We start from the raw sequence: 56,360 nt of genomic DNA on the forward strand, positions 1-56,360 counted from the left end.
CCATGATCAAGGACGGCCTCTGGGACGCCTTCCACGGCTACCACATGGGCCAGACCGCCGAGAACATCGCCGCCCGCTGGCAGATCACCCGCGAGGACCAGGACAACTTCGCCGTGGCGTCCCAGAACAAGGCCGAGGCCGCGCAGAAGGCGGGCAAGTTCGCCGGCGAGATCGTCCCCGTGACCATCAAGGGCCGCAAGGGCGACACGGTGGTTGACCAGGATGAATACATCCGCCACGGCGCGACCATCGAGGCCATGGCCGGCCTGCGTCCCGCGTTCACCAAGGACGGCTCGGTGACGGCGGCCAACGCCTCGGGCCTCAACGACGGCGCGGCGGCGCTGGTGCTGATGAGCGCCGAGGAAGCCAAGAAGCGGGGGCTGAAGCCGCTGGCCCGTATCGCCTCGTGGGCGCACGCGGGCGTCGAGCCTGCGATCATGGGCACGGGGCCCATCCCGGCCAGCCGCAAGGCGCTCGAGAAGGCCGGCTGGAAGGTCAGCGACCTGGATCTGGTGGAATCGAACGAGGCCTTCGCGGCGCAGTCGCTGTGCGTCGTGCGTGAACTGGGCCTCGATCCGGCGAAGGTGAACGTGAATGGCGGCGCGATCGCCATCGGCCACCCCATCGGCGCGTCGGGCGCCCGGATCCTCACCACGCTGCTGCATGAGATGAACCGCACGGACGCAACCAAGGGCCTCGCCACACTTTGTGTCGGCGGCGGCATGGGTGTCGCAATGTGCGTGGAAAAGATCTGACACCGAACGCTGCGATCAACGCGGTGACGGCGACTTAGGGAGACGGACGGGAATGGCCAGGGTTGCGCTGGTCACGGGTGGAACCCGTGGCATCGGTCGGGCGATCGTCGAGCGGCTGAAGGCCGACGGCATGTTGGTGGCGGCCGGCTATTCGGGCAATGACGAGGCCGCCGCCGCGTGCGCCAAGGCGCTCGGGATCATGGTGGTCAAGGGCAACGTCGGGAACTTCGCCGACTGCAAGCACGCGGCCGAGGCGGTCGAGAAGGAACTGGGGCCCATCGACGTGCTGGTGAACAACGCCGGCATCACCCGCGACGGCGTGTTCCACAAGATGACCTCCGAGCAGTGGAGCGAGGTCATCCGCGTGAACATGGACAGCCTGTTCAACATGACCCGCCAGGTGATCGAGGGTATGCGCGACCGTGGCTGGGGCCGGATCGTCAACATCAGTTCGATCAACGGCCAGAAGGGCCAGATGGGGCAGACGAACTACTCGGCCGCCAAGGCCGGGATGATCGGCTTCACCAAGTCCCTCGCGCTGGAGAACGCGCGCAAAGGCGTGACGGTGAACTGCATCGCCCCTGGCTACATCGACACCGAGATGGTGGCGGCGGTTCCCGAGAAGGTGCTGGAGGGCATCATCTCGCAGATCCCCGTCGGCCGCCTGGGCAAGGGCGAGGAGATCGCCGACATGGTCGCCTTCCTGGCCGGCGAGCGCGCAGGCTATGTCACCGGCACGACGCTGGCCCTGAACGGCGGCCAATATATGGTCGGGTGACGGTCTCGTCCCGGTCCAAAAAGCGCCCCGATCCCGAGGCATCTGCTAGCTTGGCATGACAGGGCAGCGGACGGCGTCGAGGGGGGTGATCTGCGCGTCGCTGGTTGGCGTCGCGGCCCTGGCGCTTGCGCCCGCCGCGGGCGCCGGACCGGTCGATCGCCTGCGCGAGGGCCTGTTCCGCAGCCGCGGCGCCGAAGCGTCCGGTCCGCCGATCGCCCGCTACGTCTCCGAGGAAGGCCGCGTCTTCATCCTGGACCGCACGCAGCCGGTCACGATGATGAAGTTCGAGGACAGCCCGGAGGTCTGGGCCCTGGCCCCGAACCCCGCGCCGCGCGGCGACACCATCTACAAGAACGATCTGGGCGAGCCCGTTCTCCGCGTGACGCGGCTGGGCGGCTTCACGCTCTTCACCGACGAGCGGCCCAGCGGCGAGGCCGTGTCGCTGGCCGGCGGCGGCGTCCCGCTGCGGCTGGCGCCGATGAGTCCCCAGGCCCTGTTCGAGCGCCTGACCCAGGCCTCGTCGCGGGCCAGCCGGGCCGCCCGCCGCTCGCTGATGTTCGACGCCGAGGCGACGCCGGCGTCCTCGGCCCTGATCGCCGACGCGGCGATGGTCACCAGCGTAGCCATCATCCGCCTTTCGCAGCGCAAGGACGGCCGCGCGCTGCTGAGCCGGGTCAACAAGGTCCAGTTCCAGGAAGGCCGCAAGGCGCAGGCGACGCTGAAGGGCGGCGTGCTGAGCATCGTGGTGGCGCCCGAGCAGGGGCTCGCCGGCCGGCCGTCGTCCGAGCGGATCATCAAGGTGGCCCGCGGGAAATAGCTCAGCCGCGGAAGTTGTCCTTCGCCTCGCGGACCGCGCCGAAGGCCTCCGCGTCGGGCCGCCCCGCCGCCCCGACTCGCTCCGCCAGCAGCGCCGCGCGGAGGAACGGGTTGGTCGCCTTCTCCAGCCCGATCGTAGTGGGCACGGTCCATTCGCCCTTCTCGCGCGCTGCGAAGATCTGGTCGGCCCGGGCCTTGAGCGCCGGGCTGTCGTCGACCGACAGGGCGAAGCGGGCGTTCGACGCGGTGTACTCGTGCGCGCAGTAGACGGTGGTCTCGTCGGGCAGGGCAACCAGCCGCTGCAGGCTGTCCCACATCTGCTCGGCCGTGCCCTCGAACAGCCGGCCGCAGCCCAGGGCGAACAGCGTGTCGCCCACGAAGGCGATCCGGTCGGCCGCGTCGAAGTAGCTGACGTGCCCCAGCGTGTGGCCGCCGGTCTCGATCACCTGGAACCGCGTCTCGCCCAACTCGACCACGTCGCCGCCCTTCACCTCGCGGTCGAGCGGTGCGATGCGCGTGACCTCGGCCGGCCCGACGATCTGGCATCCGGTGATGGCCTTGATGTCCGTGTTTCCGCCCGCGTGATCCGGGTGCCAGTGGGTGTTCAGGATCAGGTCCAGATCCCAGCCCAGGTCCTCCAGCTCGCGCAGCACGGCGGCGGCCTCGGGCGTGTCGATGCAGGCGACCTTGCCGCTGGCCTCGTCGCGGACCAGGAAGCCGTAGTTGTCCGAAAGGCACGGGAATTGGTGGACGGTCAGCGGCATGAGGAAACTCCTGGACGGGCCCGGACGATTTAGGCTGGCGGCCCGCCGCCGTCGAGCTTAGCCAAGCAACCATGCGTCGCGACGTCCTCGAACTTCGCCGGTTCTACGCCTCGGACCTGGGGTGGGCGGCGCGCGCGATGGTGGAGCGCAAGATCGCCGAGGCCTGGGGCGACGTCACCGGGCTCGACGTCCTGATCGTCGGCTACGGCACGCCGTTCGCGGGCGACCTGCGCCTGCGCGCTCGGCGCGTGGTGGCGGCGATGCCGGCGCAGCAGGGCGTCGAAGTGTGGCCCGCCGACGGCCGCAACCTCTCGACCCTGACACCCGAGGACAGCCTGCCGTTCCCCAACGCCCTGTTCGACCGGATCCTGCTCGTCCACGGCCTGGAGGAGAGCGGCGACCCGGTGACCCTGCTGCGCGAGGTCTGGCGCGTGCTGGCGCCGTCGGGCCGGGTGGTGGTGACCGTCGCCTCGCGCAACGGCCTTTGGGCCAATACCGAAAAGACCCCGTTCGGCCACGGCCGGCCCTACACCCGCAGCCAGCTCGCCGAGCTGTTGCGCGAGGCCGACCTCGAACCGTCGGGCTGGACGCGGGCGCTCTACGTCCCGCCGGTCGGCTGGATGGCGCGCTGGGCCGAAGCCTTCGAACAGACCGGCTCGCGCTTGTGGCCCGGGTTCGCAGGCCTCCTGCTGATGGAGGCTGTGAAACAGACTTTCGCTGTGAAGCCGCAGGGCCAGCGGGCGCGGATCCGCGCCGCCCGTCCGGTCCTGGCTCCGGCCCCCGGCGCGGCGCCGGTTTCGCGGGCGCCTGAGCTACCTGTCCTGCGAGAGCGCTTGGCGCCGCCGCGGCGAAGGTCTTAGGTGTGACCAGGATTCGGGTTCCCGCGGAGGCTTGAGCAAGGGCATGAAACTGATCATCGCGGTCATCAAGCCCAGTCGCCTGGACGCCGTGCTGGACGCGGTCACCGAGGCGGGAGCCTCGGGCCTGACCGTCACCGAGGTGCGCGGCTACGGCCGTCAGCGCGGCAAGACCGAGGTCTATCGCGGCGCCGAATACGAGGTGAAGCTGCTGCCAAAGGTGAAACTGGAGATCGCGGTGCCGTCCGACATCGTCGAGCCGGTGGTCGAGGCGATCCAGCAGGCGGCCAACACCAACAAGATCGGCGATGGCAAGATCTTCGTCCTCGACCTGGAGCGGGCGCTGCGCATCCGCACCGGCGAGCAGGACGCCGCCGCGATCGCGGGCTGACGCCCCGCTTGGCCCTGAGGGCCATCTTCCTGGCCGCCGTCCTGGCGTTCGCCGACGGACAGGCCTTCGCCGCCGACCTGACCTCCGCGCAGGCGGTGGAGGCCCTGAAGCGCCACGTCTGCTTCAGTCGCATCTGGTGGGGCGATCCCTACGCCCGCCTGGGCCAGACCGTCACGGTGGACCTGCGCATCGAGGGCCGCACGGCCTACCTCTGGAGCGAGGACATGCGCGCCGTGCCGCGCGTGCGCCGCTGGGCCGACAGCTATGTGGTGGCCGGCCGCGCCGCCGGGCCGGTGGTGACCCAGCGCTCGGGCTACAATATCGAGCTGCTGCGCGGCGAGCCGGGCTACGAACGCGAGCGGAGGCGGGTCTACGCCGCCCAGACCCAGCGCCTGCGGGTGGACCTTCCGGCCACCTGCGAGCCGCGCTTCGATGCGGAAACGCCGCTCAAGGCCGAGATGAAGGCGATCGTGGCCGGCAGCCTGTCGACCGCCCTGGCCACTTGGGGGCGGCGCACGCCGCGCACCGGGGTGCGGATGACGCTGGCCAACTTCAATGTCGACTATCCGGAGACCTTCGCCTACCGCCAGGACACCGGCGAGGTGCTACGCATCGGCCTGCTGTCGAACGATCCCATGAGCTACACGGGCGGCTCCTATCGCCGCTACGTCGTCTCGCCGGTGGCTCGCGGGCCCGCGGCCATCCAGCTCCGGCGGCTGATCCAGAAGTACGGAGAGGTCCGGGTCGTCACGGCGCGGTAGCGTCGGCCCCGGCAAGACGGAGGCGGGCGACGCGATGCGCCACCCGCCCCAGGCGAGAGGACCCTAGAAGCGCTTCCTGACGTTGATCTGCAGCACCCGGCCCAGCGGGCTGCCGTGCTCGTAGTCGTAGTTGAACGGGCTGTAGGCGAACGGCGGGTCCTTATCGAACAGGTTCTGGACCGTGGCCGTCAGCGTGGTCTCCCACGGCAGGTCGACGCGGTAGACGAGGTCGATCGGCGTCCAAGCCTTGATCTTCGCCGGCTGCACGCCAGCCGTGGCCGTGTCGCTGTCGTGGTTCAGATCGCGCATCGCGCCCACGTAGCGCAGCGTGGCCCGGAAGTTGTGCGGACCCAGGTTGTAGTTGAGGAACAGGTTCCCCTTCCAGCGCGGCTGTGAATAGAACGCGCTGAGCAGTTCCGCCTTGCCGGCCCGGTCGACCGCCGGCGCGATGGTGATCCCATCGACCGTGCGCAGCGCGCCGCGCTCGTACTTGGACACATAGGCCCCATCGACCCCGACGGTGAGGTCGCCATCGGGCGCGAGGAGGTCGCGCACCCGGTAGGTCGCCGAAAAGTCCACGCCCGACGTGTCCACGCTGGGGCCGTTGATCAGGTTCGTCCGCATCCCCTGGAAGTTGGCCGGGTGACAGTTCGTGCCGGTGACCGGGTTGACCGCCGTGCCCGCGCCGCTCGCGAAGTTGAAGCGCGAGGCGAGGGCGGGGTTCGCGCACTGCCAGGCCGCGGGCGTCGCGTTGGGGAACATGGTGGAATAGACCGCCGCCGCCGTCTCGACCGTGAGCTCCTTCTTGAAGTGGAAGTTCCACCAGTCGACCGTGGCGGTGAAGTCGCCCAGTTCGACGATGCCGCCGATGGAGTAGTTGGACGCGGTCTCGGGCTTGAGGTCGGGATTGGCGTAGGTGTCAACGGCGCGGTACAGCGCGGCCCCACTGGTGGGGTCCACGAACTGTTGCAGCGTGCGGCTGAAGCCCGGCTGCACCGACGTCTGCGGCGGTGCGCGGAAAGTGGTGCCGACCGAGCCGCGGACGGCGAACCAGGGCAGGGCCTGCCACTTGGCGTCGGCCTTCGGGTTGGTGGTCGAGCCGACCGAGCCGCCATAGGTCTCGTAGCGGATCGCGCCGTCCAGGGTCAGGGTTTCGAGCAGCGGGATCTTCACCTCGGCGAACACCGCCTTGACGATCCGGTCCACCGAGAAGCCCTGCACGCCGGGCGACAGGTTGAACGGTCCGACGCCGCCCGTGCACTGGGGAAGGTGGTCGTCCACGTCGTCGACGCAGCGGGTGGCCTCGATGTTGGACAGCGCGTCGTCGGCCACCGTCTTGTACTCGTCGTACCGCCACTGCGCGCCGACGGCGAGGGCGACGGTCCCGCCAGGCAGGGTCACCGGCAGTTCGCCGCTGGCGACCACGTCACCCACCAGGATGCGGCTGGTCGTCGTGGCGCTCAGGTACTGGTGCATCCACTCGAACAGTTCGCGGGTGTTGGTGTTCGAGGGCACGGCCGAGGCTGTGTAGAACGGGTTGGTCCGCCCGTAGACCGCGTCGGTGGCGATCGCGTTCGAGAACGGGTTGAACCAGTAGCAGCCGTTCTGGCCGGGGGTGTTGGCCGCCACGTTGCAGTTGGGGCCGCCCAGACCGCGCAGGCCGAGCTGCACCCGGTTGACCACCTCGTCCGGCACCGCGTTGACGCCCTCGGACTCCATGTAGGTCACCGCGACGTCGTACTTCCAGCCGCCGACCGGCAGCTTGCCGTTCACCCCGCCGGAGATGCGGAAGGCGTCGGCCTTGCGGTGGTTGTGGTCGGCGCCGTCGGTGAACAGCGGCTGGCCGCCGTAGCCGCCCGGCCGCCACTGGGTCTGCGAGGTGATCACCCCGTAGCCCTGGATGCTGCTGCACTGGGCCGCCGAATAGGGCGTGGTCGCGCCGGCTCCGCAGTGGCGGTTGAACAGCGCGGTCAGGCCTGGGTTGGCGAACGGGATGTAGAAGCGCGACTGCTGGTTCAGGCCCGTCGCCGGATAGGGCGACTGGCCGCCGCCCGGCGAGCCGCCGGACGCCGCGATCGGCGTCGGGAACTGCACCGTGGACTGGTAGGGGGAGACGCGCTCTTCCGGCACGTCGTGCCGCGACCACATCACCTCGCCGTGGAAGCGGGTGTCGTCGTCGAGGTCGAAGTTGACCTCGCCGTAGAGCTGGTAGTGGTACTCGTCGTTCGCCAGGTTGTCGAAGCGGCTGAACTGGAAGCGGCAGGTGCCGGCGACGATCTCGCCGCCGAGCTCGGTGCAGCCGTCGTCCTGGAAGTTGATCGGCGTGGCGAAGGGTTGTGACAGCGCGCCGTTGGGCAGGATCGCACCGCCGTTGCCGGTCGTGTAGCCGCCGGGGTTCGATGAGCCGGACCAGCCGCCGAACGGGTTCTCGGCGAAGGGCCGGATCGCCCAGTCGCGGTCGGTGAGCCGCAGCTCGCTGCGCCGACGATAGCCGGCAGTGATGAGCGCGTTGCCGCGGTCGAACTTCTTCCCCCACGCGGCGGTGAGGTTGTAGTCGCCGTTGCTGCCCTTGATGTAGGCGTAGTCGCCGGTGAATTCGAAGCCGTCGAGGTCGGTGCGGGTGATGAAGTTCACGACCCCGCCCACCGCGTCCGAGCCGTAGGTGGCGGCCGCGCCGTCCTTCAGCACCTCGATGCGGCCGATCGCGGCGGTCGGGATCAGGTTGACGTCCACCGCGCCGACGGCCGCGGCGGACACCGACGGGGCCAGACGCCGGCCGTTGAACAGCACCAGCGTCCGCGCCGCGCCGAAGCCGCGCAGGTTGACGGTTGCGACGCCCGCGGTGGCGCCCATCAGGCGGTTGGCCTCGCCGATCGAACCGGCTGCGGCGGGCAGGGACTTGATGATCTGAACGACCGTGGGCGAGCCCTGCTTGGCCAGTTCCTCGGCCCCGATCACCGAGACGGGAAGGGCGCTGTTCTGGGGCGTGCCGGCGATATAGGAGCCGGTGACCACGACCTCCTCGACCTCGCTGGGCGCGCTGGCGCCTCCGGTCTGGGCGGCCGCCGCGCCGGCCCACAGGCCTGCGCAGGCGACGACGGCGAGCGCTGACGCGCCGCGGAAAAACAGGTGCTTCACAGAATCCCTCCCTCAAGGGCCGCGCCGCGCGTTTGGCGGTTGTCGGCGTGACGAATGTCTCGGCAGGGGAGAGCGGTGGCGCATCGCGCCGAAGGCGGCGCGAGCACGCGCAGCCGTGGTCCGTGGACCCTCATCCGCTTCCTCCCCTTAAGCGTCGCTCTTCGGCGTTGGGGCGACGCTCTCCGACATTCGCTCGCCTGTCAATACTGACTATCACGCGAGTGAATATCTTGCGATGCAGCAAGACGGGCTCGCGGCCAGGTCGCGTCGCGATGATATTCACTCACGTGATAATCAGCGTTGACATTCGAAAGCCGCCTCGCCAGCCTCGCGAGACGCGCCGCAGAGCGCGCCTGCGAGCGAGGGACCACCATGAGGATCGGCATCCTGGCTTTGAGCGCGTCCGGCGGCTGCCTGTTGGAGCATGGGGCCCGGTGGCGCATGCCGACACGGCGGCCGGCCTGAAGCCGGCTGCTTCCAGCCCTGACCTCCAACGCCTGCCGAGAGTTGCATGCAGTCCTACGCCCTCACCGTCGACAAGTTCCTCGACCACGCCGCCAAGTGGTCTGGGGCGCGGGAGATCGTCACGGCGCGCGGGGGACGGATCGGCTATGCGGCGCTACGGACGCGCAGCAACCGGCTGTCGGGCGCGCTTGCCGTGCTGGGGCTGAAGGCGGGCGACCGGGTCGGGACCCTTGCCTGGAACACCCAGCACCACCTGGAAATCTACTATGCGGTGATGGGCGCGGGGATGGTCTGCCACACGCTCAACCCCCGCATCACCGCCGCGCAGCTCGCCGCCATGGTGAATGAGGCGGAGGACCGGGTGCTGGCGGTCGCGGCGAATCTCTGGCCCCTGCTCGCCGAGGTCGCGCCGCTTTGCCCGGGCCTGGAGCACGTGATCCTGCTCGATGGCGACGCGCCGACGGACGATGGGCTGGGCGATCATCCGGCCACGGTCTGGACGCTCGAGGGCTTGCTCACCGCGCACGGCGCCGAGGCCGTTTGGGGCGCCTTCCCCGAGGAGACGCCTGCGGGGCTCTGTTACACCTCGGGCACCACGGGCCGGCCGAAGGGCGTGGTCTACACCCACCGCTCGAACTACCTGCACACCCTGCGCGGCCTGCAGGCCGATGCGTTCGCCCTGACGGCGCGCGACGTGGTGCTGGTGGCGGTTCCGATGTTCCACGCCAACGCCTGGGGCCTGCCGTTCGCGGCGCCCGCAGCGGGCGCGAAGCTGGTGCTGCCGGGTCGGCAGGCTGACGGTGAAAGCCTCGCCAGGCTGATGCGCGAGGAGGGCGTGACCGTGGCCGTGGGCGTCCAGACCGTCTGGCTCGGCGTTCTCGACCACCTGGAGGCCACGGGCGGCGCGCTGCCGGCGCTGGAACGCGTCGTGATCGGCGGCTCGCACTGTCCGGACGCGCTCATCCAACGCATGGAGACGGGCCTGGACGCCCTGGTACAGACGAGCTGGGGCATGACCGAGCTCTCGCCGCTGGGCGTGGTGACGGCGCGAGATGCGCCGCGCACCGAGACCCGCGCCGCCGGCCGGCCGATGATGGGCCTCGACCTGAAGCTCACCGACGCAGACGGCGTGACCCTGCCGCAGCAGCGGGGAGTGGTCGGCCACCTGAAGGTGAAGGGTCCGAGCGTCCTCGACCGCTACTTCAAGGCCGAAGCCGACTCCCTCGATCCCGAGGGCTATTTCGATACGGGCGACCTGGCGCGCATCGACGCGGACGGGTCGCTGACGATCTGTGGCCGCTCCAAGGATCTGATCAAGTCGGGCGGCGAGTGGATCAACCCGACCGAGATCGAGGCCATCGTCGGTCGCCATCCCACGGTGGCGCAGGTGGCGGTGATCGGCCGCGCCGACCGCAAGTGGGACGAGCGCCCGGTGCTGATCGTCGAGCCGCGCCAGGGCCAGGCCGTGGACGCCCGCGGCCTGATCGCCGCGCTGAAGGGCCAAGTGCCGGATTGGTGGCTGCCCGATCAGGTCGCGCGCATCGCCGCCATGCCGCTGGCCGCGACCGGCAAGATTGACAAGGTCCGCCTGCGTGCCGACTACGTGGACGGCAAGATCCCCGTTGAGGAGGTCGCGCGCTGACGCGATTCCTCGGCAGGTCTGCTGCGAAGAAGCCAGGTACGGTGGATGTCAGACGGTTCGACGGCAAAGCGCATTTCCCGCACGAAGGCTGAACAGCGCGCCGAATCCATCGAGCAGATCCTGGACGCGGCCGAGTACCTCTTCTCGAAGAACGGCCTGAACGGCGTGACGCTGCGCGACGTGGCCAAGCGCGTGGGCGTGCACACGACGCTCCTGCACTACTATTTCGATGACAAGCAGCGGCTGTTCGAGGCGGTGTTCGCCCGCCGCGCCGCCGTGACCAGCGGCCGCCGCATGGAGGCGCTCGAGGCGTACGAAGCCGAGGCCGGCGACCGTCCGACCGTCGAGGGCGCGCTGCATGCCTTCCTCGACACCGACCTGGACCTCTACGTGCAGGGCGGAGAGCCCTGGATGAACTACGCCGCCTTCTGCGCCCGCGTCAGCAACACGCCCGAGGGCGCGGCGCTGATGGACGAGCATTTCGACCCGGTGGTGCTGAAGCTGGTGGGCATCCTGAAGCGCGCGCTGCCCGACTATTCGGACGAGGACATCTTCTGGGGCTACCACTTTGTCACCGGCGCCCTGATGAACACGCTGGCCCGGACGGGCCGGATCGACAAGCTGTCGGGCGGCCTTTGCCATTCCGACGACTTCTCCGCCGTCAAGCAGCGGATCGCCCGCTTCATGGCGGCGGGCTTCCTGTCGCTGAAAGCTTAGCGGGCGTCCTGGGCGCGCAGCAGGCGGGCCAGCCATAGGAAGAGGGCGATGGCCACGCCGTAGAATGGCGTCAGGGTGTAGAAGGCCATCTGCAGCGAATGGTCGGGGTGGGCGGCGTGGAAGGCGTCGCTGACCGCGCCGACATAGGTGGGGCCGAGGCCCAGGCCGATCATGTTCATGACCAGCAGCAACAGCGCCCCCGACAGCACCCGCTGGTTCGGTGCGACCGTCTCCTGCACCAGCGTCACGGCCGACGACAGGTAGAAGTAGTTGAGGAACGTGGGGGCGGCGAACAGCAGCAGCGCCAGCGGCCAAGACGGCGCCCAGACGAAGCCCAGGAAGAACGGTACGGCCAGCGCGAGCGAGATCGCCGGGACGGTGGCGTAGGCGGCCCGCGAGCGTTGCGTCAGGCGGTCGATCACCCGGCCCGAGACGTAGATCCCGCCGCCCATGCAGACGCCGACAACCAGCGCGTACCAGACGGCGACCTCGCTCAGAGTCATGCCCTTCTCGCGGATCAGGAACAGGGTGGCGAAGTTGCCCACGCCATAGGTGACGAACTGCGTCGCCCCGCTCCCCAGGGCCACGAGCAGCAGCGTGGGTGTCGTGAAGAACATGGCGACGGTGCTCTTGAACCCCGCCGGCTCGGGCTTGGCCTCGCCCGCGCCGTCCAGCCCGCCGCGCCGCGGCTCGCGCACGATGAGCAGCACCGCCACGGCGGCGACCAGGCCCACGGCGCCCAGCACCAGGAACGCGTGCCGCCAGCTATAGGCCGCCGCGATCGAGGCGCCGAACGCGACGCCCAGCGCCTGGCCGATCGGCGGGCCCAGGTTGAACAGGCCCAGCGCCGTCCCGCGGCGGCCCGACGGGAAGTAATCGGAGATGATCGCGTAGGACGGCGGCACGCCCCCCGCCTCGCCCACGCCCACCGCCATGCGGGCGGCGACAAGCTGCGGGTAGTTGCGCGCCAGGCCGCAGGCCATGGTCGCCGCGCTCCAGAGGGCGCAGGCGAAGGCCAGTACCTTCACCCGGTTGGTCCGGTCGGCGAGCCAGCCCACCGGGATGGAGATCAGGCAGTAGAACAGCGCGAAATACAGCCCGCCGATCCGGCCGAGTTGGCCGTCGGTGACGTGCAGGCTGTCCTGGATGGGCTTGGCCAGGATCGACAGCAACTGCCGGTCCAGGAAGTTCAGGACGTAGACGAAGCACAGCATGCCCAGCACCAGCCAGGCCCGCGCGCCCGGCGCGGCCGCCTCTGGCGCCGGAGCAAGCTCGCCCGCGGCCCGCTCGGCGTGGTCCATCCCATCCTCCCCATGTTCTCGTTCGATCGCTCGCGCGTCGGCCTGCGACCATGGAGCGGCCCGGCCTCATCCGTCAATGTTCACGCTCGTGATAGTGAGTGTTGACCTTGGCCACGAGGTCGGACAGCTTGGCCGACACTGAGCGGAGCGGAGGTAGCGGGATGTCCCTCGAGGGCAGGGTTGCGATCATCACCGGCGCGGGCGGCGGACTAGGGCGAGCACACGCCCTGTTCCTGGCCCGGCACGGCGCGCGCGTGGTGGTCAACGACCTGGCCTGGGGGCCGGCGGCGGCGGTCGCGGACGAGATCGTCGCCGCGGGCGGCGAGGCCCTGGCCGCCGCCGCCTCGGTCACCGACGAGGCCGGCGTGGCGGCGATGGTCGCGAAGACCCTCGACCACTGGGGCCGGGTCGACATCCTGGTGAACAACGCCGGCATCCTGCGCGACCGCACCTTCGCCAAGATGAGCCTCGACGACTTCCGCCTGGTGGTGGACGTCCACCTGATGGGCGCCGCCGTCTGCACCAAGGCGGTCTGGGATGTGATGCGCGCCCAGGCCTACGGCCGGGTTGTGATGACGACGTCCTCGTCCGGCCTCTACGGCAACTTCGGGCAGGCCAATTACGGCGCCGCCAAGATGGCCCTTGTCGGCCTGATGCAGACCCTGGCGCTGGAGGGCGAGCGGTACGGCATCCGGGTGAACTGCCTGGCCCCCACCGCGGCCACCCAGATGACCCACGGCGTGCTCTCCGACGAGAGCCTGGCCCTGCTGCAGCCCGACCGCGTGAGCCCTGGCCTGCTGGCGCTGGTCGGCGAGGGCGCGCCCACCCGCACCGTCCTGTGCGCCGGCGCCGGCCACTTCGCCCAGGCCAACGTGACGCTCACGCGCGGCCGCTACGTCGGCGACGCCGAGGATGCCGGCCAGCAGGTGATCGCCCACTGGGGCGAGATCGCCGACCGGTCTGGCGAGGTCGCCCCGCCCTACGGCTTCTTCCAGGCTGAGCGCGAGCTGGCCTCGGCAGGCCTCGGTCCGGAGGTGGATGTCGTCGCCCGCTGAGGTTCAGGCGGCGGGCCCGCGCGCCGGCTTGCGGGCCCGCAGCTCGATGTGCAGCTCGCTGCAGATGTTCCAGTTCGAGCGGATGAGGTGGTTGACCTCGTCCTGGGCCAGCTTCCCGCTGGTGAATTGCGACCTGTAGGGCTCGTCCAGCGTCACTTCGCGGTGCACGACCTCGAAATCGAGCTTGTTGCGCGCAGCTAGCGGCTCCGGCCCCGCGCCGGCGGGCGTGCGCGCGTCGAACAAGGCCAGCACCTGCGAGTTGATGGCGCGCACGCAGGAAGGATCGTTTGCGAACCGATCCGAGCGCGGGTGCTTGGCGATGATCACCACCCGGGCGTCGGGCCGACAGACCCGGTAGAGCTCGCGCATCATCCTCTGGAAGGTCTTGAAGTCGCCGCCCATGTGTTCGAGCGAGTGCCGGAAGTAGACGGTCTCGGCGTAGTTGTCGGGCCAAGGCCACGGCGTGCGTTCCAGGTCGACCACCATGTCGGCGTCGACGTCGCGGCGGATATCCACATCGATTGTGTTGCGGGTCTTGCGCTCGCCGCAGCCCAGGTTGAGCTCCGCGCCGTCCGAATGCGGCCGCCAACCTGGAATCCACCGCGCCAGGGTCAGGTCGGTCCAGCGATAGGCCTTGTCCAGGATCCGATAGCGGCGCCGGACCTGCTCGTAGTACCGCCGCTTCTCGGGCGTCAGGCCATCCTCCGGCCGCCCATCCTTGAGCAGGGTGTCGCAGTAATAGAACACCGTCTTGGCGATCTGGGGGAAGTAGCGGAACGCGAACCACCGTTTGGAGGCGCGGAAGCTGTCGATGTTCCACATCCAGCCCTTGGTCTGGCTCATCTGCGAGAAGAGCCCGGCCCGGTGCACGCGATACGCCGACCACGTCTCGGGGAAGAACCGGATCTTGCCATACTGGGCATGGGCGATGGTTATGAAGATGTCGCAGGACAGCGAACTGCGCAGAAAGCGCGGCATGCGGCCACGGAACACGTTGCGGTAAGTTATCGACGAGGTGTGGAAGAACGACGACAAGCTGATCAGGTCGTCGATCGTGTGCTCGGATTGCGGCTTGGGGGGCAGGAACAGCTCGGGTTCCTTGTCGCTGTCCTCATAAATCTTCAGCGTGTTGTTGGCGCACGCGACGAAGTCGGGATTGGCCTCCAGGAAGGCCACATGCGTTTGCAGGCGTTCGGTCGAGGTCCAGTAGTCGTCGCCTTCCAGGATGGCGATGTAGTCGCCGTCCATCGTCTTCATGCCCCGGTAGAAGTTGTGCTGAGCCACCTTGTGGCCCATATTCTTCTTGTTGATGAATGGCTTGACGACATCGGGGAAGCGGGCGGCGTAGTCGCGGACGATATCGCTGGTCCCGTCGGTCGAGCAGTCGTCGATCACATGGATGGCGAACGGGAACTCCGTCTTCTGCGCCAGGACGCTCTCGATCGCCTGCGCGATGTAGCGGGCGTGATTGTACGTGATGATCATGACCGTCACGCGCGGACGGCCACGTCGGTCGGGCGCGGCGATCGGCGGCAGCAAGTGTCTTTCCCCATCCTTTTCCCGGGTCCTGCCCCGGGCTTGCGGGCGCTACCCGTCCGCCGGTCCAGCGTGTCGCCGCCGAATCCCAGGCTGAAACGATAGCGGCTGCGGCGCGCCGTGAACAACCGCCAGGGGCGCGCGGCGCGCTATCAGTCCTGCGGCCGCCACCCGTAGAGCTCGGCCCGCACGCGCTCGGGCGGGTCGTCCAGCAGCCGCTGCAGTATCGAGCCAGGCGCGCCGTCGAAGGGCGGCAGGAACTGGAGGCGCACGCCCGCGGCGGCAAAGGTCGCCGGGTCGTAGAGATCGCGGCCGCCCGGGGCGTTGATGTAGCGGCCCGCGCCGAGCCGGCGGCAGATCTCCAGGATCCGGTCCTGGCCCCGCAGCGACGCCGGCAGCTCCAGCGAGGACGAACGCACCACGTTCCACGGCACGTCCAGGAGACCGCAGGTCGTCTCGAGCAGGCGCACGATGTAGTCCACCGGTCGGCCTTGGACATTGCGCGCGTCGGCGAGCAGCGCGGCCGCCGCGCCCGACGCCCGGTCGAGGCCGAACGGGCGCAGGCGCCGCTCCAGCTCGGCGGCGGCGTCCTCCGCGAACTCCAGTTCGTCGATCCTCACGTCCTGCGGCGCGGGCTTCAACGGCAGGGTGAGCCACTGCTCTACGCCGTTCGCGTCGCGCAGCTTGTTTCGGTGCGCCCAGCCCCGGCGGGGAAACTGCACGCAGTCGTAGACGACGAAGGTGTCGCTGCCCGAGATCAGCCGGAAGTATCCCGCGTACGGCAGGAAATAGGGCTGCATGATCGCCACGGTCGGCCCCAAGCTGTGCGCCCTCCTGCGTGGCGAGGCGGCGCCATGGCGTCGCCGACGGGTTTGGCGGCCGTTGGCGGCCCCTGGGGGGTGTAGTACAGCCGCCGACGCGTAGGCCAGCGCGATCGTCAGCGTGGCCGGGCTTGCAGAGGAACGGGATGACGGCGACCGAGGTGGGGCCGGAAGCGCTTATGCAGCTTGCCGTCCAGGCCGTGAATCGCGGCGACCTCGCGGAGAGCGAAGCGCTCTGCCGCCGCGTGCTGGCCGTACAGGATCACGGCGGCGCCTATCGGGTGCTGGGCTTCATCGCCTTCCAGCGCAGGCAGTACGAGGAGGCGGTCGCCAACTGTGCGCAAGCCGCCGCGCGGCAGGCCGGCGGATGGCACAATCTCCTGCTGCTTGGGGCCGCGCGCCAAGCCCTGGGGCGCTTGCCGGAAGCGCGCGAGGCGCTGGCCGAGGCGGCTCGGTTGAACCCCGGCCATGTCGAGACGGCCCTGCGGCTGCTGGACGTCGCGCTGCGCCTGGAGGGGCTGGCGGCGGCTGAAGGGCTCTATCGACAGGCGTACCACCCGCTGGCCGTGCGCGAGATCGACGAAGGCTGGGAGAAGCTGGTGCTACGGGCGGTCGGGGCGCCGCCGACGGGCGTGCGCACGTATCCGCAGGACACCGCGTTCGAATGGGCCCGCCGCGCCGGCGTCGCGACGATGGACGCCGGTGATATCGAAGCGATTCCCATCCAGGCCATCGGCGCGGCGGCGCCCACCGGCCAGGTGATGGGCAACAAGCCCTACGTCGTGGAACTGCCGCATGTCCGCGCCTTCGCGTACTCCCATGTGATCCTGACTGCGGACGACGTCGCTCTCAACGAGGCGGGTGGGCATCGCGACTACGGCCGCTTCGTGGATCACCGCTCGGACGCCGCGGTGGTGTTCCAGCACGCCGGGCGCCTACGTCTGCGGGACGACGCCTACGAGATGCAGGACGTCGACGCGGCGGTCTGGCTCGCCGGGCCGGCCAGCGACGCGTTCGGACACTGGATCGGCGAGTTCGCGCCGCGCCTGCAGTTCCTCGAACAGCATCCGGCGTTCGCGGGCCGCCCGATTCTCGTCGACGAGGGCATGCCGCCGACGCACCTCGAACTGCTGCGCATGATCTGCTCGAACCCGCTGATCACGTTGCGTCGGGGGCAGGGTGTGCGCGTGCGCCGGCTGCTCTACGCGCCGACGCCCACGTTCTTTCCCATCCACCTGCTCCCCAACGACATGCCCCCCTTCACGGCATGCTGCGCCTCGGTGCGCGCCTATCGTTACCTCAAGGAGAAGGCGGAGACGGCGCTCGGCGTCGCGCCGCCCACGGGCCGCAAATATTATCTCACGCGCGCCGCCCGAAGCTGGCGCCGCATCCGCAACGAGGACGAGGTGCGAGGCTATCTCGAACGCCACGGCTACGAGACGGTGCTGACCGAGAACCTCACGTTCGCCGAGCAGGTGCGTCTGTTCCAGAGCGCCGGCGCGATCATGGCGCCGAGCGGATCGGCCATGCAGAACTTCGTCTACGCGCCGACGAACGTGCGCCTGTTCGTGATGACGCAGGAGAACCCACATAACCACGCGGCCTTCAACGGCCAGGCGCGGGCCATGGGGTACGATCCGCAATTCATCTGCGGCCGTGCGGTCGGCGATCCCGCGCAGAAGCACACGGACTACGTCATCCCGATCGAGGCGCTCGCCCCGGCAGTCGCCTGAACGCTACTCGGCCGCGCCCGGGAAGACGCGCGCCAGGTCGTTGGCCCTCGGGAAGTCCGGCACGATCAAGTCGGTCTGGTACGAATATTTATAGGGCGTGGGATAGCCGTGGGCCACGTAGGTGTCCTCGGCGGCGTTGTTGAACCGGCCGCTGTAGGCGATGCGCACCTGGCCGTCGCCCTGCTCGCCCGTCCGGTGGACCAGGAAGGTCGAGAAGGCCACCACGTCGCCGGGGTTCATAGCCAGCGCCTGATAGTCCTCCTCGCGGATCCGCGGATCGCTCACGGCCGGAGTCTGGATGTGGTCGACCGTCGGCAACAGGCCCAGCAGGTGCGAGCGCGGGATGATCTCCAGTGGGTGCGACTGCGTGCTCACCGGCGTGGTGGGCGCCCACAGGACGATGCTGTCCAGGCTTCCCTGGATCGCGCGCCAGTCCTGGTGCGGCGGCGACTTGTGATAGCCGCCCGGGATCTTCAGGGACTCCGAGATGATGTGGTTCGACACCCGGGTCGAGATCACCGGGAACTCGATCCCCAGCCGGCGGGCGATCTCCATGATCGGCTCCGAGATCATCAGCCGGTGCACGGACGGCAGCATCTGCGTCATACGCGCCGTCGAGATATAGGTCGGCACGTCGGTCTGGAGCAGCCGCAGCGCGTCGGCCTGGAAGGCCTCGCGGAAGTCGCCGCCGCTCGTCGGCAGGTTCCGGCGGCGAAGCTGCAAGCGGAAGAGCTCGAGCATCTCCTCGTTGATCTGGTCCAGCCACGCGGTGTCCAGCACGCCGCGGAAGATGGCGTAGCCCTCGGCCAGGAAGTGCTCGCGGACGGCGTCCCCGCCCGGGTTCATGGCGGCTGTCTTGTTCATTGCCCTGGCCCTCCCGGACCGCGTTCGCAGATGGCGTAGATGCTGGCGCAGAGGTCGGGATACAGCCGGCCCAGCTTGAAGCAGCCTTCAAGGTAGTCGTCGCCGATGACGCCGCTGGCGATCAGCTTGTCGAACTGGAAGTTGGCGAAGGGCTTGAAGAAGACCCCGCCGCTCTCCGCGACGCCGAGGCCGGCCTGCGCCACGTGCGCCAGGAGCGCGTCCATATCGTAGGTGCGGCGATGACCGTGCAGGTGCTCGCCCTCGGTCACCGCCGTGGGGTGCGAGATCAGGCCCATGGCGACTGCGATCTGCCGCGAGGCGGCGTGCGCGTTGGGCACCACCAGGAACAGCTTGCCGGTCGGCGACAGCCAGGTCCCGATCCGGCGTAACAGCTCCACCGGTTCGTCCAGGTGCTCCAGCGTGTGGGTGAGGAACACCGCGTCGAACGCCTGCTCGGGCTCGAAGTCCTCGAAGCGGCTCAGCACGAACTTTACCCCCGGCGGCGAGGCCGCGCGCGCCACGTCGATCAGGTCGCTGGAGCCTTCGACGGTGGTCAGGTCAGGAAAGATCGCCGCGAGCTTCCGCGTGAAGCCGCCCTCGAAACAGCCCAGCTCCAGCGCCCGTCCGGACCGCTGCAGCCGCGCGTCGAACGTCCGCAGCATGTAGTCGTGCATGCGGTAGTCGAAGTCGTAGGCGTACTTGCGGTCGGCCGTGTCGGCGAACTCGGTGTTGAGGTCGCGGGCCGTCATCCCTGGTCGCCCTTGTACATCCGCCGCTCGGGCGGCTGGTACCACTCGTCCAGAGTGGCCGGGACGCGGGCGTTGTAGCCGACGATCTGGCGCGTATAGGCGCTGAGCTCGGGGCCGCGGTCGTAGCCGACGGCGCGGGGGTAGTCGAACTGCTGCTTGATGAAGGGTTTGCAGTACATCGGCGTGACCGAACGGCGGACCCTGTCGGTCGTATTGTTCCCGCCGGCGTGCCAGACGTTGGAGTTGAAGACCAGGATGCTGCCGGCCGGGCCGACGGCGCGCTCCGCGACGGCGTAGAACGCGTCGTCGTCGGGCTTCTCGGCGCGCTTGTGCGAGCCGCTCATCAGGTAGGTGGCGCCGTTCTCCGGCGTGAAGTCGTCCAGCATCACCAGGGTGTTCAGCAGCAGCGGCATGTCGCCCGAGTACGAGCGGATGTCGCGGTGGATCCGCTGGGCGTAGGACGTATGCCCCCTGGTGTTGATCGCGCCGCCCAGCGAGTTGAGGATGCAGCGGCCTTGGAAATAGTGCTCCAGGTACGGCTCAAGCGGCTCGCTGGCGTCGACGTACTCCAGGAAGCTGGGTTTCAGGCCCACCAGGTGGTGGACCGTCCGGTCGGCGTCGCTGGCCACCCCGTTCTTCACCTGGATGGCGCGGCAGATGTCCCAGGCCTCTTCCAGTTCCGCGCGCATCCGCTCGACGAGATCGGCGGGGACGGCGGCCTCGAACACCACCCAGCCGGTCTCCTCCATCCGGGCGGCGAACGTGGGCAGGTCCAGGGAGAGCTTCATTTGACGGTCACGATCGATTTGGAGGGATAAAGGGCGCACTTCTCGATGCGATACGGGATGTCGCGGAAGACTTCCTTGAAGGCGATCGCCTCGCCCGGCGCGCCCGCCCAAGTCAGCTCGTCGAAGAGCAGCACGCTGCCGGGCACGAGGTGCGGCTTGATCGCCCGCAGCGCCGCGACCGTCGGCTCGTAAGGGCCCATGTCGAAGAAGGCGAAGGCGACCAGTGTCTCAGGGTGGTCGGCGAAGTACTTGGGCGCGGTGTGCGTGACGTCGCCGGCGACCAGCTTGTGGTTGCCGCGCAGGTGGCCGAACGCATTGTTGCCCTCGTGCACCTCCAGCAACTCGGCGAGGTAGCGCGGGTAGTCCGAACCGGAGTTGTAGCCGCCATGCTCCTTGAGCGCGGCCTCGGCCATACCGGCGTCCTCGGGGTAGCCGGTGAAGGTGTCGAAGGCGACGATCTGGCGCTGTTTGTTGAAGGGCTCGTGGATCGCCCGCAGGTTCTCAAGCAGGACGAGGTTTTGGCCACGCCAGGTGCCGAACTCGAACAGGGCGCCGGGAACCGGGATGATCCGCCGGTAGAGGTCGTCCATGACCAGGAACTTCACCAGCAGCGAGCTGCGGACGTAGAGGCCGAGGTTGAACATCAGTTCGTCGGCTTCGAGCGGCGTGTCGCGGAAAAGCGTCTTCAGTCGCTCGCGGAAGTCGAAAGTCTCGCCGAAGGCGGTCGTGGCCTCGACAGGTTGGGTCTCACTCAACGTCGTCCTCCAGCGTGGCGTAGCCGAAGCCGGTCCGGCCGAATCCGTTGCCGTTGTAGAACATGACGACCCGCCCATCGATCTCGATCACCGACGGATAGCTGGTCATCGTGGACTCCCATCCGTCGCCGGAGACGTCGAGGCCCAGCACCTCGTCCTGCCGCGTCCAGGCCAGGCCGTCGGGTGAACTGGCGAACCCGATCCGGTAGGCGCCCGAGCCGTCGCGGTAGTCGCGGGAGTCCCGGCAACAGTACCACATCAGGTAGCGCCCCCTGTGGCGGATCACGGTGGGGTGCGAGAACGCCTCGTCCTCGTGGGCCTGGGGGATGCAGAGGTGGTTCGGCCGCGCCCAGGTCACCCCGTCGGCCGAGTGGCAGTACTTGATGACGTAGACCGGCTCGTACTTGCCTTCGACCAGCGTCCACCGCAGGCCCGAGATGTACCACATGCGCCAAAGGTCACCCCCCTGTGGGGCGCTCTCGCGCAGGATGGTCGGCGTCACCGCGATGTACGGCTCCTCGGGACAACGCTCCAGGACGGGCCCCTCGTAGAGACGCCGGAAGGTCGTGCCGTCGTCGTCGCTGACGGCGATCCCGACCGAGTTGCGGTAAGGCACGGTCACGCCCCGGTTCCAGCCGCTGTAGTAGAGCCAGACCTGACCGTCGCGGCGCAGCGCGAAGCTGGGCATGACCCCGTCGTCGTCGAACGTGCCGGGCGCGCCGAAGTCCAGGATCGGCGCCTTGTGCTCGTAGATGACCTTGCTGAGGTCGTTCCGGTCGAGGTCGACGAAAGTGGTGTAGCTGCGTCCGTCGTCGAACCGGTCGGCGTAGAAGATGCGCACCTTGTCGTCATAGAGCAGCGGCGTCGGAACCTGTGCGTGCGAGCGCGCCCAGGCGTGGGCGGCCGGATCGAAGATCCGGCCCCGGCGGGTCCAGGACATTGACATGGATCAGATGGATCTCAGGCGACTGGAGGGAATCTTCTTCAGTTCGGCGGCCGTGCCGATGAACACCGCCTCATCGGGCGCGTCGGAGAGCACCAGGGCGCCGGCGCCGATGACCGAGTGGACGCCGATCTTGATCCCGTCGCGCAGCGTGGCGTTGACGCCGATGAAGGTGCCGGCGCCGATGTCGCAGTCGCCCGAGACCACCACCTGCGAGGCGATGAAGCAGTTGTCGCCGATCCGGGTGTGGTGGCCGATGTGGTTGCCGGACCACATCGTGACGTTCCGCCCCACCGTGACGAAGGGCTGGATGACGTTGTGCTCCATGATGATGGTGTTCGGTTGCGCGACGAAGCCGTTCCAGACCGTCGCGCGCGGGCTGACGTGGCTGGCCAGCGCGTAGCCCTTGGCCTCCGCCTCGGCCACTTTCTGCATCCGCAGCTTGTTGACCTGCTTGAAGCTGACCGCGACGAACATGTCGTAGTCCGAGGGCGGGAAGCGGCTCTCGATCCCTTCGAAGTCCACCACCGGAACGCCCAGCACCTCGTCGGCCGTCCGGTACTCGCGGTCGACGGCGAAGGCTGCGACCTGCCGCCCGCCTTCGACCGTGAGGTAGTAGTGCATGACCTCGGCGATCTGTCCGGCGCCGAATATCACCAGGCCGCGCGTGCTCACCTCGGCGTCCCCCGTCCCGCCCGCCACATGGTGTTCCAGGTTCGCCGCGCCGGGCGGGCGACCCGCGGCGACTTGCGATAGACTGCCATGCGTCGCCGGTGTTCCGCCAGGGTCCCTGGGGCCGCAGCGGGGCGCTTCAGCCGCCGAGTCCTTTGCGGAGCGCGCCGCATACCCGGTCGATCTCCTCATGCGTCATGTCGATGAAGAACGGCAGGCCCAGCACGGTCCGCGCCAGGCGCTCGGTGGTCGGGAGCGGCAGGTGCGGAAGCGCCTGGAACGCGCGGTGGGTATGCATGCCGCGGCCCCACCAGGCGCGGGTTTCCACCCCCGCCGCGTGCAGGACGTCGAGGGTCGGCATGGTCGCTTCCGGATCGCCAAGCGTCACGATGCAGGTGGTGGAGATCCAGTCCGGGCCCCAGCCTTCCGGCAGCGAGACGCCGGCAAGGCCGGACAGGTTCTCGCGGTAGCGCATGGCCGCGGCCTTGAACGCCGCCCGCCGCGTGTCCCATTCGTCCAGGCCGGCCAGCCCGATCGCCGCGGCGTATTCGCTGAGCTTGCCGTTGGTGGCCGGTGTCTGGGCTTCCCGCGTACCCTGGAAGCCGAAGTTGGCCTTGAGGCGCACGGAGGCCACGAGGTCCGGGTTCTTCGACATCACGAAGCCGCCTTCACCGACGCCGAGCACCTTGGTGGCGTGCAGGCTGACCACCGACAGGCCGTCGCCGACCGCGGCGCGGTCGAAGGCGGGGGCCGAATCGATCACGACCGGAATGCCCGCCTCGGCGGACAGTGCGTCCCACGGGGCGGGGTCGATCGGCTGTCCGCAGTAGGCCACGGGCATCACCGCGCCGACCCGAGCGGGCGCGCGGCCGAGGGCGTCGCGGACGATCCCCGGGGTGAGGAGCCCGTCGTCGCCGACGTCGACGAAGAAGGGCGTCAGTCCGGCCTCAAGAGCCGCGTGGACCGACGCCGAGAACGTCCAGCTCGGCACGATGCAGAGCGAGCCTTCCACCGCCCCGGCCGCCTTTAGCGCCAGTTCCAGGCCGACGGTGGCGTTCGAGATCGTGCAGACGCCCCCGTCCGGCGCGCCGAAGCGTGCGCGCAGTCGGCCTTCGAACGCCTCGCTCAAGGGGCCGAAGTTCGAGTACCAGCGCGCCGCGTCGATGCGCTCGATGTAGGGTGCGAGGGCCGCAAGCGGGGGCAGGCGCGGCTTCGCCACCGGGATCTTCGGCGTGCCGTGCACGGGCGGACCCGAGCCCGGCGGTACGGGACGGAGGGCGTTCGAAGCGGGATCGGCGCTGGAAGCCATGCCGCTGTCTGCCCCTGCCCGAGGGGTTTGGCAACCTGGCGACGTCGCCGCAGACGCGCGCTCAACCCTGCGCGTTCAGCAGGTCCGCCATGATTTCGGGCGTCGCGGTGAAGTCGGAATGGATCTCGAAAGGGGGCGGCCGCAGCGTTGTGACGGGGCAGTAGACGTTCCGCACGTGGATGCCGAGGGTCGCCGCCATCGTGTCCCAGACGGCCTTCTCGATCCGAGCTGCGTCCGGATAGAAGACCGCCGCACGGCAATCCTGCGGCGCGAACAGCAGGTTGGCGGCCCAGGCCCCCGTGGGCCCGATGATGTGCGAGGCCGAGGCGAACAGGCGCACCTGGTCGAAGAAGCCCATCGTTTCCGGCTGTACGACGGCGTACCCCGCAGCCTTAACCGCCGCCTCGACCTCCGCCGCGTTGCTCAGGTTGCGGACGCGCGAGACCCGGCGGACGTACAGCTTCCGCCGCGGTTCCCTGGCGGCCGCCGAGAGTTCGCGCTGAAACCGCCCCCGCAGGAGGTTCAGCTTCTCGGCGTTGTATTGCCAGTCCGTGGTGCCGCCCTGGACGAGCTGGGCGGCGTGGGCGGCGGGCGGCGCGGTCACGACCTTGTCGCAGGTCACCGTCTGCATGAGCCGCAGTTGCAGGATCGACAGGGCGTTCGGCCCGATGATGTGGTTGAGCGCGGTCCACATGTTCGGGTGCAGGCGTCCCGTGACCAGCACGAAGTCGTCCGCCACCACCTTGCGATCGAGCAGCCAGACCAGGCTGGGCAGCGCCTCGATGAGGAAGTGGAAGTAGTTGTAGGGGTGGATCAGGTTCAGCGGCACGGCGGGCTGGCTGAGGTGGCCGATCCGCTGGACCGGCCGCAGGAAGTCGAATTCGACCCGGTCGTTCCGCACCGTGCGGCGCAGGCGGTCCATCACCTCTTCCTGCAGCAGGTCCTGGGCGAGGTTCAGCGGGAAGGTCGTGTACCCGGTCTCCAGCGAGGGCGAATAGATCAGCGACGATCCGGACAGCAGCGCCATGTCCGTCAGCTCGTAGGCGGCGCCGGCGCGGAGTTGGGAGATGATCATCGAGGGGTCGCTGTTCGAGGGAGGAGCGTGATGGCGTGGGGGCTCAGGCCGGCGCCGCCGCGCCGGTCCGGACATAGTCTTCGAAGCGGCCGAACTCCGCCGCCAGGTCGGCTTGGCCCCGCGCCGAGCGCAGGCTCCGCGACAGCTCCACGCTGCGCGCCAGCGCGCCGGAAACTTCGTCGGGCGTCTCGATGCGCAGCCAGTAGGGCAGCGGCAGGTCGAACCGCAGCAGCGGCCCCGCCTGGGCCGGCGTGGGCGCCACGGGCGCCAGGCCGGCGGCAAGGGCCTCCAGGTTCGCCCTGCCGCCGCTGTCTGGATAACTGGCGAGGTACGCGTCCGCGCCGTGGGCGATCAGCGCCTCGCGCAGGTCGGGGACCGCGCCGAGAAAACGGTAGCGCCCGGCGTCGATCCCCGCAGCGGCCAGCGGCTCGTGCACGCTGCGGGTCAGCGCCTCGTCGACGGGGCCGAAGTGGACGAAGTCCGCGTCCGGCGCCTGCGACAGGGCCGCCACGACGAAGTCGCTCCAGCGATGGGCGGCGGGGTGCAGGTACTTATACTGGCTGCCGCATGTGGCGATCCGCAGACCACGGCCGGTCCCCTCCGGCATCTGCGTCGGGGTGGCGCGCGCCGGCACGGTCATGCCGGTCCAGGTAGCGTCCAGTCCCGCCCCCCGGCAGGCTTGGTGACAGGCGTAGGTCAGGTCCATGTGAGCCGAGAAGGGCAGCGTCGCCCCCAGGCCCGGCTGGTGGTCGGTGTGGTGGACGTATTCGACCACGCTGCGGAACGGCCAGACGCCGGCGACGGCGGCCATGTCCATGTGGTTCTGGATCAGGAAGATGCGGCTGGGCCGGATGGCGGCCAGCAGCATGTAGAGCTCGATGATCTTCTCCACGATCGTGCCCGCCGACAGCAGCATCAGCGACCGGCACGCGTGGGCCGCCGGCACGCCCGGGATCAGCAGCCGGGGACGCAGTTCGCGGTAGAGGTCGGTGAACACGATCGTTGTGCGCTCGGCGCCGACCAGCCGGCTGATGTCCGAGGCGACCCGGCTATGCCCGCCGGTCCCATAGAAGCGCGTGGCCACGATGCAGACGTTGTCGTTGCTCTTCGCGAGCGGGACGTCGGACAGCCGCAGCCGCGTGGCGATCCGCGGCGCGAGCGCGTCGAGGCCCGGCGTGAACATCTGGTGTCCGCGGACCTCGGGCGCCAGGAAGCTGGGCACCAGGCGACTAAGGCGCACAAGGGCCTGGTCGAGCGCCTCGATATCGGCGGCGCCGGCGATGGCCGCTTCCAGCTCGGGGTTCTCGTAGGCGAAGTCCAACCGGTGATTCCTCGCGGGCGATGGGGAGGGTGTACTCAATCGGTCCGCGAGCGCCCAGCGGGCAGCCTGCGGCTCCCTGGACATTTGACATGCCGCCTCGCGTCAGGCGACCTCCCGCGCGAGCATGCGACGCATGGCCTGCGGCCGGTGGTCGCGACAACGGGGAGATTGCGCCATTCCGCTCGCCGAATTCATCGACCTGCCGGTGGTGGCGGACCCTCGGGGAAATCTCTGCTTCATCGAGTCGGGCCAGCACGTGCCCTTCGAGATCAAGCGCGTCTACTACCTCTACGACGTGCCCAGCCAATCGGCCCGCGCGGGCCACGCCCACTATGATCTGCACCAGTTGCTGATCCCGCTGTCGGGCAGCTTCGACGTGCGCCTGCACGACGGCCAGCGCGAGGAGCGGGTGACGCTGAACCGTCCGAACCGCGGCCTGCACATCGGGCCGGGTACCTGGCGCGACATCGACAACTTCTCGTCAGGCGGTGTTTGCCTCGTGCTGGCCTCCGAGCACTATTCCGAGGCCGACTATATTCGCGACTTCGACGACTTCCTGCGGATCCGCAACGGATGAAGTTCTTCGACCTCGGGCTGGGTGACCCGACCCTGCGGGCGGCCATGGACGCCGGCTACCGGCGGGTGATGGACCGCGGCTGGGCGATCCTGGGCCCCGAGCTGGAGGCCTTCGAGGCCGAGTTCGCGGCCTATTGCGGCGCCGGCCACGCGGTGGGCGTGGGCAACGGGCTCGACGCTCTCGTTCTGGCCTTGCGCGCGGCGGGGATCACGCCCGGCGCCGAGGTGATTGTCCCCTCCCATACCTTCGCCGCCACCTGGCTGGCAGTCGAGGCCGTGGGCGCGACCATCGTGCCGGTCGAACCCGACCCGACCACCTATGTGCTGACGGCCGAGGCGGTCGCCGCCGCCGTCACCGCGCGGACCGCGGCCATTATCCCGGTCTCGCTCTACGGCCACCCGGTGGACATGCCGCCGCTCATGGAGCTGGCGGCGCGCCATCGCCTGTTCGTCCTGGAGGACGCGGCCCAGAGCCACGGCGCGCTCTGCCACGGACGGCGGACAGGCGTCCTGGCGCACGCCACGGCGTTCAGCTTCTATCCGACCAAGAACCTCGGCGCGGTGGGCGACGCCGGCGCCGTAACCACGTCCGATGACGTCCTGGCCGAGCGGCTGCGGATGCTGCGCAACTACGGCTCGCGCCAGAAATATGTCCACGAGGTCCCGGGCGTGAACTCGCGGCTCGACGAACTCCAGGCGGCGTTCCTGCGCGCGCGTCTCGAACGCCTGGACGAGACGAACGATCGGCGCCGTGAGCGGGCCGGCCGCTACGGTGAGCGCCTGCGCGGCGCCCGCGCCCTCACCCTCCCGACCGAGGCGAACTGGGCGCGGCACGTCTACCATCTCTATGTGGTCCGCACGGCCGAACGCGCCACGCTGCAGGCCCGCCTGGCAGACCGGGGCGTCGAGACCCTGATCCACTATCCGACCGCCTGCCACCTCCAGCCGGCCTTCGCCCACCTCGGCTACGGCCGCGGCGACTTCCCGATCGCCGAGGCGCTGGCCGACGAGGTGCTATCCCTGCCGCTCTGGCCCGGCATGGCCCTGGAAGACGTCGACACTGTCGCCGCGGCGATCCTCGACGGCTGAGGCTTATGCCACCTCCTCTCCACCCGCGAAGCGAGAGGGGAGACGAAACGGAAGCGCAGACGCCTTCGGACCGCCCGTCGCCGACCCTCGGAACGTCCGCGTCGCGCGGGCGGTGAAGGCTCGTTCCGGCTAGAGCCGCGCCAGCACAGCCGCGTTCAGCTCCTCGCGGCGTTCCCAGAGGTCGCGGTACCAGGCCAGGCGCTCGCGCACCTGGTCGGCGAACATCCGCTGGTCGCGAACGTAGGTCCAGGCGACCCGGGCCATCTCGCGGCGGGCGACGTCGTCGGCCAGGGCGTCGGCCAGCAGGCGCGCCCAGTCCTCTGTCCGCTCGGCGATCAGCCCGTTCTCGCCGTGCCGGATGACGCCGCCATAGACCGCCCGTGAGGCGATGGTCAGTACGCCTCGCGAGGCGGCGTCGAGGAACTTGGCGTCGCTCTTCGCCGCGTTGAACTCGTTGTCCTCGATCGGGGAGAGCAAGATCGAACAGCCGCCCATCAGTCGAAGATATTCCTCGTAGGAGACGAGGTCGAAGTAGCGCTTGCGCGAGGTCGGGATGGCGTCGAACACCGCCCGGTCGCCCACGACGACGAACTCCACGCCGGGGAACCGTGCGATGGCCGGCCCCAGCGAGCGCGCCATCTCCACCGCGTGGTCCCCCCGCTGGATGGCGCCGTAGAAGACCCGCTTGGGCAGGTTCTCGGGGAACGGCTCCAGTCGGAACACCGCATTGGAGAAGCTGCGGGTCTCGGGGTTCAGCTCGCGGAACAGCCCCTCCAGCAGTGGGGTGGATGTCTGCACCGCGTGGACGGCCGAGAATCGAACCCAGTCGGCTTCGACCATTTCCCGGCCGCCGGTCATGGCGGCGAGGGTGGGGTGGTCGTCGAATTCCACGACCGACACCCAGCCGTCCCGCACCCAGTCGCGGATCGACTGCTTCCAGCCCTCGATGCTCTTCGGCGGGGCCGGACGCTGGATGATCACCACCTTCGGCGTGTCCCTCGCCGCGGGCTCCAGTCGTCCCGGCGGCCGCACGTGCTGTGTCAGCAGTCCCGGCTCCGAGCGCAGGGCCGCAGCCGGCAACCGGGTGCGGATGTCCATCATCAACGGAACGAAGGAAAACATCGCGAGCTGCATGCTCGCCGGGCCCCCGAGCCGCGTCGCCACCACGATGACGGGTTCGGTCGTGGGCGCCGGCAAGCCTCCCGCGGCCCAAGCCGACGTGAGCTCGCGGCGGATGTCGTCGAAGTAGCCGTAGGTCTTGGGATCTGGCGTCTGCGGGTCGAGCGGCTGGAGGTGCCGCACCTCGAAGCCGTGGTTCACGAGGGCGTTCAGAAGCCCGTTGGGGTCGGTGGTCCCGGCGGGCATCGCGGTGGTCACGACCTCGGTCGCCGCCAGGAGCGAGGCGGCGTCGGGCAGGATCAGCAGGCCCGCAAGGTCGTCCGCGGCCAGCGCCTCCACCGGTGAGGCGTTGCCCGCTTCGAGCACCACGTCGCAGCGTGGGTTGCGCCCCAGGCAGGCGTCGGCGAACGCCACGCCCGCAGCCCCCAGATAACGGATCCGCCGCGCCGCCACAGGCGTACGCGCAAGAACGCCCTGCTGGACAGCATCCATCCACCGCGGCTTCGCGGCCCGGCTCGCCCCCATCCTGAATTCCACTTCGCGTCCCACGACTTGCCTAGCCGCTTCGGCGCGCCGGGGAAACCCGTGGCGGCATGACGTCTCGACGACTTTGCGGAACAGGCTCTATGACTGGGGCGATGAGCGCCGAGCGGACCGATCCCGACACGCCACGCGGCGGGCTGGCCATCTTCCATCCCACCGGCGAGACCCGGCTCCATCGCAATCCGTTCGGCAAAGACGTGGCGAACCTCCAGCTCTGGCAGGCGCTGGTGCGGCACGGGGGATTCCCGCGGGTCGATGTGCAGACGGTGCAGATCGTCGGCCAGGACGAGGTCGCGCAGGGTCTTCTGGCCGGGTCGGATTCGCCCACCGAGGTCACCACCTCGTTGAGGATCATCTCGAGTTCCGCCAGCGAACTCGGCGCCCTGATCCGCGGCCTCCCGGATATCGCTGGCCTCGCCTGGTCGCGGCGCAGGCGAGCGTCCGATCGCGCCTACAGCCTGATCGGCGTGATCCATACCCTGGCGCCGCCGGCCGTCCGCCAGATGATCGCGGCGACTTCGACGGCGCCGGTCCATCCGTGGGACGCGCTGATCTGCACCTCGCCGGCGGTTCGCGACGCCGTCGAGGCGCTGTTCGGCGACTGGGAGGCGCACCTGGCCGAGCGCACCGGCGGGCAGGCGCCGCCCCGGCCAATGCTGCCGATGATCCCGTTGGGCGTGGACGCCGCCGCCCTCGCCGCCAGCGCCGAACGGGCCGGGGCGAGGGCGCGCGCGAGGGCGCCGTTCGGCCTGTCGGAGGACGAGGCGCTGATCCTCTGGGTCGGGCGGCTGTCCTACTACGAGAAGGCGTTTCCGCAGCCCATGTTCCGGGCTGTTCAACAGGCGGCCGCCGCCACGGGCGTCCGGACCGCCTTCGTGATGGCCGGCTGGTTTCCGGAGGCGGGTGAGCAGCGCCTCTACGAACAGGCCGCACGGGCGTATGCGCCTGGGGTCGACGTCCATTTCGTCGACGGCAACGACCGTGAACGCCTTGCCGACCTCTGGGCCGGGGCCGACATCTTCCTGTCGCTCGTCGACAACATTCAGGAGACCTTCGGCATCACCCCGCTGGAGGCCATGGCCAGCGGTCTGCCGGTGGTGGCCAGCGACTGGGATGGCTACCGCGCCACCGTTCGCCACGGGATCGACGGGTTCCTGGTCCCCACGCTCGGCGGGCCGCCCGGCGGCGGCCTCGGCGCGGCGCTGCTCGAATGGCACACGATCGACGCGCGCTCCTACCAGAATTACGTGGGCTCGGTGGCGCAGCACACCGCGGTTCATGTGGGCCACGCAGGCGAGGCCATCGCCGAGCTGATCCGGTCGCCGGACTTGCGCCGGCGGATGGGGCGGGCCGGACAGGCGCGGGTGCGAGAGCTCTACGACTGGCCGGTCGTCGCCCGCCAGATCCACGCGTTGACGGACGAGCTGGCGGCGATCCGCGCGGCCTCCGCCGATCCGCCCAGCGGGCGTCCGGACCCGGTAGGGGGCGACCCGTTCCATGCCTTCGCCGGCTTCGCGTCGGACGTCCTCGCGCTTGAGACCCGGCTGACGGCGGCGCCGGGCGCCACCGCCACGGACATCGCCGAGGCCGGGCGGCTGGCGGCGCTGGACACGGCCTACGGCGAGTTCCGGGGTTCTCTTGCGCTTTGCGCCGAGGCGTTCCAGGCGCTCGCCGCCGCACCAAGCGGTCTGACCGTCCGGGAGGTCTTGCTTGCCTTCCCGGTGCAGAGGCGGCGTCCGCTCGAACTGGGGCTGGCCTGGATGGCCAAGTGCGGCTTCGTCGACTGGCTGACTTAAGCCTGCATCCAACCGCCAAGTTCGGCGTTTCCACCCCCGAGCCGGACGAGGGAACGGCTCACGGATGGAGGAGAGACTATGCGGACGATCGCGATGATCGCCGGCTTGGCTATTGCCGTGGCCGCCGTTCCCGCCGCCTCGCAGGCGGCCTGTCAGAAGCGCACCAACGGCACCGTGATCGGCGCCCTGGGCGGGGCCCTGCTGGGCAGCGCCGTCGCCGGCCGCGGCGACCGCACCGAGGGCGCGCTGATCGGTGGCGCGGCGGGCGGTCTGGTGGGCAACCAGGTCAGCAAGTGCCGCTCCAAGAGCTACACCAGCACGCGCTACCGCACGCGCAGCTACGACCGCGCGTCCTACGACCGGCCGCGGTATGCGGAAAGCTGCCGCATGGAGACGCGCGCCTACTACGACGCCTACGGCCAGCGCGTGTACCAGCCGACCCGGGTCTGCCGCTAAGCCATGCTGCGCCATGCCCTGATCGTCGCCGTCGCCTGCGCGGGCCTCGCCGCCTGCTCGGGCGACCGTCGGCCCGTCGCGGGCGTCTGCAAGCCCTTCCCGGCCGCCAATGCCGCGCCTGCGGCGGACGGCGCCGCGGGGGTGGAGGACTGCCTGCACCGCTGGGCGTACACGCTGGCCGGAGGGCCGGACGAGGCAGCCTCGGTCGCCGACGCGACGGTAGCGGCCTGCACCGCCCCGCTCAGCCGCTGGAACCAGCAGAGCCTGGCCGCCGCCGCGAGCGAAGCGGGAGCCCCTCAGGACGCCACCAGCCTGCTGACCGGCGAGCCCACCAATCCGATCGCCGAGCACCGCAACTTCGCCGCCGACCGGGCCCTCTTCTACGTGGCCCAGGCGCGCGCCGGAAACTGCAAGCCGCCGCCGCGCCGCGAGGGCGCGCCGATGGTCGTTCCGGACAAGTGATGGAGAGGGCGCGCCTGCCGGCGCGCCCGGCTCCTCAACGCAGCGAGTCCGGCACAATGCCGCCGTTGTCCGCCAGCTTCCGCATCACCGCCTTGTGCAGCCACATGTTCATGGTCGCGCTGTCTTCGGTGTCGCCCGAGTAGCCCAGTTCGGCCGCCAGCGCCTTGCGGTTGGCGAGGCTGGAGTCGATCGACAGCAGCTTCAGCAGATCCACGATCGATTGCCGCCAGTTGAGCGTCTGGCCGTTGTCGCGCGCCATGACGTCCAGGACCGCTTCCACATCGACCGCTGGGGCGGGCTCGGCCGGCGTGGCCGCGGCGGCGGGCGCCGCCTGCGCCTGCGGCTGTGGGGCGGGCTGGCTTGGGGCCGCCTGGGGCGCCGCCGTCGCCTTCGGGTGGTGGAAGATCTTCGAGAGGATGTCGCCGAATACGCTCATGTCGCCTCCTGGTTGGGGAGGGCAGAACGCTGTCGGCCGCGGTTGGATGCGCGCGCGCCGCTCAGCTCTTGAGGAGCTCGTCCACCTTGCGGATGTCGACGATCTCGGAGGCCACGCCGCCTTCCAGCTTCATCACCTTGTTGCAGTAGAGCTTGAGCAGCGGCGCCTCGTGCGTCGCCAGCACCAGGATCCCCGCCCGCTCCACCAGCTTCAGCAGCCGCTTGTGGGCCAGCTTCTGGAACTCGGCGTCGCCCACGGCGATCCATTCGTCCATCAGCAGCACGTCGCACTCGACCGCCGTCGCCGCCGCGAAGGCGAGGCGCCCCTGCATCCCCGCCGAATAGGTCTTCACCGGCATCGACAGGAACGGCCCCAGCCCCGTGAACTCGGCGATCTCGTCCATGCGGGCGTCGATCTCCTTCGTCGACAGCCCGCCGATCCGGCAGCGCAGGCGGATGTTCTCGTAGCCCGTCGCCGACGGGTCGATGCCGAGGCCCAGGTCCAGCAACGAGGCGATTCGCCCGTGCACCTCGATCGAGCCCTCGTCCGGCTCGTACGCGCCGGACAGCGCCCGCAGCAGCGTCGTCTTGCCCGAGCCGTTGTGGCCGATCAGACCCAGCCGGTCGCCGGCTTTGAGCTGCAGGTTCACGTTGGCCAGGGCGGTGACGTCCGTGACGCCGGCGTGCCGGCCCAGGGCGCCGCCGACGGCCACGGCCCGGGCCAGCGCCTTCTTCAGCGACTTGGCGTCCGCCCCGTACACCGGGAACCGGATCGTCAGGTCGGTGCAGGTGATCGACGCTGCCGTCACAGGTAGTGCACCAGACGCCGGCGGGTGTTGGCGAACGCCACGAACGTCACCGCCCAACCGGCGAGGGCCATGGCGACCAGCACGACGTAGGTGTGCCCGGCCACCGTCTGGCCCAGCAGCGGCGCGCGCACCGCCTGCAGCAGGTGGTAGAAGGGGTTAAGGTCGAGGATCGCCTGGTGCTTGCCGAAGCGGTCGGGCAGCCAGAACACCGGCGTCATGAAGATCGCGAACTGCATGATCGACACCACGATCTGCGGGATGTCGCGGAAGCGGGCCGAGGCGATGGCCGCCAGCAGCGACATCCAGCTCGCGTTCAGCAGCATCAGCACGACGCCCACCAGCGCCAGCGGCACGTTCGCCACCTTCCACTGGCCGTAGAACGCCAGCATGCCGACCACGATCACCAGGTGGTGGCCGAGGTTGATCAGGTTCCGGAAGACCGTGCGCCAGACGAAGGTGAACATCGGCAGGCTGGTCTGCGAGAGGATTCCCGAGGCGAGCACGAACGTCTCGCACCCCTCGTTCACCGTGCCGGTCATCACGCCGAAGAACACGATCCCCAGCGCCACGTACGGCAGGAACTCGTTCAGCGGCAGCTTGAAGAGGCCGGCGTAGAGGAAGCCGATCCCCAGCACCATCAGGCCCATGGACAGGGTGATCCAGAACGGCCCCAGCACCGAGCCGCGATAGCGCGAGGCCACGTCGTGCCAGGCCAGCGACCACGACAGGCCCAGGCGCCCCAGCGAGGTCACCAGGTCCCGTGTCGCCATCTGGAACTGGAAGCGCGCGCCGCGCTGTCCGGTCCGCAGCATGTGGGTGGCGGTCTGCAAAAGGGGGGGCCTCTCCGACAGAAGGCGGGGAGGTATCAGCCGGGGTTTCCCCGCGCAAGGAACGACGCCGGCCGCAGCGGCTTTGCCAGCCTGCGCGCTTCCGTGTTAGCCGGGCCGCGTGCCCTCCGTCGTGACCACGCCCCCGCTCGAACGCCTGCCCCGCGATCCCGCCCTGTCGCTGGAGGGCGCCGGCGTCTGGCTGGTCGTGCCCTGCTACAAGGTCACCGGCCACATCCTGCGGGTCATCAAGAAGACGCCCGCCTGGTTCGAGGGGATCGTCTGCGTGGACGACGCGTGCCCCGACAAGTCGGCCGACTTCATCGAGGCCAACAACACCGACCCCCGCGTCGTGGTGATCCGCCTCGCCAAGAACCAGGGCGTCGGCGGCGCCATGCTGGCCGGCTACGCCGAGGCGGCCCGCCGGGGCGCGCGCGTCCTGGTCAAGGTCGACGGCGACGACCAGATGGACCTGGGCTACGCCGCCCAGCTCGTCGCCCCGATCCTGCTGGGCGAGGCGGACTACGCCAAGGGCAACCGCTTCACCTCGATCAGCCACCTGACCACCATGCCGACGGTGCGGGTGCTGGGGAACGCTGCGCTCAGCTTCGCGGCCAAGGTCTCCACCGGCTACTGGAACATCTTCGACCCCACCAACGGCTACACCGCCCTGGAGGCCAACGTCGCGCGGCTGGTGATGGAGAAGCGGATCTCCCGCCGGTTCTTCTTCGAGACCGACCTGCTCTACCACCTGGGCACCCTGCGCGCCGTGGTCCGCGACGTGCCGATGCCGGCCAAGTACGCCGACGAGGTCTCCAACATCCGCATCGGGGCCATCGTCGGCCCGTTCGCCCTCAAGCACCTGAAGAACTTCGCCCAGCGCGTGGTGGGCCAGTACTTCGTGCGCGACTTCAACGCCGCCAGCCTGGAGCTGCTGTTCGGCCTGTTCTTCACGCTGTTCGGCGTCGGCTACGCCCTCAGCTACCTGGCCAGCCGCGTGCCGGGCCAGGCGGCGTCGGCCGGCGTGGTCATGCTGGCCGCCCTGCCGGTGATCCTGGGCGCCCAGCTCCTGCTGCAGGCGATGAACTTCGACGTGCTGAACGTGCCCAGCCGGCCCATCCACCCCTACCTCGCCGTCCTGCGCGAGCTCGAGACCGAGGAGGCCGAGGCATGAGCCCGAAGGACATGGCGCTCTGCAGCGTCTTCGCCGTGGCGCTGCCCCTCGGCCAGATGATGTTCAAATGGGGCGCGATCTACAACGAGCGCCTGTCCGGCCCCTTCCTGGCGCGCGTGCTCCAGAACTATCCGCTGATGGGCGCCTTCGCCTGGTACGGCGTCACCGCGCTGCTGTGGTTCTACGTCCTGACCCGCGTGCCGCTCAGCCTGGCCTACGCCTTCTCGCTGATCGGCTCGTGCCTCGTGCCGCTGGCGGGCTGGCTGGTGTTCAAGGAACAGGCGTCGTGGACCATGGTCGCCGGCTACGGCCTGATGATCGCCGGCCTCTTCCTCGTGGTGCGCCCGGCGTGAGCGCCCGCGCCGGCCTTCGCGGCTCGCCCGCCCGCTGGGCCTTCTGGGCCGTGCTGGCGGGCGCCTTCCTGCTGATGCTCAGGCTGAACCTGCCCGGGCACCTCACCGTCGATTCGGTGCTGGCGCTGCACGAGGGCCGGTTCGGCGTCCGCACCACCTGGAACCCGGCTTTCTTTGGCTGGCTGCTGGGCGTGCTGGACCGGATCCACACCGGCACCGCGCTGGCGGTCATGCTCAGCGGGGCCGTGCTGTTCGGCGCCTGGGCGCTCCTGCCGGCCGTCCGTGGGCGGACGAGCTGGCTCGCGCCCGTCCTCGCCCTGGGCCTCGTCGCCCTCCCGCAGGTGATGATCTACCCCGGCATCGTCTGGAAGGACGTGCAGTTCGCGGTGGCCACGCTCGCCGGCTTCTCGCTGCTGGCGTTCGGCGTCCGCGACCGCCTCGGCCGCACGCCCTGGCTCAGCCTGGCCGCGGCCGCCCTGCTGTTCGCCGCCGCCGGCCTGCTGCGCCAGAATGGCCTGATCCTGGCCCTGCCCGCGGCCCTGGCGATCGCCTGGTCGCGGTCGGCGTACAAGGGCTGGCTGCGCAGCGCCGCCCTCGCCGTGGCCTGGCTGGCGACCGTTGCGGCCCTGACCTTCATGCTGAGCGTCGTGGCCCAGCCCCAGGGTATCGGCGCGCCCGATGCGGCCGGCGGCAAGGGCCTGCGCATCCTGCAGAACTACGACCTCGCCGCCGCAGCAGCCCTCGAACCGGGCCGGCGCATGCCGTACATCGAGCGCGCCTCCCCGGCGGCCGCGGCCCATCTGCGAGCCCACGCGGCCGAGTTCTACTCGCCCGAGCGGGTGGACAAGATGGCGTCCGACGAGCGCATGTCGCAGCTCTGGCGCACGGTGCCGCCCGCGGTCGCCCGGGCGGAGTGGTTCGCCCTCATCCGCGACGACCCGGCGCTTTACCTGCGCGCCCGCATGCTGGCGTTCGAGCAGGTCTTCGCCACCCCGCTGATCGACAGTTGCCTGCCGGTCACCGTGGGCGTGGACGGCCCGCCGCCGACGCTTGAGGCGCTGAAGATGACCCGGCGCTTCGACCGAAACGACCAGCGCCTCTACAACTACGCCACCTGGTACATGGAGACACCGGCCCTCTCGCACGTGGCCTTCGCCGCCATCGCCGCGGTGCTGGCCGTGCTGCTGCTCCTTCGGCGCGACCCGGCCGACCTGGTGATCGCCGGCCTGCTGGCCGGCGCACTCGGCTTCGCCGCCAGCTTCTTCGTCATCTCGATCGCCTGCGACTACCGCTACCTCTACCTGCTCGACGTCGCCGCCATCACCGGCCTGATCTACTTGGCCGTCGATCCACGCCTGAGCCGGCGCTGAAGCGTTCGTCCTCCTCTCCCCCCGCGAAGCGAGAGGGGAGAGGGTAGGGAGAGGGGCGACGCAAGCCTGAACGCTTGCACAACGGTTCAGCCATGACCCGCCGCGATGCCCAGGCGTCCTGGTAAACCCGTGCGATCCTGGGTAGCGCTGCAAGCGCTCTTCGGCGGGTCCCGGCTGAACCCGGAGCGGTCGTGGCGCGTCGTGCGCCACCCTTCTCCCTACCCTCTCCCCTCTCTTCCCTAGGCCCAAGGCCGAGGGCGGGGGGAGAGGAGGTGGGCTTCTCACCTCCGCTTACGTTGGTGAGGTCCGCTTCCCGAACGCGCGGCGAGAGTCCGGTCCCTGGCATGACTTCAATTTCCGCCTTCATCCGTTGCGGACGTAGGCGCCATTTGCCTGGCGGAACGCTCGGGAGAGGTCTTCGCGGCAGCAATTACAAGCTGAGCGATCTAAACTCCTCCACCCGCACATCGACCTGTGCGAAGCTGGCTCGGAGGTGATCGGACTGCCGATCTAGGGGAGGGAGAATGAGGATCTTCACTGCAGCGCTAGCCGCCAGCACCGTCCTGCTCGCGGGTCAGCCCGCGGCGGCCGCGTACCTACTGATCGAGGCTCATGGCACAGCTATTGGCAAGGACTGGAACAACGCCTTGGGAGGTGGCGTTGTAAACTACGCGATCCCGTTCCGCTTGGTGGGCACACTCGACCTCAGCGGAATAGACCCGATCGACCCGACGACCGTGCAAGGAGGTTCAGCGTTCTCGCCTGACGTGCCGGTTGTGACCGATGCTCACGTCGAATTGGGACCTTTTACGCTCAACATGCCCGGCGAGTACCTCGGCGCGGGCTTTGTCTCTCCCACGGTCTTCCGGTTCAGTTCCATCTATGGGGTGGACGCCGGTTGGACGAACGTTGGGATCGAGGTGGCCTTCAACACCCCAATTGCTTTGGCGGATCTCCGAGCTCTCCCGGCGGGCAATCTCTGTCTTATCGGCGCCTGTTCAGCGGGCATGAACATGCAAGGTTTTCACATCGACGGCTACGTTCCTCCGAGCTTGATGACAGACGTGACAGTGACTTATCTTGAAGGCGAGCCCCAGGGGGTTCCTTCCGGTCCAGTTCCGGATCCCGACGTCTGGGCGCTGATGGTTCTTGGGTTCGGCGCGACGGGCGCACGCCTTCGTCGCCGCGCTCGAGCCGTCTCGCTGTGCTGACGGCAGTTATCCGAATGATAGAATGTGAGATCGGCTTTCCGCCCATCTCTGACGTTTGCAGCGTCCGCCGACGGCTTTCCCGTCGGGTCCGCTCCGCGCTTCCCCCGCGCCTGCCCTCACTCCTCCGCTAACGCCGCGTCCAGTTCCGCGTCGATGCCGTCCAGCAGGCTTTGCGCCGCGCGCCAGCCGTCCTCCAGCCGCGCGATGCTGGCGCGGGCCTCGGTCTCGAACGCCTGGGCCACCTCCAGCCGGGCGCGCGCCTCCATCAACTCGGCCCGCACGGCGGCGAGGTCGCGGGTCGTCGACGAAATCAGGGCGCCCATGTCCCGGGCCCGCTCGGCCAGGCGGGCCGCCGCGCCGTCCAGCAGCGCGATCTTCGGCGACTTGCCCGCCGCCTTGGCCTCGAACCAGGCGAAGACGTCCGCTGCGATCTCCCCGGCCCAGCCGAGCCCCTTCAGACCGTCGCTGACCGCGTTGTGGCGCAGCTCCGGGGTCAGGAAGCCGTCGATCTCCTTCGCCGACCTCGCCGTCAGCTTCGGCAGCGGCGCCCCGTGGGCGGCCTCGATCCGCGCGACCTCGGCCCGCCAGTCCGCCAGCAGGGCGTCGTAGCCGACGAAGGCGCGCGGCAGGTCGCGGGTATAGGCTTCCGCCGCCAGCATGTAGGCGCTCCAGACCAGCACCGACTTCTCGTCGGCGAAGCCGTCGCGCCGGCGCAGCGAGCCGGCCACCGCCAGGGGATGGCGCACCGGGATCACGCAGCGGGCGCCGACCCCGCGCGCGTCCAGCACGCGCCGCCACATGGGCAGCAGCACGGTGGCCCGGGGATCCTTCATCAGCGGCCAGGCCGCCTTGGGGAATTCCTCGTCGAACAGGGCGATGGCGCGGTCCAGCCAGGCCTGCTCCTCGGCCTCGGGCAGGGGGCGGTAGGGGTAGGCGAACGGGTCGTCCCAGGCCGAGCCGGCGGCGCGCAGCCGCTCGTCGTTGAAGATCGCGATCTTCCACGGCTCGAAGTAGCCCTTGGCGTTGTGCTCGTCGCCCGGCATCACGTTCTTCGGCAGGTCCGCGCCGGCCAGCGCCAGGAGCTGGGTCACGGCCGAGGTGCCCGAACGGTGCATGCCCAGCACCAGGTAGGCGGTGCGCGGGCCGGCGGCGGCTTTTGCGGGTGGGCGGCTCATCGTCTGGGCGGTGGTACGGGTCCGGCGGCCCGGCGGCAAGCGGTTGATCGCAAGGGCGGGACCGCCGAGGTTGAACGGCCGGACCAACTGTTGCAAACCAGCCTGCCGCCCGATCTCAGGACACGATACGCCATGGCCGCCACGGCCCAAGCTGAGGACCGGACGCGCGCCGCGCAGACGCATCGGGTCATCGCCGCGGCGTTCGACCCGGACTTCTACCGCGCGACCTACGCCGACCTGCCCGACGACATGGGCCCGCTCTGGCACTATCGGCTGGCCGGCTGGCTGGAGCGTCGCGACCCGGCGCCCTGGTTCTCGGTCGCGGCCTATCTGGACGAAAACCCCGACGTCGAGGCGGCGGGGATCGAGCCCTTCTTCCACTTCCTGACCAAGGGCCGCCATCAGGGCCGCGACGTCAGGCCCTCGCGGCACGCGGCGGCCTATTTCGGCCAGGTGGACTGGTCGCCGGCGCCGTGGAGCCACCTGAGCTTCGCCGTCCCGGACGCCGTGTCGCTGCCTCACGGCCGTCGCCGGCGCCCGGCCGCGCCGCTGACGCCCGACCAGCACGCGGCGGTGGCCGCCGAGTTCGATACGGCCTTCTACCTCGCTGCCAACCCCGATGTGGCGGCGGCGGGCATGGATCCGCTGGACCACTTCATCCGCGCGGGCTGGCTCGAGGATCGCGACCCGAACGCCCGCTTCTCGGTGGCCGACTACCTCGACGCCAATCCGGACGTCGCCGCGGCGAACATGAACCCCTTCGCCCACTACCTGGTCGCCGGCCGCGCCGAGGGGCGCCAGCCGCGCCACCAGCTCGGCTTCCGCTACGACGTGGTGGCGCGCATGCGGCCGGTGGAGGATCGCATCGCCGCGGCGGTCCAGGCCTCGGCCCGCCTGCGCACCGATCCGCCCAGCCGGCTCACCGCCGCCTTCGCCCGCCTGGGCGAGCTGCACGTGACGCTCAGCCACGACAACTACGTCGAACACTCCGGCGGGCTGCAGCTCTGCGTGCGCCGCGAGTCGCAGCAGTTCGCCGCCCGCGGGGTCGCGCACCTGCACCTCTATCCCGCGATCCCGTGGCCGGTGGTGCGGAACGAGGGCGAGCCGGGGCCGCTGGGGGTGATGCTGAATGGCCGCCGCATCGGCTTCTTCGCGCCCGAGGCCGTTCGCGACGCCCTGGCGGCGGCGCCGCGCCAGGGCAAACGCAGCTTCGCCGTCCACAGCCTGCTGGGCCACGCGCCCGACGCCACCGCCGACATCCTCGCCGCCGCGGGCCTGCGCGAAGGCTTCTTCTGGCTGCACGACTTCGCCAGCCTCTGCGCCGGCTTCCACCTGCTGCGCAACGACGTGCAAGACTGCGCGGCGCCCCCACCCGACAGCGCCGCCTGCGGGGTCTGCGCCTACGGCCCGCACCGGCGGCGTCACCTCGACGCTCACCGACGGCTCTTCGAGCGCCTGGCGCTGACGGTGGTCGCGCCGTCGCAGACCACGCTCGAGTTCTGGCGCTCGCACGGCGACCTGCCCGCCGCGTCGACCGTCGTCCTGCCGCACGCCCGGCTCGTCGAGCGGAAGGTCGCGCGCCGCCCGGCCGGCGAGCGTCCGTTCCGGCTGGCCTACCTGGGCATGCCGACGCCGCTGAAGGGCTGGCCCGTGTTCCGCGAGCTGGCCCAGCGGTTCGAGGGCGATCCGCGCTACGACTTCCTGCATCTCGGCGGGGCGCCCGAGCCCTCGGCTCCGGCGACCTTCCACAAGGTGGTCGTGACGGGCGAAAGCCCGCTGGCGATGCAGCAGGCGCTGGAAGCGCTGCAGGCCGACGCGGCGCTGATCTGGCCGCTTTGCCGCGAGACCTTCTCGTTCACCGCCTACGAGGCCGCCGCCGCGGGCGCGGCCGTGCTGACCAACCCCGACAGCGGCAACGTCGCCGCCTTCGCCGCCGACCCCGCGCGCGGCCTCGTGCTCGCCGATGAGGCCGCATTGCACGTCGCCTTCGAAACCGGCGCGGTGCTGGCCCTGGCGCGCGCGCGCCGCAAGGCGACGATCTACGACCTCGCCTACAGCGGCATGACCGGAGACCTGGTCGCGTGAGGCGCCTGCTGGCCGCCGCGGTCCCTTCCGGCCTGCGCGGGCGCCTGCGCCGGCTCCAGCCCGAGCACGCGCTCGCCGCCGGCGCCTTCGACCGCGCCTTCTACCTGCGCACCTACCCGGACGTGGCGCAGTCCGGGATGGACCCGCTGGAACACTTCATGGCGCACGGCTGGCGCGAGGGGCGCGATCCGTCGCCCGACTTCTCGGTCAGCGCCTATCTCGAAGCGGTCGTCGAAGTGGCCGAGTCGGGGGAGAACCCGTTCCTGCACTGGCTGGCCGCCGGGCGGCCCCAGGTGGTGCGCCGGGAACATCCGCTGGGGTTCCGGTACGAGATCGTCGAGCGGCTGGTCCCGCTGGAGGTGCGGATCGCCAAGGCCGTCGGCCAGGCGCCGCCGCGGCTCGACGACGAGGCGGTGCTGGCGCAGGCCTTGGAAGTGTCGCGGGAAGGCTTCGCCCGCCTGCACGTGACGCTCAGCCACGACGACTTCACCGCGAACCTGGGGGGCGTTCAGCTCGTCATCGGTCGTGAGGCGTCCGCGCTCGAAGCCGCCGGCCGCGACCATCTGCATCTCCATCCCGCGCGTCCCTGGCCGGTGGTTCGCCCCCACGATGCGCCGGGCGCCCTGGGTGTCGTCTGGAACGGGAAGGCCGTCGGGGTCTTCGCGCCTGCCACCATCGCCCGCGTGCTGTCCGCGGCGGCCGGCGCGCAGGCGGGCGGCTCGCAGGCGGCAGGCGGGCGCAGCTTCGCCATCCACAGCCTGCTGGGCCATACCGCCGACGAGACCGCCGACATCCTCGCCGCGGCGGGCCTGCGCGAGGGCGCCTTCTGGCTGCACGACTTCGCCAGCCTCTGCGCCGGCTTCCATCTGCTCCGCGACGATGTCGAGGACTGCGCGGCCCCGCCGCCCGGCAGCCCGGCCTGCGGCGTCTGCGTCTATGGAGCCTGGCGGGAACGGCACCGGGCCGAGCACGCGCGCCTGTTCCAGCGGCTGCGGCTCACCGTCGTCAGCCCGTCTCAGAACGCGCTCGACCTGTGGCGCTCCGCCGACGACCTGCCGGCGGCCGGCCTGCGCGTGCATCCGCACGTGACGCTCGCGCCGCGCGGCCCGGCGCCGGAGGCCGAACCGGACCGGCCGTTCCGTCTCGCCTACGCGGGCTTCCCGGCCGCGCACAAGGGCTGGCCCCTATTTCGCCGTCTCGCCCTGCGCCACGCGGCCGATCCACGCTACGCCTTCCTGCACCTCGGCGCGCGGCCCGAGCCGAACCTTGGCCTGCCGTTCCACGCCGTCCGGGTCGAGCCCGACCGGCCGCTCGCCATGCAGGCCGCCCTCGAAGAGCATCGTCCCGACGCCGTCCTGGTCTGGTCCCTGTGCCGCGAGACCTTCTCGTTCGTCGCCCACGAGGCGGTGGCGGCGGGCTGCGCGGTCGTCACCGGGCCCGACAGCGGCAATGTGGCGGCCTTCGTCGCGGCCGGCGGGCAAGGGGCCGTGCTGGACGACGAAGCGGCGCTGGAGGCGGCGTTCGAGAGCGGCTCCATCCTGGCGCTGGCCCGCGCCGCCCGCCGGCCGCAACTCCACGACATCGCCTTCAGCGACCTGCCGGTCGACCTGCGGAGCCGCGCGTGAGCGTCCGCGCCCTGGCCCGCCGCGTGGCCGCCCGTGTCCTGCGGCGCGGCGGCGAGGACGATCGCGCCCTGGTCGCCGCCGAGTTCGACGCGGCCTACTACCTGGCGGCCAACCCGGACGTCGCGGCCACGGGCGCGGACCCGCTGTCGCACTTCCTGGCGCACGGCTGGCGCGAGGGGCGCGATCCCCACGCGCGGTTCTCGATCCAGGGCTACCTCGACAACAACCCGGACGTCGCCCAGGCCGGCGTGAACCCCTTCGCCCACTTCCTCAAGCTCGGCCGCCACGAGGCGCGCCCGACGACCCAGGGTCTCGGCTTCCGCTACCAGGCCATCTCGCGCCTGCTGCCGATCGAAGCCCAGATCGCCGCGGCGGCTGCGACTGCGGCGCGTGTCCCGCTCGCGTCGGCCGACGGCTTGGTGGGCGCGCTGGGACGTTCGCGGACGGGCCTGCGCGACCTGCACGTGACCTTCAGCCACGACGACTACCGCCAACGCGTCGGGGGCCTGCAGCTTTGCCTCCACCAGGAGGCCGCCCGGATCGCGGGACTCGGCCGCGACCACCTTCACCTGCACCCGGCGACGCCGTGGCCGGTGCTGCGGACCGCCGGCGAGCCGGCCGGCCTCGAGGTGCTGCTGAACGGCGAATCGTTGGGCGTGCACGGCGGCGAGGCTATCGCCCGGGCCCTCGGCCAGGTCGCCGGAGCTTCGGGCGGCGCGCGGAGCCTCGCCATCCACAGCCTGTTGGGTCACGCCGTCGAGGACGTCCTGGCGATCGCCGGGGCCGTGGGGCTGTCGCAGGGATTCTACTGGCTGCACGACTACGCCAGCCTCTGCGCCGGTTTCCACCTTCTGCGCGACGGCGTCGAGGATTGCGGCGCGCCCCCGCCGGACAGCCCCGCCTGTTCGATCTGCGTCTACGGCCCGGCCCGCGCCCGCCATCTGGCGGCGCACGAGGCGCTCTTCCAGGCCCTTTCGCTCACCGTCGTCAGCCCGTCCGATGTGGCGCTCGACGTATGGCGCGAGGGCTGGCTGTTACCGGCCGCCGAGACGGTCGTGCACCCCCACGCCCGGCTGATCCCCCGTGGGCCCGCGCCGACCCCTCCGGCCGGCCCTCTCCGAATCGCCTACGTGGGCTTCCCGGTCGCTCACAAGGGCTGGCCGGTCTTTCGCGAACTCGCGCTCGCCTTCGAGGACGACCCCCGCTACGCGTTCCTGCACCTGGGCGCCCAGCCCGAGCCGGGGCTGCCCGTCGCCTTCCACTCGGTCCGCGTCGACGGCGCCCATCCCCGCGCCATGATCGACGCCCTCGAAGCCCACGCCGTCGACGTCGTCCTCCTCTGGCCCCTCTGGCGCGAGACCTTCTCGTTCGCCGCCTACGAAGCCCTCGCCGCCGGCTGCGCCGTCGTCGCCGGCCCCGACAGCGGCAACATCGCCGCCCTCGTCGCCCGCGAAGGCGCCGGCTGGGTCCTCCCCGACGAGCCCGCCCTGGCCGCCACCTTCACAAACGGCCGGATCCTCGAACTCTCCCGCGCCACACGCCGGCCGATGCTGTATGACCTGCCCCTGAGCGGCATGACCTCCGACCTCATCGCCGCGGACACCCCCGCATGAAGATCCTCGTCTATTCCAGCTTCACCTTCTCGTACCTGAACCGGGCCCGGGTCCTGTTCCAGACGCTCCGCCGGTTCCATCCGGACTGGGAGCTCGTCGCGCTCATCACGGACGAGCCGCCGGAGGGGTTCGCCTTCGACCCCGCGTCCGAGCCATTCGACCGCGTGGTCTGGGCTCGGGACCTGGGCATTCCGAACTTCGAGGGCTGGCTGTTCCGGCATGACATCGTCGAGGTCTGCACCGCGGTGAAGGGCCCCTTCATCCACCAGGCCTGCAGCTCCGGCGCCGACGCGGTGATCTATCTGGATCCCGACACGGCGCTGCTCGCCAGCCTGGAGCCGCTCGAACGGTGGCTGGAGGAGCACGACATCCTGCTCACCCCGCACCTGACCGATCCCAACGACGACGACATGGCGATCCAGGACAACGATATCTCCACCCTGCGGACGGGGATCTACAACCTGGGTTTCGTAGCCATTCGTACGACCGGGGAGGGCGCCCGCTTCGCCAGGTGGTGGAACGACCGGCTGCTGTCGTACTGCTACGATGACATCCCCAAGGGGCTCTTCGTCGATCAACGCTGGTGCGACCACGTCCCGGCCCTGTTCGACCGGGTCAAGATCGTTCGCGATCCCGGCTACAACGTCGCGAGTTGGAACCTGTCGACCCGGAAAATCTCGGTGGAGAAGGACGGCTGCATCCTGGTCAACGGCTTCCCGCTGCGCTTCTGGCATTTCACCAAGCTGGGCGCGGTCGGCGACGCCATGACCAAGCGTTACGCGGGCAAGAACTTCCCCGTCTACGAGATTTGGGCTTGGTACAAACGGCAGATCGCCGATGCGACCGACCCCTCGATCCCCGAGCGCTGGTGGGCCTACGGCGCCTACGCCGACGGTCGGCCCATCGCCAAGAGCGAGCGCGTGCTCTATCGGGAACGCACCGACCTGCAGGCGGCGTTCCCCAACCCCTTTGCGTCCGGTCGCGGCAGTTTCCAACAATGGCTCGAACACGAAGGCGCTTGAGTTTGGCCAAGGCCGTTCCGACCGCTACTTCTCCAGCCGAGCCGACTCACGGCGCGATGCTGGACAAAGCCCGCGCCGTGTCCGCGAAGGTGGCTCGCCTTAGCCGGGACTTCGCCGGCGCGCACCGCCTCGCGCACCAGGCGCAGGTGCGTGAGGCGCTGACCCGCACGGAGCTCACCCAGGCGCTCACCGAATCGCTGGCCGCGCGTGCGGACGCCGCGGCCCGCTTGCGCGCCCAGGCCGTCGCGGCCTTCCGGGCTCGCGGCGAGGGCCGGCTGCGGAGGCACAACCGGATCAGCCAGTTGGCCGATCGGGTGTTGGCGCGCCTGGGCCCGTGGGGGCAGGCCCTGGTCATCGCGCGCAGCGGCGTGTGGCAGGGGGCCGGGCGGCCGGTGAGCGACATGCTGCGGATGGCCGCGTATGCCGGCCGCGGCGCGGACCCGGCGGCCGTTCCAGCCACGCCCTTCGATCAGGCCTGGTACCTGAGCGGCAACGCGGACGTTGCGCGCCGGCGGACCGCGCCGCTGGTCCACTATCTGCTCACCGGAGGCGGTGAGCGGCGCGATCCGGCGCCGCTGTTCCACAGCGCCTGGTACGCGCGCGAGAACGCTGTGGAACTCGCCGCGACCAGCGTCACGCCGCTGGAGCACTACATCCGGGTCGGGGCCGCGCGGGGCCTTTCCCCGCACCCGCTCTTCGATGCCGGCCACTACCTGGCCCAGGCGCCGGTGCTCGCTGTCGGTGACACGCCGCTCGCCCACTATCTGCGCGACGGTTGGCGCGCCGGCCTCAGCCCCCATCCGTTGTTCGACCCGGCCTGGTACGCCGAGCAGGCTGGGGGCGTCGGGGAGCGGGCTCCCCTTGCGCACTACCTCGACGAGGGCTGGAGGCGAGGACTCTCGCCGCATCCGCTGTTCGACGCGCGTTGGTACCGGACCGAGCGGCCGGATCTGGCGGAGGCGGGCATCGAGCCCTTGACGCACTTCCTCGTGCATGGCGGCGCCGAGGGAGTCAGTCCGAGCCCGTGGTTCGACTTGCCGGCCTATGTCGAGGCGCGCGGGGACGACCTTCCGCCGGGAGTCCATCCGCTGATCGACTACCTGCAGGGCGGAGCCTGGGCGGTGGCCGAGGCCAGGCCAGGGTTTCCGACCGCGGCCTATCTCGCCAGTCACCCCGGGCTGGTTGCGCGCGGTGTCACGCCGCTGGAGCACTGGGCGCGGCGAGGCGGTCGCTGAACGCGTCCGCCAGGCCGAGTGCGCCAAGTTGATGGCGGATCTGTTCGTAGTATTCGGGCACGTAGTGGAAGGGGCTCAGCCCCCAGCGATGCTCGGCGTCCGCCAGCCGCCACGTGTCCGCTGAAACCCGCGACATCGGCGGCATTAGGTCCAGGAACGTCGCCTCCTGACGCGCGAGCAGGTCGTTGTAGGCCGCGATGGACGCCGGCTGGCCCTCGACGATCTCGACGTCGACGATCGGCCGCGTGCGCCCGTCCGGTTCGCGCTGCAGCTCCGCCCAGCGGGCGCTGTGGAGGATGAGATGTGCTCGGGCCAGAGGCGTGCCGCGCACGACAGCTGCGAATTCGGCGGCCGCCTCGAGCCAAAGCCGCTCGCAGGTGTTCGACAGCCTCGGGAGGAGTCGGGCTGCATCGAGCGGCGGCTGCGTCCGATAGCCGCTTCGGACCATCTCGCCGCTATTGGCCGCGAGGGCTTCGCCGGCCGCCAGCAGGTCGAATCGCTCGTCGATGAAATCGAAGATGATGTGGCTGGGCCGCCAGGCGACCAACGCCGCCAATGCGGTCTTGCGGAGGTCGGCGATCAGAGCGTTGTGGCCATGCCGGGGCAGATCGCCCGGAGGCTCTTCCGAGGGGCGAAAACCTTCAACGGGGGTGGAAAGGAGGCCCGGCAGGCTGGTCCGCGAAACATACAGCAGAGCTTCCGCCCCGCCGCCACGGATTGGCCACAGATCGCGGGTTATGCAACTGCCGACGATGGCGATCCGCGGCATCGGGGCTCCTGGGGCGCGGGGTCCGTTCGGCGGTTCTTAGCATGGACGGACGCAGTTGGGGCGCATTGACAAGGCGAGGCCGCCTGCGCATCTACGCGCGCCCCTGGCGGGGCGCCGCCGTGGCGAGCGAGAACGCGCTATCTTCGCGCGCGTTCACCTTTTTCAGCGCGGATTGGTGTATCAGGCCCTAGGGTCCGGCCGGACGGTTTAGGCGACATGAAATTCCTCACCTTCATCACCGACCTGCCCAACAATGTGCTCGGGCGCGCATTGCGCGACGGCTACAAGCCTGCGGCGGTGGCGTTCGGTTTCAGCCTGGTTTCGAACCTGCTGTACTTGGCCCTGCCGCTCTACACCTACCAGGTCTACGGCCGGGTCATGGTGAGCCAGAACCTGGCGACGCTTGGCGCGCTCAGCCTGGTCACCCTCTTCGTCTTCATCATCTCGAGTGTCATCGACGATCTGCGGGCGAGGGTCCTGATCAACTACGGCGTAGCGCTCGACCAGCGCGTTTCGGGTCGGGTGTTCACCAGCCTCTTCGACGCGGCGGTGCGGGGCGACTGGAACGCCCGAGCCCAAGCCCTGCGCGACCTCGACCAGTTCCGGCAGTCGCTGACCGGCATCGGCGCGGCCGTGTTCATGGACGTGCCATGGATTCCGGTCTTCCTGCTGGTGCTCTTCCTGATCGATCCGCTCGTGGGGATGATCACGGTGCTCGCCGCCGCACTGCTCGTCGTGCTGGCCATCGCCCAGGCGCGCGCGACCCAATCGGCCCTCAAGGAGGGCAACGACGCGGCGCTCAAGAGCTATGGCTTCACCGACGCGGCTCTGCGGAACGGCGAGGTGGTCCGCGCGATGGGCATGCTGCCGACGATCGGCAAGGCGTGGGCCCGGCATCGCGCCGTGACCATCGAGCGCGGCGCCGCGGCGGCCGAAGCGTCGAACATGTACAACGACATCATCAAGGCCGTCCGGATGAGCATCCAGGTCGGCATCATTGCTGTCGGCGCCTACCTGATCCTGAAGGGCAAGATCCACTCGGGCATGCTGTTCGCCAACATGATCCTGGCGAGCCGCGCGCTGCAGCCGATCGAGAAGATCGTCGGCGCCTGGGATCCGCTCAACAACATGTACCGGTCGTACGAGCGGCTGAACAAGCTGCTGGCCAACGCAGAGACGGCGGCCGTCGCCACGGCGCTGCCCCGGCCGCTGGGCAAGCTGTCCGTCGAGGGGGTGAACTTCGCCCCTCCGGGCGGCGCCCGGCTGGTGCTCAACAACATCAACTTCGCCCTGGAGCCGAACGAGGTGCTGGGGGTGATAGGCCCTTCCGGCGCCGGCAAGTCGACGATGGCGCGCCTGCTGATGGGTATCTGGAAGCCCCTGAACGGCGTGGTGCGCCTGGACGGCGCCGACGTGTTCACCTGGGACCGCGCCGATTTCGGCAAATACGTCGGTTACCTGCCCCAGGACACCGAGCTCTTCGCCGGGACGGTGCGCAACAACATCGCCCGCTTCCGTGAGGAGGTCACCGACGAGGAGGTCGTGGCGGCAGCCCAGCTCGCCGGCGTGCACGACCTGATCCTGCGCATGCCGAAGGGCTACGACACCGACGTGGGCGAGGGCGGCGTCGTCCTGTCGGCGGGCCAACGCCAGCGCGTGGGCCTGGCCCGAACGGTGCTGGGCAAGCCCGCCTTCGTCGTGCTGGACGAGCCGAACGCCAATCTGGACGCGGAGGGTGAGGAAGCCCTCATGCGCGCCATCGACGCGATGAAGGCCAACGGCGCCACCGTGGTCATCATATCGCACAAGCCGGGGGTGTTCCGCGCCGCCGACAAGATGCTGGTGCTGCGGGATGGTCGGGTCGAGCTGTTCGGGCCGCGTGACCAAGTCATGTCGCGCCTGGTCAAGCCCGCTCAGCAACCCGAGGTCCGCGCCGTGGAGGGCGGTCGATGAAGTTCGACATCACCACAGTCGGCAAGCCGCCGAAGCCGAAGACCTATGTCGCGCCGACCTTCGGCAACGACGAGCACGAGGTCATGCCAGCCGAACTGCAGAATCGCCTGCGGCGGCCGATGGTGGTCGGGGCGGCGGTGATCGGCGTGTTCGTGATCGGCCTCGGTCTGTGGGCGTCGACGACCCAGTTGGCTTCCGGCATCACGGCCCAGGCGCAGGTGCGCGCCGACGCCAATCGCAAGACGCTGCGCTACAAGGAAGTCGGCGTCGTGAAGCAGATCCTCGTCTCCGAGGGGCAGCACGTGCGGGCAGGTCAGCCTCTGCTGCTGTTCAACGATGTCGATGCGCGCGCTTTGCTTTCGGTGCTGCAAAATCAATACGATACGCTGCTGACCCAGAACGCCCGCTTCAGCGCGGAGGCGCTGGGAAAGGCCTCCCTGGAATTGCCCGCCGAACTGAACGCCCGCATGGCCGATCCCGCCGTTGCGACGCTGGTCCGTGACCAGCAGTTCCTCTTCGCCACTCGCCAGCAGCTATTCCAGAGCCAGTCGGCCGTACTGTCCCAGCGGATGGAGCAGCAGCAGACCCAGGTCCAGGGCATGCAGGCGCAACTGGCGTCCATCAACGAGCAGCAGCGGCTGACCGAAGAGGAGCTCGCCGGCTACCGCAAGCTGAACGAGCAGGGCTTCGCGCCCAAGACGCTGATTCTGCGATACGAACGCAGCCTCGCCGAGCTCGCGGGCCGGCAGGGCCAACTGCAATCGGACATAGCGCGCCTGAAGCAACAGATGGGCGAGACCCGCCTGCAGCTGAGCTCGCTGCGGAACGAGCGCCAGAGTCAGGCCGCCGAGGGGCTGCGGGACAGCCAAGCGAAGCTCGCGGACGTGATTCCCCGACTCACCATGGCGCGCCAGGCTTTGGACGCTACGGTCGTGCGATCGCCGGTGGATGGGTATATCTTCAACCTGACGCAGTTCACCGTGGGTGGCGTCGTGGGCGGTGGCGAAGCGCTGATGGATGTAGTGCCGTCCGGTACGCCGCTTACGGTCACGGCGATGATCAAGCCTGAGGACGTCGACGAGGTCCACGAGGGCATGCCGGCTAAGGTCAAGCTGACCGGCCTGAATCAGCGTTTCACCGACTCGCTCAACGCCACCGTCTCGGTCGTCTCGAAGGACCGGATGACGGACCAACAGCGCGGAACCTCCTTCTACCGGGTCGATCTGCGCATCGCGCCGGCCGAGCTGAAGAAGCTCAAGAAGGGGGTCAAGATGACGCCCGGCATGCCCGCCTCGGCCCTCATCGTAACGGGCGAACGGTCCGTCATGGGCTTCCTGATTTCGCCAATTACCGCGACGCTCGAGGACGCGTTCCGCGAGGAGTAGAGGCGCCCGCGCAACACCGCTTGGCGCGAAGTTCCGGGGGGCTTTTTGATGTTGCGTAATTGGCAGGGTTCCGATACGTCTCCCCTTGGGCTCGTCTAACCTACGCCGCAGCCATGCTATGGCGCTTGGGGTAATGGACCGCTGGGACTGCTCCATCGGGGATGGGGGTCAAGCGTTCCAGGGGTCCGTGTGACACAGACTGGAGAGATCTATGGCGACTTATTTCTTTGAAACTATCACGGACGCGCAGGCCGCGACGTACGCTACGACCGACAGCCTCGTCTTTCAGACGACCGGTGAGCGCGCGAACCTGACGACCGTCCGCTTCAATGCGGCGACGCTGGCGAACCCGCAGGCGACGATCACTCTCATTTCGGGTCTGACCGGTAAGGCCGTGACCTTCCCGGCTTCGGGCATGGCGAATGAGCAGCCGATCTTCCCCGATGGTTCGGTGCTGTTCGTGGGCACGACCGGCGGCGACACGGTGACGGGCCTGTCGACGGGCGACGCGCTCTACGGCGGCGACGGCACGGACTCGCTCGACGGCGGCAGCGGCAACGACCTGCTGCAAGGCAACTCGGGCAATGACACGCTCATCGGCGGCGCCGGCAATGACACCGTGTACGGTGGCCAAAGCGACGACACGATCGATCTGGGCTCGGGCGCGAACTTTGGCCAGGGCAACCTGGGCAACGACAGCATCACGACCTCGGGCGCTTCGACCGTCCTCGGCGGTCAGGGCAACGACACCCTGGTCGGCAGCACGGGCGCTGACATCCTGAACGGCAACTCGGGCGACGACCTGATCCGCAGCGTGATCACCGGCGGCACCGATGCTGGCGGCAACGACAGCATCTCTGGTGAGAGCGGCAACGACACCATCACGGGCGTCGATGGCAACATCACCATGGATGGCGGCACCGGCAACGACAGCCTCTCCATGGCGGCTGGCTCTGTCGGCGGCACGATCGCGGTCGTCGGTGGCGACGGCAACGACACTGTCACGGCGGCGAACGTCGCGGGCGGCGGCTCGATCCAGGGCAACGCTGGCGATGACTCGATCGTCGAATCCTCCACGGCCGGCAAGTGGACCATCCTCGGCGGTCAGGGCAACGACGTCATCACGGTGTCGAGCACCGACGGCACGCTGGTGAATGGTAACGCCGGTGACGACACGATCACCGCGGCTGGCGGCGCCGACAACATCCTCGGCGAAGACGGCAAGGACTCGATCAGCGCTGGCGACGGCGCCGACACGATCGACGGCGGTCTCGGCAACGACACCATCGAGTCGGGCAACGGCAACGACGTGGTCGTGGGCGGCGACGGCGATGACGTCATCACCAACGCTGGCAACAGCGACACCGTCGATGGCGGTGCGGGTAACGACAACATCACCGGCAGCACCGCCTCCGACAACCTGACCGGCGGTGACGGCAACGACACCATCACCGGCGGCGGCGGCAACGACGTGGTCAGCGCTGGCGCTGGCAACGACAACGTCACCACCACGGGCGGCAACGACAACATCACGGCCGGTGAAGGCAACGACACCGTCGACGCTGGCGCCGGCAACAACACCGTCGACGGCGGTGGCGGCAACGACAACCTGTCGTCGACTGGCGGCAACGATGTCATCTCGGGTGGCGACGGCAACGACACCATCTCGGGTGGCGCTGGCGTGGATCAGCTCCGCGGCGGCAACGGCAACGACATCTTCGTCTTCGCCAACGCCGGCGACTCGGGCCTGACCATCAGCACCCTGGACCGCATCTTCGACTGGGAATCGGGCGACAAGCTCGACTTCGGTACGGGTGCGACCGCGGCTGAAGGCAGCACCTACCTCGAACTGAGCGCTTCGACCTACGAACTGGCCCTGAGCCTGGCGACCAGCCAGATCGCGGCCGGCACCGTCGACTACGTCGCGGTTCAAGTGGGTTCGGACGTGGTCGTGTTCGCCGACAACGGCGGCGCGGCGAACACCGTGGAAGACGCGGTGGTCCTGGTGGGCCGTACCCTGGCCGACATCAGCGCGACCAACATCCTGGGCTCGTAAGAGCTTCGGATCGATCCACGGATCAGAATTGGGCCGCCCCTCCGGGGCGGCCCTTTTTCTTTTGACCGCTGTGGCGTGCAATAGCGTTCGGCACACTTTGCCGCCTCGCCGCCCTGGGCTAAGAGCGCCGGATGGGCGCCGCCGCGATCTACTTCCACCCTGATGGCTTCGACACATCGACCGACCGCCTTCTAGGCAGGCACTCGGCGGGGGAGAGCTTCCTTCGAGGCCTCATTCGCCACGGAACTGGCTCCCAGCTACACCTGTGGAACGTCACCGGCGCATCTGAAGAGAAGCTCGGTGAACTGGTCGATCGGATCGAGCCGGCAAACCGGCCGCTGCGGTGGATCCCGCAAACGGAGCGCGCAAAGCTCTCCGATCCCGGGGTCATGCACCTCCCGACGCCGGGAATGCCTGACGAGGCGTGGCGTCGGCTGGCCTTCGGCTCGCGCCGATACGCGATCAGCGGCATCACCCATACGACCGCATCCGCAAACGTAATGGGCATCCTGCCCAACTTCCTGATCGCGCCGCTCGAAGATCACGACGCTCTCATCTGCACTTCGAACGCGGTCCGTGCCGCCGTCGAAGCGCAGATGGAGTTGATGCGCGAGTACATGAGGGGCGAGTACGGCGCCCGCCGGCGGCCCGAAGCCCAACGTGTGACGATCCCGCTAGGGGTCAACTGCTCGGACTTCAGCACGTCGCCCGAACACCGGAGCGGCTGGCGTGAGCGCCTTGGCATCCCGAACGACGCCATCGTCGCGCTCTATGTCGGCCGCTTCAACGTCAAGGCGAAGATGAATCCCGCCCTCATGGCCCTCGCGCTGGAAGGCGCCGCCAAGCGTGTTGACGCGCCCATCTACTGGGTGAACTCCGGGTGGGCGGAAAACGCTGAAGCAGACCGCGCATACGAGGAAGAGACCCAGAAGCTGTGTCCCTCCGTCGCCTTTCGCAGAGTCGATGGCCGCGCTCCCGACGTCCGCTTCTCGATCTGGTCGGTCGCCGACTTCTTCATCAGCTTCTCGGACAACATCCAGGAATCGTTCGGCCTGACCCCGGTCGAGGCCATGGCGGCCGGGCTGCCCTCCGTCGTGAGCGATTGGGACGGCTACCGCGACACCGTCAGGAACGGCCTTGACGGCTTCAGCGTGCCGACGCTCGCGCCGCGAGGAGGGCTGGGTGGAGACCTCGCCTACTGGTACGAGAACGGCTGGCTCAGCTACCCCAACTACATCGGCGCCGCCGGCCAATACACCGCGATCGACCTGCGGGCTGCGGAACAGGCGATTGTCGAGTTGGCGTCAAATCCCGAGCTGCGCCGGACGATGGGCGCCGAGGCGCGCGCCCAGGCGCGCCGGATTTTCGACTGGTCGGCAATCATCCCTCAGTACGAAGCGCTGTGGGGCGAGCAGAACGCCCGTCGCCTGGCTGGCGGGAGCCAGGCGTCGCCACAAGGCAACCCCTACGCGCCGGATCCCTTTACACTCTTCGCCGGCTATCCGACGCGGGCTTTGAGCCAAGACGACCTGGTCACCCTGGTCGATGGCGTCTCATGGGACGTGGCCAAGGCCCGGCTCGCTGCGCCGCTCGCCAGCTACAGTGGATTCAACCGCCCGCGACCGCCGGAGCTCGAGGTGGTCGTGAGCCGGCTGCAGGAGCTTGGACCTGCGACCGTCGCGACCCTGCGCGCTCTCTTCCCGCCAGCACGCCGACCATTCATCGAGCGAGGCCTGATATGGCTGGCGCGCTTCAATGTCGTGGAAATTCGCCAAGTCTCGCACTGAGGCGCAGACGGTCGGGAAACAACATCTGACGATGTGCTTCCCGACCAAAGCGACACAGCCATGGAGAGCTAGGCTGACTTGGCCAGACTAACGTAAAGCTAGACCGGAGAGAAGAGGCGGACAGATCACGTCTCGTTCAACTGGCGAGGCGCGTTGGCTGGCCCCGGTCAGGAGCCGCCCTCAAGAGCGGCCGCGACGTCCCCGATGACGCCCGCCCAGTCGCCGGGCGTCCTTTGCCGGACCAGCCGCGCGCTCGGATACCAGGGCGTGCGGTCGTCCTTCCAGTTCGCGTACCAATCCACGGCAGGCCGCGACAACAGGATTATTGTCGGCCTGCCCAGCGCACCTGCCAGGTGCGCCACCGACGTGTCGACGGTGACCACCTTCTCAAGCCCGGCCATCAGATTCGCCGTGTCCGCAAAATCGCGCGCCCCGCTGCTCTCCGGATCCAGGGGTGTGAAGGCGGCCAGTCCGCGGATCGCCTTGGCCGTCACGCCCCCGGGCACACGGGTCGGATTGGGGTTGCGTCCGCCCCCCTGCAGCATCAGGCCGACCCCTGAAGGCGTTCCAGGGACTTGGGGCGCCACAAGCGTAGGGGCGGGAGCGTCCGCCGGGCCGGCGCCCAGCCACCGGGGTACGGACCCCATGGACGCCCACAGGTCGACGGGCTGGTCGTCGAACGACTGGGCGTTGAAGACCGTGGCCGGCAACTGCTCGAAGAGACGCACCAGCGGTCGGGCGACGGCCAACCGGACCTCCGCAGCCTCCCGCGCAAGAAGCGGGATGAACCTGGACCAAAGGATCTGGTCCCCCAGCCCCTGCTCGGCGAGGATCAGGATGCGCTTGTCCTTCAGGGATTCTCCCCGCCATTCGGGGAAGGGGGCGGTCGGCCGCGGCAGCAGCTTGTGGCGCGCCTCGTAGAGCGCCATGCCCTCGGCGTACTTCCCGAGCTGAATCAACGTCATGCCCAAGGTGTGCTCGGTCCGGGGATGCTCCGGCTCGGCCGCGAGGGCCTCGCGCAGCACAGCCTCGGCCTCTTCCAGCCGGCCCGTGATGCGCAGGATCACGCCGAGGTTGCCCAGGGTCCATGACGGTCGCCAGCCCGCCGCCCGGCGATAGCAGGCTTCGGCCTCGTCCAGTCGGCCCGCCTTCTGGTGCGCCAGGCCCTCGTAGAAGATCGATTCCATCCCGCCAGTCGTAAGGCCGAGCCCGGCCGTTCGCCACCGGCGTCGCTAAATGCGGACCTCGATCCGACGGCTGACGGCCACCTTGCCGCCGCGCCAGACGCGATAGTCGGCCACGTAGACGCCGTGCGCCCACCCCATCGGCGGCCGCCGCTTGCCCACGAGGACGAAGTCCTGCGCCCGCCAGCGCTGCAGCGGCGGTCCACGGTGGCGCGCGAGGCTCTTGCCGTCCGGACCCTTCAGGT

Annotated in this window: 50 protein-coding genes (1 of these 50 running past the window's edge); 28 read left to right on the top strand and 22 right to left on the bottom strand. The window is 69.6% G+C overall.

Annotated elements, in window-relative coordinates:
• From Q0L11_RS02530 to Q0L11_RS02540, 3 genes are all read left to right on the top strand, one after another.
• Nucleotides 1-755 (top strand): acetyl-CoA C-acyltransferase (locus Q0L11_RS02530; RefSeq protein WP_296595276.1); only part of this gene is annotated, 755 nt, incomplete at its 5' end.
• Nucleotides 756-807: 52 nt separating this feature from the next.
• On the top strand, nt 808-1,533 hold the full coding sequence (gene phbB, locus Q0L11_RS02535; RefSeq protein WP_296595277.1) for an acetoacetyl-CoA reductase: 726 nt from the start codon (nt 808-810) through the stop codon (nt 1,531-1,533).
• Between the two features lie 85 nt (nt 1,534-1,618).
• Entirely contained in the window at nt 1,619-2,350 is a 732-nt protein-coding gene (locus Q0L11_RS02540; RefSeq protein ID WP_296595278.1) for a DUF4908 domain-containing protein, read from the top strand.
• A gap of 1 nt (nt 2,351) precedes the next feature.
• Here the strand turns inward: Q0L11_RS02540 and gloB are convergent, their stop codons facing one another.
• The gene (gloB, locus tag Q0L11_RS02545) at nt 2,352-3,113 is read right to left on the bottom strand and encodes a hydroxyacylglutathione hydrolase (protein WP_296595279.1); all 762 of its coding nucleotides are present in this window, start codon (nt 3,111-3,113) and stop codon (nt 2,352-2,354) included.
• A gap of 71 nt (nt 3,114-3,184) precedes the next feature.
• On the opposite strand from gloB, the gene Q0L11_RS02550 reads away from it, so the two are divergent.
• Genes Q0L11_RS02550 through Q0L11_RS02560 form a run of 3 tightly spaced genes read left to right on the top strand, consistent with a single transcriptional unit; the run spans nt 3,185 to nt 5,122 of the window.
• Complete coding sequence (locus tag Q0L11_RS02550; protein WP_296595280.1) at nt 3,185-3,973, top strand: methyltransferase domain-containing protein; 789 nt, start codon at nt 3,185-3,187, stop codon at nt 3,971-3,973.
• 43 nt (nt 3,974-4,016) lie between these two features.
• Entirely contained in the window at nt 4,017-4,361 is a 345-nt protein-coding gene (locus Q0L11_RS02555; RefSeq protein WP_296595281.1) for a P-II family nitrogen regulator, read from the top strand.
• Nucleotides 4,362-4,369: 8 nt separating this feature from the next.
• Nucleotides 4,370-5,122: a hypothetical protein gene (locus Q0L11_RS02560; protein WP_296595282.1), complete on the top strand. Its 753-nt coding sequence runs from the start codon at nt 4,370-4,372 to the stop codon at nt 5,120-5,122.
• A gap of 63 nt (nt 5,123-5,185) precedes the next feature.
• Here the strand turns inward: Q0L11_RS02560 and Q0L11_RS02565 are convergent, their stop codons facing one another.
• Entirely contained in the window at nt 5,186-8,260 is a 3,075-nt protein-coding gene (locus Q0L11_RS02565; protein WP_296595283.1) for a TonB-dependent receptor, read from the bottom strand.
• A 511-nt stretch (nt 8,261-8,771) separates the two neighbouring features.
• Here Q0L11_RS02565 and Q0L11_RS02570 point away from each other — a divergent pair.
• Together Q0L11_RS02570 and Q0L11_RS02575 are read left to right on the top strand one after the other, a co-directional pair.
• Nucleotides 8,772-10,367: an AMP-binding protein gene (locus Q0L11_RS02570; protein WP_296595284.1), complete on the top strand. Its 1,596-nt coding sequence runs from the start codon at nt 8,772-8,774 to the stop codon at nt 10,365-10,367.
• Between the two features lie 45 nt (nt 10,368-10,412).
• The gene (locus Q0L11_RS02575; protein WP_296595285.1) at nt 10,413-11,084 is read left to right on the top strand and encodes a TetR/AcrR family transcriptional regulator; all 672 of its coding nucleotides are present in this window, start codon (nt 10,413-10,415) and stop codon (nt 11,082-11,084) included.
• Here the strand turns inward: Q0L11_RS02575 and Q0L11_RS02580 are convergent.
• Entirely contained in the window at nt 11,081-12,385 is a 1,305-nt protein-coding gene (locus Q0L11_RS02580; protein WP_296595286.1) for an MFS transporter, read from the bottom strand. The two genes, Q0L11_RS02575 and Q0L11_RS02580, sit on opposite strands and share 4 nt — an antisense overlap.
• Before the next feature lie 161 nt (nt 12,386-12,546).
• On the opposite strand from Q0L11_RS02580, the gene Q0L11_RS02585 reads away from it, so the two are divergent.
• A complete protein-coding gene (locus tag Q0L11_RS02585) occupies nt 12,547-13,440 on the top strand; it encodes an SDR family NAD(P)-dependent oxidoreductase (protein WP_296595287.1) in 894 nt (297 codons plus the stop codon).
• A 3-nt stretch (nt 13,441-13,443) separates the two neighbouring features.
• Here the strand turns inward: Q0L11_RS02585 and Q0L11_RS02590 are convergent, their stop codons facing one another.
• Both Q0L11_RS02590 and Q0L11_RS02595 read right to left on the bottom strand, forming a co-directional pair.
• Nucleotides 13,444-14,979 carry a glycosyltransferase gene (locus Q0L11_RS02590; protein ID WP_296595288.1) on the bottom strand — a complete coding sequence of 512 codons (1,536 nt, stop codon included), beginning with the start codon at nt 14,977-14,979 and terminating at the stop codon, nt 13,444-13,446.
• A gap of 149 nt (nt 14,980-15,128) precedes the next feature.
• The gene (locus Q0L11_RS02595; RefSeq protein WP_296595328.1) at nt 15,129-15,776 is read right to left on the bottom strand and encodes a WbqC family protein; all 648 of its coding nucleotides are present in this window, start codon (nt 15,774-15,776) and stop codon (nt 15,129-15,131) included.
• A gap of 167 nt (nt 15,777-15,943) precedes the next feature.
• On the opposite strand from Q0L11_RS02595, the gene Q0L11_RS02600 reads away from it, so the two are divergent.
• Nucleotides 15,944-17,530, top strand: coding sequence for a glycosyltransferase family 61 protein (locus tag Q0L11_RS02600; protein WP_296595289.1), 1,587 nt, complete (start codon nt 15,944-15,946; stop codon nt 17,528-17,530).
• A gap of 3 nt (nt 17,531-17,533) precedes the next feature.
• Here Q0L11_RS02600 and Q0L11_RS02605 read toward each other — a convergent pair whose 3' ends face one another.
• The 9 genes from Q0L11_RS02605 to Q0L11_RS02645 form a co-directional block, all read right to left on the bottom strand.
• Nucleotides 17,534-18,394: a phytanoyl-CoA dioxygenase family protein gene (locus Q0L11_RS02605; RefSeq protein WP_296595290.1), complete on the bottom strand. Its 861-nt coding sequence runs from the start codon at nt 18,392-18,394 to the stop codon at nt 17,534-17,536.
• The gene (locus tag Q0L11_RS02610; protein WP_296595291.1) at nt 18,391-19,143 is read right to left on the bottom strand and encodes a class I SAM-dependent methyltransferase; all 753 of its coding nucleotides are present in this window, start codon (nt 19,141-19,143) and stop codon (nt 18,391-18,393) included. Before Q0L11_RS02610 ends, Q0L11_RS02605 begins: the two co-directional genes overlap by 4 nt.
• Nucleotides 19,140-19,931, bottom strand: coding sequence for a phytanoyl-CoA dioxygenase family protein (locus tag Q0L11_RS02615; RefSeq protein ID WP_296595292.1), 792 nt, complete (start codon nt 19,929-19,931; stop codon nt 19,140-19,142). Before Q0L11_RS02615 ends, Q0L11_RS02610 begins: the two co-directional genes overlap by 4 nt.
• Complete coding sequence (locus Q0L11_RS02620) at nt 19,928-20,686, bottom strand: TylF/MycF/NovP-related O-methyltransferase (RefSeq protein ID WP_296595293.1); 759 nt, start codon at nt 20,684-20,686, stop codon at nt 19,928-19,930. Before Q0L11_RS02620 ends, Q0L11_RS02615 begins: the two co-directional genes overlap by 4 nt.
• Nucleotides 20,679-21,626 carry a hypothetical protein gene (locus Q0L11_RS02625; RefSeq protein WP_296595294.1) on the bottom strand — a complete coding sequence of 316 codons (948 nt, stop codon included), beginning with the start codon at nt 21,624-21,626 and terminating at the stop codon, nt 20,679-20,681. Before Q0L11_RS02625 ends, Q0L11_RS02620 begins: the two co-directional genes overlap by 8 nt.
• A 9-nt stretch (nt 21,627-21,635) precedes the next feature.
• Nucleotides 21,636-22,304 carry an acetyltransferase gene (locus tag Q0L11_RS02630; RefSeq protein WP_296595295.1) on the bottom strand — a complete coding sequence of 223 codons (669 nt, stop codon included), beginning with the start codon at nt 22,302-22,304 and terminating at the stop codon, nt 21,636-21,638.
• A gap of 136 nt (nt 22,305-22,440) precedes the next feature.
• Entirely contained in the window at nt 22,441-23,610 is a 1,170-nt protein-coding gene (locus tag Q0L11_RS02635; RefSeq protein WP_296595296.1) for a DegT/DnrJ/EryC1/StrS family aminotransferase, read from the bottom strand.
• Between the two features lie 61 nt (nt 23,611-23,671).
• Complete coding sequence (locus tag Q0L11_RS02640) at nt 23,672-24,685, bottom strand: glycosyltransferase family 61 protein (protein ID WP_296595297.1); 1,014 nt, start codon at nt 24,683-24,685, stop codon at nt 23,672-23,674.
• Nucleotides 24,686-24,728: 43 nt separating this feature from the next.
• On the bottom strand, nt 24,729-26,006 hold the full coding sequence (locus Q0L11_RS02645; protein ID WP_296595298.1) for a hypothetical protein: 1,278 nt from the start codon (nt 26,004-26,006) through the stop codon (nt 24,729-24,731).
• 124 nt (nt 26,007-26,130) lie between these two features.
• Here Q0L11_RS02645 and Q0L11_RS02650 point away from each other — a divergent pair, with 124 nt between their 5' ends.
• Complete coding sequence (locus Q0L11_RS02650; protein WP_296595299.1) at nt 26,131-26,583, top strand: FdtA/QdtA family cupin domain-containing protein; 453 nt, start codon at nt 26,131-26,133, stop codon at nt 26,581-26,583.
• Nucleotides 26,580-27,671, top strand: coding sequence for a DegT/DnrJ/EryC1/StrS aminotransferase family protein (locus Q0L11_RS02655; RefSeq protein WP_296595300.1), 1,092 nt, complete (start codon nt 26,580-26,582; stop codon nt 27,669-27,671). The genes Q0L11_RS02650 and Q0L11_RS02655 overlap by 4 nt, the downstream gene beginning before the upstream one ends.
• Before the next feature lie 129 nt (nt 27,672-27,800).
• On the opposite strand, the gene Q0L11_RS02660 is transcribed toward Q0L11_RS02655, so the two are convergent.
• On the bottom strand, nt 27,801-29,282 hold the full coding sequence (locus tag Q0L11_RS02660; RefSeq protein WP_296595301.1) for a glycosyltransferase: 1,482 nt from the start codon (nt 29,280-29,282) through the stop codon (nt 27,801-27,803).
• A 146-nt stretch (nt 29,283-29,428) separates the two neighbouring features.
• Here Q0L11_RS02660 and Q0L11_RS02665 point away from each other — a divergent pair, with 146 nt between their 5' ends.
• From Q0L11_RS02665 to Q0L11_RS02675, 3 genes are all read left to right on the top strand, one after another.
• Nucleotides 29,429-31,129 (top strand): glycosyltransferase family 4 protein, encoded by a 1,701-nt coding sequence (locus Q0L11_RS02665; RefSeq protein WP_296595302.1) that lies wholly within the window; start codon nt 29,429-29,431, stop codon nt 31,127-31,129.
• 78 nt (nt 31,130-31,207) lie between these two features.
• A complete protein-coding gene (locus tag Q0L11_RS02670) occupies nt 31,208-31,585 on the top strand; it encodes a glycine zipper 2TM domain-containing protein (RefSeq protein WP_296595303.1) in 378 nt (125 codons plus the stop codon).
• 3 nt (nt 31,586-31,588) lie between these two features.
• Nucleotides 31,589-32,047: a hypothetical protein gene (locus Q0L11_RS02675; protein ID WP_296595304.1), complete on the top strand. Its 459-nt coding sequence runs from the start codon at nt 31,589-31,591 to the stop codon at nt 32,045-32,047.
• A gap of 34 nt (nt 32,048-32,081) precedes the next feature.
• Here Q0L11_RS02675 and Q0L11_RS02680 read toward each other — a convergent pair whose 3' ends face one another.
• The 3 genes from Q0L11_RS02680 to Q0L11_RS02690 all read right to left on the bottom strand — a co-directional run bounded on the left by Q0L11_RS02680 (nt 32,082) and on the right by Q0L11_RS02690 (nt 34,121).
• Nucleotides 32,082-32,483 carry a DUF3597 domain-containing protein gene (locus Q0L11_RS02680; protein ID WP_296595305.1) on the bottom strand — a complete coding sequence of 134 codons (402 nt, stop codon included), beginning with the start codon at nt 32,481-32,483 and terminating at the stop codon, nt 32,082-32,084.
• Between the two features lie 61 nt (nt 32,484-32,544).
• Nucleotides 32,545-33,291, bottom strand: a complete 747-nt coding sequence (locus tag Q0L11_RS02685; RefSeq protein WP_296595306.1) for an ABC transporter ATP-binding protein — start codon at nt 33,289-33,291, stop codon at nt 32,545-32,547.
• Nucleotides 33,288-34,121 carry an ABC transporter permease gene (locus Q0L11_RS02690; protein ID WP_296595307.1) on the bottom strand — a complete coding sequence of 278 codons (834 nt, stop codon included), beginning with the start codon at nt 34,119-34,121 and terminating at the stop codon, nt 33,288-33,290. Before Q0L11_RS02690 ends, Q0L11_RS02685 begins: the two co-directional genes overlap by 4 nt.
• 118 nt (nt 34,122-34,239) lie before the next feature.
• Between Q0L11_RS02690 and Q0L11_RS02695 the strand changes: the two genes are divergently transcribed.
• The 4 genes from Q0L11_RS02695 to Q0L11_RS02710 all read left to right on the top strand — a co-directional run bounded on the left by Q0L11_RS02695 (nt 34,240) and on the right by Q0L11_RS02710 (nt 38,226).
• Nucleotides 34,240-35,292 (top strand): glycosyltransferase family 2 protein, encoded by a 1,053-nt coding sequence (locus Q0L11_RS02695; RefSeq protein ID WP_296595308.1) that lies wholly within the window; start codon nt 34,240-34,242, stop codon nt 35,290-35,292.
• Nucleotides 35,289-35,645, top strand: coding sequence for an EamA family transporter (locus tag Q0L11_RS02700; protein ID WP_296595309.1), 357 nt, complete (start codon nt 35,289-35,291; stop codon nt 35,643-35,645). The genes Q0L11_RS02695 and Q0L11_RS02700 overlap by 4 nt, the downstream gene beginning before the upstream one ends.
• Nucleotides 35,642-37,015, top strand: coding sequence for a hypothetical protein (locus Q0L11_RS02705; RefSeq protein WP_296595310.1), 1,374 nt, complete (start codon nt 35,642-35,644; stop codon nt 37,013-37,015). Before Q0L11_RS02700 ends, Q0L11_RS02705 begins: the two co-directional genes overlap by 4 nt.
• Before the next feature lie 524 nt (nt 37,016-37,539).
• Complete coding sequence (locus Q0L11_RS02710) at nt 37,540-38,226, top strand: hypothetical protein (RefSeq protein WP_296595311.1); 687 nt, start codon at nt 37,540-37,542, stop codon at nt 38,224-38,226.
• A gap of 116 nt (nt 38,227-38,342) precedes the next feature.
• Here Q0L11_RS02710 and Q0L11_RS02715 read toward each other — a convergent pair whose 3' ends face one another.
• Nucleotides 38,343-39,497 carry a hypothetical protein gene (locus Q0L11_RS02715; protein WP_296595312.1) on the bottom strand — a complete coding sequence of 385 codons (1,155 nt, stop codon included), beginning with the start codon at nt 39,495-39,497 and terminating at the stop codon, nt 38,343-38,345.
• Between the two features lie 36 nt (nt 39,498-39,533).
• Here Q0L11_RS02715 and Q0L11_RS02720 point away from each other — a divergent pair, with 36 nt between their 5' ends.
• Genes Q0L11_RS02720 through Q0L11_RS02740 form a run of 5 tightly spaced genes read left to right on the top strand, consistent with a single transcriptional unit; the run spans nt 39,534 to nt 46,981 of the window.
• Nucleotides 39,534-41,486, top strand: coding sequence for a hypothetical protein (locus tag Q0L11_RS02720; protein WP_296595313.1), 1,953 nt, complete (start codon nt 39,534-39,536; stop codon nt 41,484-41,486).
• Nucleotides 41,483-43,111, top strand: a complete 1,629-nt coding sequence (locus Q0L11_RS02725) for a hypothetical protein (RefSeq protein ID WP_296595314.1) — start codon at nt 41,483-41,485, stop codon at nt 43,109-43,111. The genes Q0L11_RS02720 and Q0L11_RS02725 overlap by 4 nt, the downstream gene beginning before the upstream one ends.
• The gene (locus Q0L11_RS02730; RefSeq protein WP_296595315.1) at nt 43,108-44,724 is read left to right on the top strand and encodes a hypothetical protein; all 1,617 of its coding nucleotides are present in this window, start codon (nt 43,108-43,110) and stop codon (nt 44,722-44,724) included. Before Q0L11_RS02725 ends, Q0L11_RS02730 begins: the two co-directional genes overlap by 4 nt.
• On the top strand, nt 44,721-45,746 hold the full coding sequence (locus Q0L11_RS02735) for a hypothetical protein (protein ID WP_296595316.1): 1,026 nt from the start codon (nt 44,721-44,723) through the stop codon (nt 45,744-45,746). The genes Q0L11_RS02730 and Q0L11_RS02735 overlap by 4 nt, the downstream gene beginning before the upstream one ends.
• Nucleotides 45,747-45,802: 56 nt before the next feature.
• The gene (locus Q0L11_RS02740; protein WP_296595317.1) at nt 45,803-46,981 is read left to right on the top strand and encodes a hypothetical protein; all 1,179 of its coding nucleotides are present in this window, start codon (nt 45,803-45,805) and stop codon (nt 46,979-46,981) included.
• On the opposite strand, the gene Q0L11_RS02745 is transcribed toward Q0L11_RS02740, so the two are convergent.
• Complete coding sequence (locus Q0L11_RS02745; RefSeq protein WP_296595318.1) at nt 46,941-47,750, bottom strand: DUF6270 domain-containing protein; 810 nt, start codon at nt 47,748-47,750, stop codon at nt 46,941-46,943. The two genes, Q0L11_RS02740 and Q0L11_RS02745, sit on opposite strands and share 41 nt — an antisense overlap.
• Before the next feature lie 216 nt (nt 47,751-47,966).
• Between Q0L11_RS02745 and Q0L11_RS02750 the strand changes: the two genes are divergently transcribed.
• The 4 genes from Q0L11_RS02750 to Q0L11_RS02765 all read left to right on the top strand — a co-directional run bounded on the left by Q0L11_RS02750 (nt 47,967) and on the right by Q0L11_RS02765 (nt 54,931).
• On the top strand, nt 47,967-49,703 hold the full coding sequence (locus tag Q0L11_RS02750; protein WP_296595319.1) for a type I secretion system permease/ATPase: 1,737 nt from the start codon (nt 47,967-47,969) through the stop codon (nt 49,701-49,703).
• On the top strand, nt 49,700-51,088 hold the full coding sequence (locus Q0L11_RS02755; protein WP_296595320.1) for an HlyD family type I secretion periplasmic adaptor subunit: 1,389 nt from the start codon (nt 49,700-49,702) through the stop codon (nt 51,086-51,088). Before Q0L11_RS02750 ends, Q0L11_RS02755 begins: the two co-directional genes overlap by 4 nt.
• 211 nt (nt 51,089-51,299) lie before the next feature.
• A complete protein-coding gene (locus tag Q0L11_RS02760) occupies nt 51,300-53,144 on the top strand; it encodes a calcium-binding protein (RefSeq protein WP_296595321.1) in 1,845 nt (614 codons plus the stop codon).
• A gap of 131 nt (nt 53,145-53,275) precedes the next feature.
• On the top strand, nt 53,276-54,931 hold the full coding sequence (locus tag Q0L11_RS02765) for a glycosyltransferase family 4 protein (RefSeq protein WP_296595322.1): 1,656 nt from the start codon (nt 53,276-53,278) through the stop codon (nt 54,929-54,931).
• Nucleotides 54,932-55,098: 167 nt separating this feature from the next.
• On the opposite strand, the gene Q0L11_RS02770 is transcribed toward Q0L11_RS02765, so the two are convergent.
• Together Q0L11_RS02770 and Q0L11_RS02775 are read right to left on the bottom strand one after the other, a co-directional pair.
• Nucleotides 55,099-56,118, bottom strand: a complete 1,020-nt coding sequence (locus tag Q0L11_RS02770; protein WP_296595323.1) for a glycosyltransferase family 9 protein — start codon at nt 56,116-56,118, stop codon at nt 55,099-55,101.
• Between the two features lie 45 nt (nt 56,119-56,163).
• A protein-coding gene (locus Q0L11_RS02775) for a M23 family metallopeptidase (protein WP_296595324.1) crosses the window boundary here: on the bottom strand, nt 56,164-56,360 show its final stretch. Its footprint extends 799 nt past the window's final position; only the last 197 of its 996 coding nucleotides appear in the window; its start codon lies beyond the right edge, outside the window; its stop codon occupies nt 56,164-56,166.

The sequence above is a fragment of the Phenylobacterium sp. genome (assembly GCF_024508875.1).
Taxonomy (GTDB): Bacteria; Pseudomonadota; Alphaproteobacteria; order Caulobacterales; family Caulobacteraceae; genus Phenylobacterium.

Excerpts from the sequence above, each read along its gene's own strand:
- phbB (WP_296595277.1), top strand. The coding sequence starts at position 808 with ATGGCCAGGGTTGCGCTGGTCACGGGTGGAACCCGTGGCATCGGTCGG.
- gloB (WP_296595279.1), bottom strand. The coding sequence starts at position 3,113 with ATGCCGCTGACCGTCCACCAATTCCCGTGCCTTTCGGACAACTACGGC.
- Q0L11_RS02550 (WP_296595280.1), top strand. The coding sequence starts at position 3,185 with ATGCGTCGCGACGTCCTCGAACTTCGCCGGTTCTACGCCTCGGACCTG.
- Q0L11_RS02555 (WP_296595281.1), top strand. The coding sequence starts at position 4,017 with ATGAAACTGATCATCGCGGTCATCAAGCCCAGTCGCCTGGACGCCGTG.
- Q0L11_RS02570 (WP_296595284.1), top strand. The coding sequence starts at position 8,772 with ATGCAGTCCTACGCCCTCACCGTCGACAAGTTCCTCGACCACGCCGCC.
- Q0L11_RS02575 (WP_296595285.1), top strand. The coding sequence starts at position 10,413 with ATGTCAGACGGTTCGACGGCAAAGCGCATTTCCCGCACGAAGGCTGAA.
- Q0L11_RS02580 (WP_296595286.1), bottom strand. The coding sequence starts at position 12,385 with ATGGACCACGCCGAGCGGGCCGCGGGCGAGCTTGCTCCGGCGCCAGAG.
- Q0L11_RS02585 (WP_296595287.1), top strand. The coding sequence starts at position 12,547 with ATGTCCCTCGAGGGCAGGGTTGCGATCATCACCGGCGCGGGCGGCGGA.
- Q0L11_RS02595 (WP_296595328.1), bottom strand. The coding sequence starts at position 15,776 with ATGCAGCCCTATTTCCTGCCGTACGCGGGATACTTCCGGCTGATCTCG.
- Q0L11_RS02600 (WP_296595289.1), top strand. The coding sequence starts at position 15,944 with ATGACGGCGACCGAGGTGGGGCCGGAAGCGCTTATGCAGCTTGCCGTC.
- Q0L11_RS02605 (WP_296595290.1), bottom strand. The coding sequence starts at position 18,394 with ATGAACAAGACAGCCGCCATGAACCCGGGCGGGGACGCCGTCCGCGAG.
- Q0L11_RS02610 (WP_296595291.1), bottom strand. The coding sequence starts at position 19,143 with ATGACGGCCCGCGACCTCAACACCGAGTTCGCCGACACGGCCGACCGC.
- Q0L11_RS02615 (WP_296595292.1), bottom strand. The coding sequence starts at position 19,931 with ATGAAGCTCTCCCTGGACCTGCCCACGTTCGCCGCCCGGATGGAGGAG.
- Q0L11_RS02625 (WP_296595294.1), bottom strand. The coding sequence starts at position 21,626 with ATGTCCTGGACCCGCCGGGGCCGGATCTTCGATCCGGCCGCCCACGCC.
- Q0L11_RS02635 (WP_296595296.1), bottom strand. The coding sequence starts at position 23,610 with ATGGCTTCCAGCGCCGATCCCGCTTCGAACGCCCTCCGTCCCGTACCG.
- Q0L11_RS02640 (WP_296595297.1), bottom strand. The coding sequence starts at position 24,685 with ATGATCATCTCCCAACTCCGCGCCGGCGCCGCCTACGAGCTGACGGAC.
- Q0L11_RS02650 (WP_296595299.1), top strand. The coding sequence starts at position 26,131 with ATGCGACGCATGGCCTGCGGCCGGTGGTCGCGACAACGGGGAGATTGC.
- Q0L11_RS02655 (WP_296595300.1), top strand. The coding sequence starts at position 26,580 with ATGAAGTTCTTCGACCTCGGGCTGGGTGACCCGACCCTGCGGGCGGCC.
- Q0L11_RS02660 (WP_296595301.1), bottom strand. The coding sequence starts at position 29,282 with ATGGATGCTGTCCAGCAGGGCGTTCTTGCGCGTACGCCTGTGGCGGCG.
- Q0L11_RS02665 (WP_296595302.1), top strand. The coding sequence starts at position 29,429 with ATGAGCGCCGAGCGGACCGATCCCGACACGCCACGCGGCGGGCTGGCC.
- Q0L11_RS02670 (WP_296595303.1), top strand. The coding sequence starts at position 31,208 with ATGCGGACGATCGCGATGATCGCCGGCTTGGCTATTGCCGTGGCCGCC.
- Q0L11_RS02675 (WP_296595304.1), top strand. The coding sequence starts at position 31,589 with ATGCTGCGCCATGCCCTGATCGTCGCCGTCGCCTGCGCGGGCCTCGCC.
- Q0L11_RS02680 (WP_296595305.1), bottom strand. The coding sequence starts at position 32,483 with ATGAGCGTATTCGGCGACATCCTCTCGAAGATCTTCCACCACCCGAAG.
- Q0L11_RS02700 (WP_296595309.1), top strand. The coding sequence starts at position 35,289 with ATGAGCCCGAAGGACATGGCGCTCTGCAGCGTCTTCGCCGTGGCGCTG.
- Q0L11_RS02710 (WP_296595311.1), top strand. The coding sequence starts at position 37,540 with ATGAGGATCTTCACTGCAGCGCTAGCCGCCAGCACCGTCCTGCTCGCG.
- Q0L11_RS02720 (WP_296595313.1), top strand. The coding sequence starts at position 39,534 with ATGGCCGCCACGGCCCAAGCTGAGGACCGGACGCGCGCCGCGCAGACG.
- Q0L11_RS02735 (WP_296595316.1), top strand. The coding sequence starts at position 44,721 with ATGAAGATCCTCGTCTATTCCAGCTTCACCTTCTCGTACCTGAACCGG.
- Q0L11_RS02740 (WP_296595317.1), top strand. The coding sequence starts at position 45,803 with ATGCTGGACAAAGCCCGCGCCGTGTCCGCGAAGGTGGCTCGCCTTAGC.
- Q0L11_RS02745 (WP_296595318.1), bottom strand. The coding sequence starts at position 47,750 with ATGCCGCGGATCGCCATCGTCGGCAGTTGCATAACCCGCGATCTGTGG.
- Q0L11_RS02750 (WP_296595319.1), top strand. The coding sequence starts at position 47,967 with ATGAAATTCCTCACCTTCATCACCGACCTGCCCAACAATGTGCTCGGG.
- Q0L11_RS02755 (WP_296595320.1), top strand. The coding sequence starts at position 49,700 with ATGAAGTTCGACATCACCACAGTCGGCAAGCCGCCGAAGCCGAAGACC.
- Q0L11_RS02760 (WP_296595321.1), top strand. The coding sequence starts at position 51,300 with ATGGCGACTTATTTCTTTGAAACTATCACGGACGCGCAGGCCGCGACG.
- Q0L11_RS02765 (WP_296595322.1), top strand. The coding sequence starts at position 53,276 with ATGGGCGCCGCCGCGATCTACTTCCACCCTGATGGCTTCGACACATCG.
- Q0L11_RS02770 (WP_296595323.1), bottom strand. The coding sequence starts at position 56,118 with ATGGAATCGATCTTCTACGAGGGCCTGGCGCACCAGAAGGCGGGCCGA.